We start from the raw sequence: 40,542 nt of genomic DNA, 5'->3' as shown, positions 1-40,542 counted from the left end.
GCGGGTGGGGGAGTGACGGTGGGGGCGAAGCGGGTGGGGGAGTGACGGTGGGGGCGAAGCGGATGGGGGAGTGACGGTGGGGGCGAAGCGGATGGGGGAGTGATCTGTTGACGCAACTGCGCGAATCAGTCTGAATTTTTGAGCAATTCGAGCGCTGCGTTCCGGCCGGCACCGAAGGGGTCGGTGCCGATACCGATCCCGTCTGCGACGAGGGCACCTTCGTGAAGCAGCATGATTGCCTCGACGAGACGTTCGTCGGCTAGTCCGTCCGTCGCCAGAATGCGCCGGAAAAGGTCTGACATCTCCCGCTTTTGTTCGGCGATGACAGCGAACACCGGATGTGAGTGATCGCTGAACTCGGCGTGAGCGTTGACCATGCTGCAACCCTTGCCTCCGCTCGCCTTGGACCAGGAGGCGGAAGCGTCGAATACCGCACTCAACTGTTCGGCGCGGCTAGCTCCGGCTGATGCGAGCTTCTCGTCGCGAAAGATTCGCCACCGCCGATCTCGAGCCCTCAGGTATTCAACGACGAGACCGTCTTTCGAGCCGAACCGTTCGTACAAAGTCTTCTTCGTGACCCCGGCGTCCAGTGCGACGGTATCCACGCCTACGGCATGAATCCCCTTTTCGTAGAACAGCTTCGACGCAGACTCCAGAATGCGACGCGCTTTCGGAGTCAATTCGGGTGTGGATTCCTCTGCCATGGACAAAAGTATACCGATCTGTATAGTCGGGCTCATGAGTAAACAGATCGGTATACCTCGGGTCGTGACCTCGAGATCTGCCGTGACGGCTACCTTGTCGGTCCTGTTTGTCGCGTGCTGGAGTTCGGGATTCATCGGAGCCAAACTAGGCGCCGGCAGTGCCGGGGTCCCCACGCTGCTGATGTGGCGTTTTCTCCCGCTCGCGGCGGTGCTGCTCCCGATTGTCTGGCTCTCCGCCCGCCGCCGGAACGCGATGCCGACACCGCGGGCTCTCGGCAGGCAGGTGGTGATCGGGATGCTCTCCCAGAGTGGCTACCTGTTGTCGGTGTACTGGGCAGTCGATCTCGGCGTGAACACCGGAACAACTGCGCTGATCGACGGTATTCAGCCGCTGGTGGCTGCCGCGCTGCTCGGTCCGGTCCTCGGTGTCGCAGTCCCGCGTATGCAGTGGGTCGGGTTGGCGATCGGAATGGGCGGCGTCGCGATGGTCACGGCAGCCGATGCCGGGGCCGGTACATCGGCGCCGTGGTGGGCGTACGCGATGCCGTTCCTGGGGATGCTCAGCCTGGTTGCATCCACCTTCGTCCAGCAACGCGCTCCCACGTCTACACCGCCACTGCAGGCTTTGGCCATCCACTGCTCAACCAGCGCAATAGTTTTCACAACTCTGGCGATCGTCTCGGATGCTGCCGTACCGCCGAGTATCAGCACATTCTGGATCGCGTTGCTCTGGTTGATCGTGTTGTCCACCTTCGGTGGTTACGGGCTGTACTGGTTGTTGCTCCGCCGCATCGGCATTACGTCCGTCAACACCCTGATGTTCTTGATCGCCCCCGTCACCGCGGTCTGGGGCGCACTGATGTTCGGAGAATCCTTCACTCCGTTCACCGCGCTCGGCTTGGCGGTGGGCATCGTCGCCGTCGTCGTGGTCACCCGGGTGGGCAATCGCCCGAAGAAGCAGGACGAGGGCACGGATTCCTGCCCGGCGAGAGCTTCGATCACGTCGCGCTGATGAAGGCCGATCGGGATGTGAACCGCTCGCGGAGCGCGGTGAGGTGCTCTGCGGTGAGCTTCAGTCCGTTGATTGCGTAGTCCTCGACGGTGCCGAAGTGCGTGCGCATTTCGTCGAGAGCTGCGTCGAAATAGCTGTCACGGACTCCGAGGAGGGGTCGTAGCACTTCTGCGTCAACGCCTTTGCTCGCGGCGAAGTCGAGGATCGGTTCTGTCATGGGAGCCAGATCGGTGTTCGTCTCCAGGTAGTCGGCGCGTACATCGGCTTCGTCGGCCCCGAGGAGGAGTAGGAAAGAGGTCGCGGCCCACCCGGTTCGATCCTTGCCGGTGGTGCAGTGGAAAAGTGCTGCCCCGGAGCGTTTTTCGTCGATGAGGTCGAGGTAGAACGTGCGATAGGCGTCGAGAGCGGACGGCAGGCTGACGAAGTTGCGGTTGGCTTCCTCCATCTGTGCGATCCCACGTCCATCGCTGATGGTCTCGGCGTATGCGACCGGGTCCGTCATGAGTAGTCCAGTGGCCGCGGCGTTTTGGGCATTGTCGGCAAGTACGTCGAGCCAGACTGTGCGCGTCGAGTCAGGGAGATTGTCGAGTGCGCCGTCGCGCTCGGCGGCGGTCCTCAGGTCGTATACCGTCCGGACGTCCAAGTCGGCGACCGCGGCAAGGTCGTCGCCGTCGAGTTTCGCCAGAGTCGCCGAACGATAGAGCGCGCCCGCGCGGACGGTGCCGTCTGCAACAGGAATGCCACCGAGGTCCCGGAAGTTCGGAGCGGACTTCAGGAGAACGCGGCGATCGAGCGGGTGAGTTGGCATGGCTGACTCCTTGTGGGTTCCGTTTCCGAACTGATCATTCATGCCTTCTGCACACTGCGCACGAGCTTTTCGGCATTGCGTCTCTTCATCCACTTGTCGATGACGAGAGCCATGAAGATCCACCCGCCCAATGCCGTGATCACCCACACGATGATCGGGGCGAGGATCCAGGACCCGACGCCGCTGATCTCGATACCGTCGGGGACCAGGGTCGCAACCCAGAGCGCGAGCAGTGTGGCGACCAAGCCGACACCACCCGCCAGCGGAGCTGCGTAGTGCAGTGCCACGCTGAGCACGAATGGGCCGAGAATCATGTGTGCGAGGGTGAATACACCGATAGCGGCCAAGAAGCCGTTCACGCTCAGGCTGACCCCGGGAAGAGCAAAATGCACGACGATCAGCGCGATCGCGCCGAGAACACATTGCGAAATGAGCTGAAATAACAGACGCATGGCTTGTACCTCCGTGATCAGGTCGAGTCACCCGAGAGTGGTGTGTGCGTGGGGAACGCTTTGCTGCAGGGCTTCGGGACGAGGCGCCGTCCAGGTGCCGTCGAGCACGGAGGGACGGGGGCGGTACAGGCGCAGTACGTAGTTCCAACCGGGCATGATGGGCAGTGCGTTCGCGACGCCGTCGAGATGGACCCCGAAGCGAATGGTGGTGCTGCCGTCGGAGTCTGGGGTGGCCGTGAGGCTGTTGATGCTGTTGACGCCCAGAGCGTTCTCTTCGAAGTATCCGGCCGCGTTGTACAGCGAGACCGACCAGAACGCATCCACGGGAACATCGTTCAGGCGGAGACGGTATTCCCCGACCGGGAGACGTTCGTCGAAGTTGACGTAGGTGGCCTCGTACTCGGGAAGGCCACCCCAGCCGGATGCGGTACCGAGCAGGTGCCTGATCGGATCGACTTCCGCAGCGGTACCGAATGAATGGTCGTACGTGGTGATGCCACGCGCGAGTGCGAGGAGTGCGTCGCGGGTCTCGGTCTGCGATTGCTCGTCGTAGTCGGGCAACGGGAACTCTCCCGTTCCGCCGCCGTCGATGTTGAGGGCGTCTTGCAACCGGTTCACCTCGGCGACGTCTTCGGGGCTGTTCGGATCGACGAGGATGCGCACGATCAGTGCGGCGTAGTCGGTTCCGACCAATTCGCGCGTGAGCAGGTGCTCTCCCGGATCGCGCAGGATGACGGGACCGAAGTGATCTTGACTGACCACCCACACGGAGATGTAGCGCTTGCCGGTATCGGGCACCGTGATCGTGACGTTCTCGCGCACGTCGATGATCGCGCTGCTGTACAGAGTGTCGCGGTTCTGGCGGATGATCGGCTGGTGGTCGAGTGACCCGAGATCACGAGTGTGGTTCCACGTGCCCAGGCCGACGCCCGCGGCCAGGCGAGCGAACATGAGATCGGATTCTGCCCGATTGAAGTTCAGGACGTTGACGGCGATCGTGGACATAGCGGGTTCCAATCGGTGTCGGGTATGGAAGCGAGAGCGGGAATCCCTCGCCTCTGTCGGGGTGAATCAGCCGAGCAGTCGCGCTTTCGCGGCTTGGAATTCGGCCTCACTCAGCAGGCCTTGTGATTTGAGGTCGCCGAGTTTCTGCAATTCAGCGACGAAATCGACCGGGGAGGCGGGTGCGGGTGTGGGCATCGGGAGTACGGCCTGCTGCTGGGCGAATTCGTACTGCGCCTGCTCGTATTCGGCTTGGGCTCTCCTTTGCCGGCGGGTGGCCATGCCGTCGCTGACGGCGGTCGCAGTACCGGTCACGACCGCGGTGCGTGCGGCGAGGCCCAGCAGTCCGGGGCGACCTCTTCTCGGGATGTACGGCATGTCAGACCTCCAGTTTCGGGCTGATCGTGTCCATGAGGGCATTGACGACCGGGGCGGGTATCCGCTCGTAGCCCAGTAACACCGCGCCGGACGCCGCGGTGCGTGCGGCGAGCTCACGCTGATAGACCAGCTCGAGCGCGACCAGCAGCGCTGCAGCGCCGGTGGGAATGGCTGCCGCGAGTTCGGTGATGTCCTCATGCCCGAGCAGACCGGACGCGCCGAGCATCTCGACGTTGATCTCGAAGCCGTTCGGCAACTCCTCGACTTCGATGAGGGTGAGTTCACCGTCCTCGGACTTGGAGATGACGATCAGATCGAGCAGCCGCACCAGGCCGGTATCCGTAAGGTCGGTCAGTGCGGAGAGCGCGGCCGGGTCGAGGCTCTGCCCAGGCAGGCCGAGAAGGTAGAAGTCGACGGGGCCGAAACGCGCGGCACTCACGAGAGGACCTTCAGCTTGAGTGCGGCGAACTCGTCCTCGCTGATCGCTCCGGCTTCGAGCAGTGCTGCGGCTGCGGCGATCTCCTCGCTGGGGCTCTTCCCCGCGACCTCGCGGATATACGATTCGGCGGCCTTCTCGGCGTCGCGTGCGGCCTTGTTGCTGCGTTCCGTCATCCCTTCGCCGCGGGCGACGAGATAGACGAGCGCGGTGAGGATGGGCAGGAAGAGTAGGAAGAACACCCAGACGGCCTTCAACCAACCGCTGAGCTTGTGGTCGCGGAACAGGTCGGCGATGATCGCGAACAGCGCGAAGAGATATCCGATGAAGACGGTTGCCCACAGCATCCAGCCGAGGCTTTCCCAGAAGCTCATGTGTCTTATCCGTTTCGTGTCAGGCCTGCGCACCGGGATTCCGCCGACTAGCGCATTTCGGTTGATTCCGGCAATTCTCACTGGTTTCCGCAGGCTTCGATCGCGGTCTCATCCGAAGCGGATGAGACCGGATTTCCACGGACATCGAACGTCTCGAGTATCTTCGACACATGATCGAAGCCGTGCGTGACGCACTCGCCTCTGGTGAGGCGGAGCAGGCTCGACGAGTCCTGCGGAAAAACTGGCTTCGTTTGATTCTCGAATCTCATACCAGGGAACTCGAGCAGCTCTGCCTTGCTCATCCCGATCCCCACGATCCGCACATCCTGCTGATACGGGCGTGCTGCCGCGATCTCAGCGGTGATCCGTACGGCGCTGAGTTTCTCCGCGGGCAGGGTCTGCGGGTGGCGTCCGACGATTTTGTCGTCTGCTTCACCGACCTGCTGCTCGCTCCGGACACCTCGACCAAGGCCGTCATCGCCGATCGCGCTCGCCACGCGCTCGCCCAGTGCGAGCCCGAGGACGATTACCCGTCCGCGCTCTTCCTCCTCGGGTGGACCGAGATCAGGCTTCGTCGTGACCTTCCTCGTGCCATCGCGCTACTTCGCTCGGCCGGCGACGAGGCGCAGTTGCAGTCGCGTACGGAGACGTTGCGTCTCGCACAATCCAATTTGGCTTTCGCGCTCACCCACGCAGGGGTATTCACCGAAGCCGAACAGATCCTCGACGGCCTTCCTGCTCGAGAGGTGGCGTCCGACTGGGAACGCTTCGAAGGCGGTCTCCCACAGTCGAATCGAGGGTGCATCGCCTACTGGCGTGGTGACTTCGACGAGGCGATCGCTCAGTTCGACTCGATCATCGAGGAGGGCAGCCCCGGAACCAATTTCGAGGCGCTCGCCCGTCTGTACCTGGTGATGAGCCTGATCGCTCTGAACCGGGAAGACCGGTACCACAACGCCGCTCGTCTGCTGCGAGGCGTGAGCACTGCGGACAAGCACGGCATTCCTTGGGATACGCTGCGGCGCGTCACCACGGCCTGGCTCGCCCACGCTCAAGGACAGGACGAGCAAGCTCGCCGCATCGCAATGCCCACGCTGACCAGAACAGGTGCTGCGGTCGCTCACGCGCTTCTCGCGGAGCTCTACCGAGTCATGGGGGATCCGGAACCGTCGGCTCAAGCGCTTCGCTTGGCAACCTCGGCCGCGCTGCCGCGATATGCGCTGGTGAGCACCCTTGTCACGTCTGCCGCCCTGAGCTCCGTCGCCGGGCGTGGACCGCAGGCGCACGAGCAGTTGGATCGTGCGCTGGCGGAAGCAATCCCCGAGCGGATTCTCGCCCCATTTCTGAGCGGCGATCCGGTAATCGTCGATCTGTTGAACGCGCACGCAACACAGGGGTCGAGACACCAGGAGCTCCTGCGCACGATTCTGGAAAAACGGGGCCAGCTCTCTGCCAAACTCGCCGGAGTCCTGACGGAACGTGAGAAAGAGATCCTCACTTTTCTGCGAACTACGATGACTGCAGACGAGATCGCTGCGCACCTCGGCATCGCCTATCCCACTGTGAAGACTCACATTCGCTCGATCTACCGCAAACTAGGCGTGACCAAACGGCGTGCCGCTGTTCAAGCAGCCGACAACCTAGACCGCGGGGTCGGGGGCAATTCCGCGGCGGAGGCTGCGAACCGTCAGATCCAAGGCTTGTAGTCGCGTCCCGGAACCGCGGTTCACGTAGTCCATCGACGTGTAGAGCAGTGACCACAGCAGGTTCTGCACCCAGTCCGAACCCATGTCGGGGTCGATGGAACCGTCGGAGTGTCCGCGCTCGATGGCATCGGTGACTGAGTCGTCGTTCGACGCGGACTCGGCAAACGAATCTTCTTGATACACACCGGGAGTGAAGAACAGGACCGTCAAGAGGTCGGCCAGTTCGAAGTATTCATGGCACAGGCGAACCAGTGCTTCGGCTCCGGTACCCTCGCCGAGTCGAGCTGCTGCTGCGGCCTCTCCGACGGCACGAGTGGCCTCGGCCGCGACTGCGTCGACCAGGTCTGACCGTTCGGGAAAGTAGCGGTGCAAAGTGGTCCGGCCGACCTTTGCGGCCGAAGCGATCTCGCTGAGGGTCGCAGCAGGCTTGGATGCGAACACCGAAACGGCAGCATCGAGGATGGCCTTCCGTGTGCGCTCGCGGGTCGCGCTTTGTTCTGGTGCGCTGTGGATCGTTGTCACGAATCCGAAGCGTAGCCGTGTCCGGTTTCGGTATCCAGTGTTTCCGAATCGGAATTTCTCTTGCCCTTTATGGAACATTCGTGTTCCATAAATTCATGCTTGAATCCGACGCTTCTCAGCCCGCACCGAAATGGAGCAATCTCCGCGTCCTCTCGGAGTTTGCTCGACCGCATCTGCCGTCGCTCCTCCTCGGATTGGTATTGGCGCTGTGCGGCTCGGCGGCGACGCTGGCAACGCCGATGGTCACCAAGTGGGTTCTCGACACCCTCGATACCGGTGCGTCGCTGAAAGGACCTATCCTCACGCTCGTCGTCCTTCTGATCGTCGGTGCCGTGCTCGGTTGTGCTCAGTGGATCGTTCTCGGAACCGCCGCCGAGAAGGTTGTCTTCGACGCCAGGTCGTCGCTGGTGAGGCGATTCCTCGCTGCGACGGTGCCGTCGCTGCAATCGCGATCCGTGGGTGAATTGGTCACCCGGGTCACGTCTGACACCTTGTTGCTGCGGGAGGCTGCGTCGTCGGCCGCGGTGAATATTCTGAACGCAGCCGCGTTGACCATCGGAACGATTGTTCTGATGGGCGTACTGGATCTGCCGTTGTTGGGCGTCACCATGGTGGCAATCGTGTTCGCCTCCATACTCTTTGCGGTTCTGATGCCTCGGATTTCCGCAGCGGAAGCACGAACCCAGGAATCGCTCGGTCAGCTCGGCGGCGTTCTCGAGGGTGGCTTGCGTGCGATCCGGACGGTCAAGGTTTCCCTCGCCGAGGATCGCGTCGGGGCTCTGGTGACGAACAACGCGTCCGATGCGAAAAAGCATGCGATCACGGCGGTGCGAGTGTCGGCAACCGCGTGGACTGTCGCGTGGACCGCCATTCAAGGATCGATCATTGCCATCCTGGGCTTCGGTGCCTGGCGAGTCGCCGACGGCGAAATGGCAGTCTCGACGCTCATCGCGTTTTTGCTCTACGCCTTCACCCTGATGGGGCCGGTGTCGGAGCTTGCGCAGAACGTGACCTCCGTTCAGTCGGGAATCGCGGCAGCTATCCGGATTCGCGAGATGCAGTCGTTGCCCACCGAGCAGTACGACGAGGTCGTGGACGTGGTCGCGAAAACGAGCGCTGCCGCGCCGCTGATCGAGTTGCGCGACGTCACCGTGAGCTACCACGGATCGAACCAGCCGGCGTTGCGCGATGTCTCGCTGGTCATTCCGACGCGTGGGCACATGGCCATCGTCGGCCCGTCGGGCGCAGGAAAGACGACCTTGCTCTCGACCGTGCTGCGATTTGTCGAACCTCGATCGGGTGAGGTTCTCCTGCATGGAGTCGGTTACGACGCGCTCGATCACCGCGCTGTGCGCGAGAGTCTCGCGTACGTGGAGCAGGAGACACCGGTGGTGCCCGGAACGATTCGGGAGAACGTCGTCTTCAGCCATCCCGATGCGACGGACGAAGAAGTCCAGGCCGTTCTGCGCTTGCTCCGGCTGGACGACGCGATCGAGGCCCTGCCCAACGGACTCGACACCGCTCTGACGGCCACTTCGCTGTCGGGCGGCCAACGTCAGCGGATCGCGATGGCGCGCGCAGTTCTGCGGCCGAGTGCTTTGCTTCTGCTCGACGAAGCCACTGCCCAGGTCGACACGCTCACCGAAGCCGCGATTGTCGACGCGATCAACGAACGTGCGCGCACCGGGGCCGTGGTGACTATCGCTCACCGGCTCTCGACGGTGCGTGACGCCGACTGGATCGTGGTCATGGAAGACGGTCGGATCCGCAACATCGGCAACCATGACGAGCTCATGGACAAGGACGATCTGTACCGCGACATGGTGGTTGCCGGCCGGCTCGATCAGGGCGAGGCGATGCTCGAAGATTGTTGACCCGACGCGTCGGCGTGTGCGAGAGTGCTGATACCGAGCGATCGCTCGGTCGGGATGTTCTTTCGGAGGTGGCTGGTGGCAATCGATCTGACGTACGCGCCCGAGGTGGTGGCGCTGATCGAGAAGACGCGCGACTTCACGCGCAACGTAGTGCTCCCCATCGAAGACGAACACGCCGGTGACATCGCCGTCGCGGGTGGCGATGCCATCCGCATCGAGATGCAGGCGGCAGCAAAAGAAGCCGGTGTCTTCGCACCGCATGCACCGATCGAGTACGGCGGCCACGGACTCAACATGAGTGATCGCGCGCCTGTCTTCGAGGAAGCCGGCTACTCGCTCTTCGGGCCGACGGCGCTCAACATCGCTGCGCCGGACGAGGGCAATGTTCACATGCTGGCCCACATCGCGAACGAAGCACAGAAGCAGCAGTTCCTCGCGCCGCTCGCAAGCGGGGACATGCGGTCGGCATTCGCCATGACCGAACCCGCGCCGGGAGCGGGATCCGATCCCTCGGCTTTGAACACCCGCGCCGAGAAAGTCCCCGGTGGCTGGAAGATCAACGGTAAGAAATGGTTCATCACCGGCGCCGACGGCGCCGGATTCTTCATCATCATGGCGCGCACCTCCGGTGAGCCCGGGCAGCGCGGCGGAGCGACCATGTTCCTGGCGCCGACGGACACTCCCGGCCTGGTAGTGGGTCGACACATCGACACCCTCGACAAGGCCATGATCGGCGGGCACTGCGAGGTCACGTTCGAGGATCTCTTCGTACCCGACGAGGCCGTTCTCGGTGAGGTCGATCAAGGTTTCGCCTACGCGCAGGTTCGCCTCGGTCCCGCCCGCATGACGCACGTGATGCGCTGGCTCGGTGCAGCGCGCCGCGGCCACGACGTCGCCGTGGCCAGGGTTGCCGAACGAGAAGGCTTCGGCTCGAAACTCGGTGATCTCGGAATGATCCAGAAGATGGTCGCCGACAACGAGATCGACATCGCAGCCAGCCGCGCACTTCTGGTGCAGGCCTGCTTCGAACTCGATCAGGGCGGGCACGCGAGCAACGCGACGTCCATCGCCAAGACCTACGCTGCCGAGGCGATCTTCCGGATCGTGGACCGCTCCATTCAGATGTGTGGCGGAATGGGCGTGTCCGGCGATCTGCCGCTGGCACGCTTGTCCCGCGAAGTGCGTCCCTTCCGCGTCTACGACGGCCCGTCCGAGGTTCATCGCTGGGCAATTGCGAAACGTGTTGTCGGAGCTGCGAAGCGCGCTGCTCGGGAGGAGTCGAAGTGACGGACTTTCCAGGACTCGATCTCGCGGCGCTCCACAAGTATCTGCAAGCCGCAGGCGTCGAGGTGAGCGGTGAGTTGCGAGCCGAACTGATTTCAGGCGGCAAATCCAATCTCACCTACGGAATCTTCGACGACAACTCGAAGTGGATTCTCCGTCGTCCACCCACGGCCGGCCTCACGCCGTCGGCGCACGACGTTGCGCGTGAGTTCCGAATCACCTCGGCGTTGCAGAACACCGCCGTGCCGGTCGCGCCGACCGTCGTGCTGTGCGAGGACGCCTCGGTGATGGGTGCGTCGTTCACGGTGGTCGAGTTCGTCACCGGTCAAGTGATCCGAACCAAAACCGAGTTGGAAGCTGTTCCGGCAGCGCAGGTCACGCAGTGCACCGACGAGTTGGTGCGTGTTCTCGCTGCCCTGCACGACGTCGACTACACCGCAGTGGGTCTCGGCGAACTCGGCAGACCCGACGGTTACGTAGCCCGCCAGGTGAAGTTGTGGGCCGGTCAATGGTCACGCGTCAAGACCGAGGACTCGGCCGACGTTGACAGGTTGGCGTCGAGCCTCGCGGAATTGATTCCGGCGGAATCAGCCTCGTCGATCGTGCACGGCGACTACCGGATCGACAACACGATTCTCGCGGCGAACGACGTCACCAAGGTTGCCGCAGTGGTGGACTGGGAACTGTCGACGCTGGGCGATCCGCTGGCGGACATCGCGATGATGTGCGTCTATCGGCATCCCGCGCTGGATCTGGTTCTGGGTGAGCCTGCCGCGTGGACGAGCCCGTCGCTACCGTCCGTTGTCGATCTGGCGCAACGGTATTCGTCCGTTTCGGGTCGTGAACTGGCGCATTGGAACTTCTACATGGCGCTCGGGTTCTTCAAACTCGCCGTCGTGGCGCAGGGCATCGATCACCGATTCCGAGCAGGAGCCACCGTCGGCGGGGGATTCGACAAGGCTGGATCTTCTGTGCCGGAACTGATCTCGGCCGGACTCAACGCACTGCAAGGGAAATTCGAATGACTCGATCAGCACTGGTCACCGGCGCCTCCAAGGGAATCGGGCTCGGCATCGCAACGCGCTTGGCTTCGCAAGGGTACGGGCTGACCATCACGGCGCGTGATGCCGAACGGCTCGCCGTTGTCGCCGAAGAACTTACGCGCGCCGGATCGCCGAACGTCGTCGTCTCGGCCGGCGACATGGCGGACGAGAACTTCGCCGCAGCACTCGTCGCCACACACAGTGAGCGATTCGGCTCCATGAGGGCTCTCGTCCTCAACGCCGGAGTGGGAACCAGTGGGCGAGTGGTGGATTACCCGATGCGACGTTTCGACAAGACCGTTGCCGTCAATCTCCGGACACCGTTTGCACTATTGCAAGCGTCGCTGCCGCTCCTGCGTACAGCGGCGGACGCGGACCTTGCCGGCGGAGCGAAGGTGATAGCTCTCGCCTCGATGGCCGGTGTGTATGCCGAGAGCGGCCTGGCCGTCTACGGAGCCACCAAAGCTGCGCTGATTTCGATGGTCGAGGCACTCAACGCCGAGGAATCCGGAAACGGCGTCAGTGCGACGGCCATCGCTCCCGGTTACGTCGACACCGACATGTCGGCATGGACACACGATCGGATCACACCGGACACCATGATCAAGGTCGACGACATCGTGGAGTTGGTGGACGGTCTGCTCAAGCTCTCGTCTCGAGCGGTCGTTCCGAAGGTCGTCATGGCGCGGGCCGGGACCAACGGCTACTCCGCCTGAAATTTCAATCCAGCTTGGCTTCGCCCCGCTTGCGAAAGAAGTGAAAGCCAGGCACCCCGACGATCGCCTGCCGCAGGTCCTTGACCACTCCGAGGAGTTCGTGGATCTCGGGCGAGACGGAGTCCAAGGTTCCGAGGATGGGCAGCACCGCGGCCACCCGATCGGTGAGCTCCGGTAGTTGGTCGATCAGCTTGATCGCGGCGCTGACCTCTGCCTCGGAAAGGTCGTCGGCGAACCTGGCGGCCAGCGGCGCGAGCTGTAGGGCGATGGGCTCGTAGATCTCGAGGAGTTGTCCCGCGATGTCCGACGTCTGCTCGACGGCCTCGACCAGTGTCTCAGCGCGAACGGTCACGGCGGCGGCTCCGATGACGACGCGGTCGGCGTTGTCGGCGATCTGGTTGATGCGCGCCACCAACCTCTCGACCGAGAAGAGGAGCGCCTCGAGTCGAGTGGGCAGGGTGACCGCAAATGCGACCGTGGACAGGGACCAGTGCACCACGTCGCCGACGGAGCGGACGACGGTGGAGCTGCCGGGCAAAACTAGAGCCATCCCTCGATACTGCCTGATGTGACGTCAAAGTACAGGTAAATCTCACATTCACGAGGCCCGCGGCGTCTTCGAGGTGTCGGTGCCGGCGCGGACAATCACTTCACCCGCTGCCTGCCGCACCGCGCAACCTGGAAGGATCGAGACATGACGGCTATCCGTACGCACACTGTGATCGACTCGCCGATCGGAGCGTTGACGCTGGTAGCAGCAGGTGACGACCTCTGCGGTCTGTACATGGCGGAGCATCGCCACAAGCCGGACGAGTCCACGTTCGGTGATCGTTCCTCGGCGGTCTTCGGTGAAGTCGAATCGCAGCTCACCGAGTACTTCGAGGGTGATCGCACGGAGTTCTCCGTGCCGTTGGCGCCCGTGGGCACCGAGTTCCAGAAGCGGGTGTGGGACACCTTGCGAACGATCCCGTACGGCGAAACCTGGACCTACATGGAGCTCGCGCAAACTTTGGGTAACCCGCTTGCGATCCGTGCTGCCGCCGCGGCAAACGGCAAGAATCCGATCAGCATCATCGTTCCCTGTCATCGTGTGGTCGGTAGCGACGGAAGCCTGACCGGTTTCGCCGGCGGCCTCGAACGTAAGCGGTTCCTGCTCGACCGCGAGCACGGCGGCGAATCGGATGTCCTCTTCTGATGCGCTCGGCTCACAATTCGGTGATCGGGAACGTCTACCGGTCGTGACACTCAAACCGTTCGAAGACGTCGTGACCGAATACGGTGCAGTGGTCCTCCGTGTCTGCCGCGCGGTGGTCGGGCCCGTCGACGCCGAGGACGCGTGGTCCGAGACGTTCATCGCGGCGATGCGGGCATACCCGGATCTGAACCCGGACGCGAACATCGAAGCCTGGCTGGTCACCATCGCGCACCGCAAGGCAATCGACATCACCCGAGTGCGTGCCCGCGTGGCCGTGCCGACAGACGACGTTCCGGAGTTGCCGACGCGAATCGGCGTGCCGGGCACGTGGGATCACGAACTCTGGAACGCACTCGAACAACTACCACTCAAACAACGTGCGGCGGTCGCCTATCACTTTCTGGGTGGGCTGCCGTACGCAGAGATCGCGGACATCCTCGGCAACACGCCGGCAGCCGCCAGACGCGCGGGTGCCGACGGTATCGCCACCCTACGAAGAACCTACTTGTCCGCTACCGCTGCGGAAGGGAGTCACTCATGAGTAACGATGTGTTCGAGGCACTTCCAGCCGTTGACGCCGACGCCATGATCCGCCTACGGGCGCGCCTGGCTGCGCAGGCGTCCGAAGCCGAATTGATCGACGTGGCATATCGAACCGTCGATTCGCCGGTCGGAAAGCTGCTGCTGGCGGCAACTGATGTCGGCCTGGTGCGGGTTGCCTTTGCCGTCGAAGGGCACGACCTCGTTCTGGAACGATTGGCGGACACCGTCAGCCCTCGTGTGCTTCATTACCCGCGCAGGCTGGACACTGTCGCTCGCGAGTTGGACGAGTACTTTGCCGGTGCGCGTCGAGAATTCGATCTGCGCTTGGATTTCCAACTCGCGAAAGGGTTTCGACGCGAAGTGTTGCGTCATCTTCCCGAGATCGAATACGGCCACACTGCAAGCTATTCGGTGGTCGCAGCAGCGTCGGGAAGCCCGCGTGCGGTGCGTGCCGTCGGGACCGCATGCGCAAAGAATCCGCTGCCGTTGGTGGTCCCGTGTCACCGCGTGGTGCGCAGCGACGGCAGCCTCGGGCAGTACGCCGGCGGCCCCGAACTGAAAGCGATTCTGCTGGATCTGGAAGCCGGCCGGTGAGCGCAGTGACGCTGCGCTTTCAGGCGCCCTATGCAGTCGAACCGCTCACCGGTGCCCTGCGGGCTCACTGCGTCGCAGGCCTCGAGCGTCACGACGACGGTGTTCACACCAGAGTCGTACCGTTGCCTTCCGGACCCGTTGTCGTGTCGGTGTCGTGGACCGACGACGGTGTCGTCGTGGATTCCGATGTGCCGGTAACGGATTCCGCAGTGCTGGAGGTGATCGTGCGCCGTTGGCTCGACCTCGACGCCGATCACACTGCTGTCGAAGCGGCGTTCGGTAGTGATGAGTTGTTGGCCCCACTTGTTGCCGCCCGTCCAGGATTGCGTGTGCTCGGTTCGGTGGACGGGTTCGAGACCGCAGTGCTCACCGTTCTGGGACAACAGGTTTCGCTCGGCGCGGCGAGGACGTTCGGTGGTCGTTTTGTCAGCGCATTCGGAGCGCCGGTGCAAGGGGATTTTCTTGCCTTCCCTGATCCGGACGTGGTTGCAGCGCAATCAACCGAGGGCATACAGAAAGCCGTCGGATTGACCACAGCGCGCGCAAGAACAGTGCACACGCTGGCAACTGCGGTAGCGAACGGCCTCGACCTCTCCTGGAATGCGGATCCTGTCCAATTTCGGCGAGAGCTGTTGGCGCTAAAGGGGATCGGACCGTGGACCGCTGACTATCTCACCGTCCGGATTCTCGGTGATCGCGACGCATTCGTACCCGATGATCTGGTGTTGAAACGTGCGCTGGGGGTCTCGACGGCCAAAGAAGCCGCAGCGTTGTCCGAGCGCTGGCGACCCTTGCGAGCCTACGCGCTCTTTCATCTGTGGACCAAGGAAGCGTTTCTGTAGTCGGTCAGTCTTTCGCGCGCGCCAGTTCGGACGGCCACCAAATACGTTTCCCGATGTCGTGAGAGAGTGCCGGCACCAGGACGCTGCGCACGATGATCGTATCGAGCAACACACCGAAGGCCACGGCAAATCCGATCTCGGCGAGGAAGACCAGTGGCAGGATGCCCAGTACGGCAAATGTTGCGGCCAAGACGATTCCGGCTGACGTGATCACACCGCCCGTCACCGCAAGACCGCGCAGTACACCTGCACGGGTGCCGAATTCTCCGGTCTCCTCCCGGACTCTGGTCATCAGGAAGATGTTGTAGTCGATACCCAGCGCGACGAGGAAGACGAAGGCGAACAGCGGGAACGATTGATCCGCCCCGGCGAACCCGAATACGTGTGTGAAGAAGAATCCGCTCACACCGAGGGTCGCCGCGAATGAAAGCACCACGGTGACAATCAGAATCACCGGGATCAGCAGAGCGCGGAGCAAAGCGGCCAGAACCAGGAAGATCACCACCAGCACGATCGGGATGATCAGGTTTCTGTCGCGGACCGAGGCCGCCTGGACATCAAGGGTGGTGGCCGTGCTGCCGCCGACGAGCGCGTCGGCGCCGGGCACGTCGTGGACGGCAGTCCGCAGTCGCTTGACAGTTTCGAGTGCCTGCGGCGAATCGTAAGAGTCGGCGAGGGTTGCATTGATCATGGTTCGGCCGTCGATCGGTGCAACGGTGAAAGCCGCAGGGGCGCAACCCGCAGCGGCGGCTTGTGCGACGGCAGCGGGGTTGGTCTTGATCAACTCGCTGACCTTTGCGACGTCCACCTGGGTGCAGACGGCGCCGGGATCCTGCGAGATACCTTCGACGCCGCTGGCTGCTTTGATGACGGCGTCGGCCTGGTCGGCGTTTGCGGTGATCACGGCCGGTGCGCCGGCTCCGGGATCGAACTTCGAGTCGTAGAGTTCTTGTCCGACAACAGCGTCGGGACGATTGGTGAAGCTTTCGGTGGATGTCAGGCCATCGGTTTTGAGACTGCCGATCCCGGCCGCGAACAGGATGATCAACAACACTGTGGCGCCGATCCACAGTGGGCGGTCCTTGCTACCGACGGCCTCGGCGATCTTGCCCCACATCCCGTGCGTCGTAAGGTCTGCGGCGTGATCGACCTTGGGCTTGCGCGGCCAGAAGACCCACCGTCCGGTGGCGGCCAGAGCGACCGGCATGAACGTCATCATCACCAGGTAGGTGCAGGCGATGCCGATGGCGGCGACGGGTCCGAGGCTCTTGTTGGAGTTGAGTTGAGAGAACGTCAGGCAAAGCAGACCGAGAATCACGGTGACAGCCGAAGCGGTGATGGCCGGCGCAGACTCGCGCCAGGCCTTGATCATCGCGTCGAAGCGGTTGGGATACGTGTGCAATTCTTCGCGATAGCGAGAGATCAAGAGTAGGGCGTAGTCGGTACCGGCACCGATCACCAACACGAAAAGGATGCCTTGAGATTGTCCGGTCAGAGTGAGTAATTCGGCTTTCGCGAGGAAATAAATGACCATCGACGACAAGCCGATGGCGAGGAGCGCGGAGAACAGCGGGAAGAACCACAACACCGGCGATCGGTACACGACAAGCAGGATGAGGATCACGACCAGGAGTGCCGCGCCAAGGAGCGCTCCGTCCAGACCGGCAAAGGCGTCGATGAACGCAACGAGTAGCCCACCTGGCCCGGCTGGGAGTACCTCGACATCACCAGCTGCTTGTTTTGCTGCGTCGATGACGTTCTGCTCGGTGGTCGCCAGGACATCACCTGCCACGGCGGTGTCACCGTCTTTGGCCACGAGTGGCACGAAGATCGACGCAGTTGTGCCGTCGGCGGAGTACTGAGTGGGCTGCATACCGTCGGCGTCTACTCCGGAGATGCCGGCAATGGCGCCGTAGGCCGAGTTGATTGCAGATTTGTCCGCCTCGGTGAGGGCCGAATCTCGATGGAACAGAACAAATCCAGGGATCGTCTCGACTGCGAGGAAGTTCGCGGATTGGTTGCTGACGATTGTCGATTCGGCGGAACTCGGGAGGTACGAGGCGTTGTCGTTCTTTTGAACCTCGGCGAGCTTGCCTTGGAAAGAACCGCCGAATCCGCCTGCGACGAAGGCGAAGATCGCAAGGGCGATCACGGTGAAGATCGGCAGGCGAAGCCGTTTGACCGCTCCGTGCTCGTTCCGTTCTGCGTCAGTTGTATCCAGCTTGGTCATGGTTCTCCTCGAACGCAGTCGACCAGCACCAACAAAGCAACGTTTTCCAGTAGAACACGCAATACGGGTGCGGTGGAACCACTTGGCGTGGAATTGACGACGCTACGAAGTGCCTTTGCCGTAAGTCTCGCGGGCTGCGACGTCCATGGGAAAACGGACGACTGTGTCGCCGAACAACAATCGAGTTGCCGAAGCCGCGGCGGCCAGCACGTGGGCGGTACCTGACTCAGGATTTCGGGTATGCACGACTACCTCGTCGTGCTGGAAGAAGACCAACTCGCCGTCCGGATCTTCGGCGAGGCGGCGCCTGAGGTCGGCCAGGAGGCACAACGCCCACTCGGACGCAGTGGCCTGAACGACGAAGTTTCGCGTGAAACGACCGCGGGCATGAGCGTCGCCGTGGGAGTAGAAGTCGGGAGACGGTGGGGGACAGGCCCGGCCGAGCAGTGACTTCACCACCTCGCCGCGCTCACCTGCCTTGGCAGCTTGCTCGACGTACTCGACGGCGACCGGGAATCGCTTCCGCAACAAGATGAGCAGTGCTTTGGCTTCACCCGCCGTCGCCCCGTACAGGACTCCGAGGATTGCGACCTTGGCTTTTGCGCGATCCCCGCCGAAGGCTTCGGCACCGACAAGTGCGTACAGATCGTCGTCGCCGGCGGCAGCCATCATGCGGCGGTCGCCGGACATGGCGGCCAGAATTCGGGGTTCGAGCTGACCGGCGTCGGCGACGACGAACACGTGGCCCGGATCTGCGACGACGCTCGAGCGCATGGTCTTAGGAATCTGGAGGGCCCCGCCGCCCCGGCTCGCCCACCTGCCGGACACGACACCACCGGGAACGTAGATCGGGCGGAATCGATCGCCCCGCACCCAACTGTCCATCCACTGCCAACCGTTGGTGCTGTACAGCTTGGCGAGTTCGCGGTGACGTAGGAGCAGCGGCACAGCCGGATGATCGATTTCCTGCAGAAACCACTTGCGCGTCGACGGAAGTTCGATGCCCTGACGTCCGAACGCCTCGGTGATCTCCACCGAAGACGAAGGATTGACGGTGCGCCCGAAGATCTCGCTGATCTGGGCGGCAAGTTCCTGCATACGAGCGGGGAGGTCGTATCCCGTCGGCCGCGGCCCCAGTCGTTCTTCGAGGAGTTCGCGGTGCTTCTGCGTCGAGAACGGCAGGCCCGTGTGCGTCATCTCGGCGGCGCTGAGAGCGCCGGCCGATTCTGCTGCGATCAACAAGTCCAGTCGAGCGTCCGTGCCGATGGTTGCGCGCTGATCGGCGAATTCGGTGGCGACGGCGAGAGGATCGAGAACGGGTGCAGTGTCGAAGAGTCCGAGTCGATCGTCGTCGAACTCCTCGGCAGGCGGTGACGGTTTGCCGACGCGCATTCCGAGTATCGCGCGGGTCAGGGAGATGTCGTGGCACCGCTGAACCCGTACGCCTGCCCGCAGTAGCGGTGGGTACACGGTCGCCGTACTCGGCCACACCCACCGCGGGTGCTCGGCTTCCTCGATGGTGCGCACCGCTGCGATCAGGTCGGGGTATTCGACGGGATCGGCGAGCGTTCCACCGGGATCGGTCCGTAGGACAGTTGCCGTCACAGCTCCCGTGGACGTCGTACTACCGGGGACCAGGACAACTCGCACGACATCAGTGTGACGGCAGGGTCCGACACGCCATCGCTCGGCGCTGCTCAGGCCCCGACGAACCGGATGTGCTGACCCGGGCGGGCTTGGCCGAGTCGGTCGATATCTGCGTCCGCGACCACTCCGACCACCGGATACCCGCCGGTGATCGGGTGATCGGTGAGGAACACGACAGGTTGGCCGCTGGGTGGGACCTGGATCGATCCGAGCGCTACACCTTCGGTGGGGAGTTCGGCGTCATTCGTTCGTTGCAGCAGTTCGTCGGTGCCGACACGATCGAGTCGCGCCCCGATTCGGTCCGAGTCGGTCGAGACCGCCCACTGCCCCCGCAGGAGCGATTCGGGGTTGGTGAATCGATCTGCGCGCGGACCGAATACGACTCGAATGTCGAGAGTCTCGTTTGTCATCGGTGGAACTGGTGCAAGGTCGACGAGCGAGAACGCGGTCGGCGAAGGCCCGATCGGGAGAACAACCTTGGGCTCGAGAGGCGCCGGACCTATCCCGGACATGGTGTCGGTGCTGCGCGATCCCAGGATCTCGGGAACCACAATGCCGCCTCGGACGGTCAGATACGTCCGCAGGCCATTCGGTGCGTAGTCGAGGCGGACGGTCTGACCGACGTCGAGAGCGATCACGCTCGAATGCCCGACCGGAATGCCGTCGCGGTAGGCCTGTGCGGGCGCCCCGGTGAACGCGATCGTTGCCTGTTGCTGCGCTCGAATGCTCAATCCGCCCAGGAGGACCTCGACGCCTGCCGCGCCCTCGTCGTTGCCGACGAGCCGGTTGCCGAGTTTGAGCGATCGCCTGTCCGCAGCACCGGAAACCCCGACGCCCGAGCGAAGGTGTCCGGTCCGTCCGAGGTCCTGGATCAAACTCAGCGGCCCGGTGTCGAGTATCTCCAGACCGCTCATCGGTCGTCCTCGTTGACGAAGCGCACGCGGCACCCGGGCTGAACGGCGGCCGGTGGTGTGGCGTTCAGATCCCACATCACGGCGTCGGTGCTCCCGATGATCTGCCAGCCACCCGGCGATGCCCGCGGGTAGATCGCGCTGTATCCAGCGGCCAGGGCGACGGAACCGGCTGGCACTGCGGTTCGCGACTGAGTTCGACGTGGAACGTCGAGCCGAGTGTCGCCTGAAGTCAGGTAGGCGAAGCCGGGTGCGAATCCGATGAAGGCGCAACGCCACATCGCCCCGGTATGGGCCGCAACCACCTCGGAACGGCTCATTCCGAGTGACTGTGCGACGTCGTCGAGGTCGGGCCCGTCGTACCTGACGGCGATGGTGAGTGCATCCGTCTCGAAATGCTCGTCTGTGGTCGCGGCAGAATCGGTCTGCTCGAGATCGTTCAAGCGCTTCCGGACGTACGTGAGATCTGCCGCCGGGGTGCACGTGACCAGGACCGTGCGAGCTGCGGGGAGGAAGTCTTCGACCCCGACCGGGGTGTTACGCGTCAGTGCTTCGGTGAACGCGAGAACGCCAGCTTCGGAATCGAAGTCCACGAGCAATGCGCGTTCTCCCGCGGGAAGTATGCGAGTCACAGGGAGGGCTCCCTATCGACTCGAGTCCGCTCCACGTCCGCTCGCATCGCCACGATGAAACTCGCGATGGTGGCTCGCTCGGCCGCGGTGTAATTGCCGAGGGTGCTCACCGCCCGTGAAATGAGTGGGCCGAAGTAACTCTCGCCGAGTGCGACTGCGGTCGGTGTGACCTGCAAGAGCACCCGCCTGCGGTCCGCTGAATCTCGCTCCCGAGCTACGTGCCCCGCTTTGACCATCCGGTCGACCAGTGCAGTCACCGACGCCGAGTTGATCCCGAGCTGTGAGCCCAACCAACCTGGCGTCGCCGATGTGTTCGAGCGCTCGGCATCGAGAAGGCAGATCAACGCGCGCACGTCGGTGGAGTGCATTTTGTACTTGTTCGCAAAGCCGGAAACCGCCACGTTCAAGTCGACGGTCAGTGCGCGAAGCGAGTGGACGATCGCCATCGCTTCGTCTTCTGCATCGCCGACGCTCAAGGATGCCTCCAGCCCTGGTGTGTTGTCTCTTGATTGTCTACTATCTCGATAATCGAGAGAAATGGGGGTGGGGGATGGACTTCAATCGCGCATACGACGCCGTACTGACCAAATGGCCGCAGAAACCGCTGGGTGTGGACCTCGCGGGGCGGTTCGGTAGCACTCACGTGAACGTCTGTGGACCTGCAGACTCGCGGCCGTTGATCCTTCTGCCCGGGGGAGGTGCCACTTCGACGGTGTGGTTCGACAATGTTGGGGCGCTGTCGAAATCCCGGCGTGTTTTTGCCGTCGACACGCTGGGTGATGCCGGACTCAGCATTCCGAATGGTGATCGGATGAAGTCCGTCGCCGATCTGATCGAGTGGATGGACTCGATAGTCGATTGCACCGGGGTCGACACCGTCGATGTGATCGGACATTCCTACGGCGCGATGATTGCGTTGGCCTTTGCGCTGCATCGACCGGAACGTCTCGGCAAACTTGTTCTGCTCGACCCTAATTCGAGTTTCTCCGGCATGAAGGCGGGCTACCTTCTGCATGCGCTTCCGCTGTTGCTCTCCCCGTCGCGAGCACGCCGACGGCGACTGTTGGAATGGGAGACAGGCGAGTTGAGTATCGACTCCGACTGGCTGTCTCTTGTGGAAGTGGGCACTTCGGATCTACCGCGACCCGATCTCGTAGTGCCTCGACGTCCTTCGAAGGAGGCCTTGAGCGCACTGGATGTCGAGTTGCTGGTGGTCCTCGCACAGGACGGACGGGTGCATGACGCGGAAACGGTGTCGACGTCGGTGCGGGAGAGGATTCCCGCAGCACGTGTCGAGGTGCTGAAAGATGCTTCACATCACAGCATTCCGATGGTTCCCGCCGATGAAATCAACCGGGTGCTCGTCGACTTCTTGGAGGGCTAGCGAATCAGGGTGCGACGACGCACCCCGGACCGATCGGTGTCGCCGGATTGACATCGACCGTTGTGACCGGCCCGCCCGCGGACGTCTGGTAGGCCATCAGAGAGTGTTCGCCCGGTGCAGTCGGAGTCCACAGCGTGACGGCGTGGCCGAGTACGACCGGCAAGGTGAAGTAGGGATTGACGGTGTCCCAGATCAGTTCCTGCGGGAACATGGTCGACGCCCGGTTCATGTCGACAATCGAGACGTTCGGCTCGTTCAACGCTGCTGTCCTGGCAACCACCAGATACGTGCAGCCCGCTCCGTACGGCGTCGTCGGCCCGCTGCTGAGACCCGGAAGGATCGTGACGTCGACTACGTCCGCGGACGCTGAAGTCGCGGAACAGATGGCTGCGCCCGCGCAGAGGGCGGCGGCGATCACGGAAGTGCGAGCGATACGTGAAAGTGTCATACCAGCAGGTCGGTTTTATCTGGGTGGGTGTTACAGGCAGACTGACCGGATGCGCGCACTTCACGTTCTGCTGGCCGGCTTCGGCTTCCTGCTGGGGTTCCTGATTATTGTTGTCTCCGGCCTGATCGAGTGGGCGTCCTTCGCCTCCCGAACCGATTTCGCCTTCGTCGGTGACTCCGCCGTGTCGGTTGGTGTTTCCAACGAGGCGATCTACACCGCCGTCGCTGCTCCACTGGTGGGTGCGCTGATGGGCTGGCTGTCAGCTGTCATCGCGACGAGGTTCGGGTGGAGCCTCACTCGTGGGAGTGTCACTCTGGCAAGCGAGTGACCAGGGCATTGCTCTTGCTGGTTCGTGGGATATGAGGAAAGGCCCCGACCTCAACAGAGATCAGGGCCTTCCTTTGTATTGCGCTACTTTTGCTCCGAGCTACTTCTTGGAGACGCGGAGCAGCTTCTTGTTCACGAACTCGTCCATTCCCCACGGACCGAGCTCGCGGCCGACTCCGGAGCGCTTGACTCCGCCGAAGGGCAGACCGGGCAACGTCGTTCCGTGCTCGTTGACGAACGCCATTCCCACGTCGAGATCTGCGGCGACCGACCGGGCGGAATCGAGATCGCTGCTCCAGACGGATCCGCTCAGACCGTAGACCGACGAATTGGCAAGTTCCACAGCCTCGCTGGCCGACTTGACCTTGTAGACGACTCCGGCAGGTCCGAACAGTTCTTCGCTGTAGGCCCGCATGTCCGGTGTCACGTCTGCGAGCAATGTCGGTTGAACGTAGGCGCCCGGGCCGTCGATCTTCTTTCCACCGGTCAGCAGCGTGGCACCCTTGGACACAGCGTCGTCGATCTGCTCGATCAGAGTATCTGCCGCGCTCTGCGAAGAGAGCGGACCCAAGACTGTGGATTCGTCCAACGGGTCACCGGCAGTGACGGATTCGAAGGACGTCGCCAACTTGTTGGTGAAGTCGTCGTAGAAATCTTCGGTGACGATGAAACGCTTGGCCGCGTTGCAGGCCTGGCCGGCATTGGACAGACGTGCCTTGGTTGCGGACTTGACGGTGGCATCCATGTCGTCGGAATCGAGGACGATGAACACGTCTGATCCGCCGAGTTCGAGGACGACCTTCTTGAGATTGCGTCCGGCAGTTTCGGCGACGCTGGTTCCGGCGCGTTCGCTGCCGGTCAGTGACACACCTTGAACTCGGGGATCGGCGATCATGTCCGCGATCTGCTCGTTGGTCGCGAAGACGTTGACGTAGGCGTCGTCCGGCAATCCGGCTTGTCGCAGAATCTCTTCCATCAGCAGCGCCGACTGCGGACAGTTCGATGCGTGCTTGAGAATGATCGTGTTACCGAGCATCAGATTCGGTGCCGCGAAGCGGGCGACTTGGTAGTACGGGAAGTTCCACGGCATGACGCCGATGAGAGCGCCGATCGGTCGCCGGTACACAACCGACTCCTCGGCCCCGGGAACGTCGAGTCGTTCTTCCTCGAGCAGTGCCGGACCGTGGTCTGCATACCACTGATAGATCGCGGCCGAGAGTTGTACTTCGCCCTTGGCCTCGCGGACCGGCTTACCCATCTCCAAGGAGATCATTCGGGCCAGTTCGTCTGCGCGCTCTGTGTACAGTTCGGCGGTCTTGCTCAGGACTGCCGCACGCTGCTGTGGCGCACTGTTGCGCCAGGTCAAGTAGCCGCGATGCGTGTTCGCAAGTGCGGCTTCAACTCCGGCGTCATCCAAAGTATCGAATTCCCTGACGGTTTCACCTGTCGCGGGATTGACTGTTTTGTAATTAGCCATAGTTGTACAACGTGCGGAAGGGGCTCGAAGATTCCCGAAACGCGCAATCACATTGAATCGGCTCAACAGGTTTCGATCAAATCCCGGCTGGGTACCATGTCACGCCACCTTGGGACGATGGGTGCGCTCGTAGCCCTTGCGGTCGTAGAAACGGGTGGTCACGATGCCGAGTACGACGCCGATCAGTAGCCCCACCAACGTCATCCAGACGGCATGCAGCAGGCCTGCCTCACCGCGTGCGCCGAAGAACAGGATCGATCGCGTGCCCATGTAGATCTGGTGCATCGGCTCGAATTGCGCCAGCCAGGCATACAACCTGGGGCTGGCTTCGAGGGGGATGGTGCCACCGGACGAGGGCAGCGCGAGAATGACGAACACGAACAGGTTGATCAACATGCCCAACGAGCCGAACGCGGCCATCACCGACATCGCCGTGATGCCCACCGCTGTGATGACCAGCGCGCCGTACTCCCACAATGCAAGCCCGTGAGTGACCGGCATTCCGAGGGCGCGACTGATCCACTGGAACAACGCGGAGACTATGCCGGACAACACGATCATGAATGCCCATTTGACGAGCAGCGTTCGAAACCTGTTGATACCCACAACGTCGTTCTGAACGAAGAGTGGACCGAATTCGGTAGGCGCGTATCCGAGCATGCCGTCCACCAAGGAATTGACCACGGTTGCTCCGGTGAATCCCGCAAGGACCAACAGCAGCGCGAAATAGAATGCCACCAAACCGAATCCGGTTCCGTCGGGAAGCGGATCGTGGGCAACCGTGAGTACGTTCACCGGGTTTTCGAGCAGCAGGCGGCTCGCTCCGGAGATCTGGGTTCCGGTGCCTCCCGCTTCCAACTGCGCGGTGACAAGGGCGGTGAGTTGCTCGCCCATGTTCTTGTTGACCGAGGCGAGGGCTGTGGTTCCGATCGACTGGACCAGCGATGCCGAGACGGAACCGGCGCGAGGATTGGTGTAGATCGTGATGATCGGTTGCTCTACGTCACCGGCGACGACGCTGGCCTCCGCCAGGATGATCGTCCTCTTCGTGAAATCACTGGGAATCACGATCGCGCCGTACAGCGTGCCGGAGTTCAACCGCGATTGGGCTTCGGCGATACCGATCTGCTGCAGGTCGATCTTCTGGTGGTCGATTCCGCTTTCGAGGCCGGCGACGATGTCGTTTCCGAAGTTCTTGCGGTCGGCGGGGTCGCCACCGGGGAGGGTGTCGCCCTCGTCCTGGTTGACCAGGGCGATCGGGAACTGGTCCAGGTGTTTCTTGGGGTCGAGTATTCCGCCCATGTACAGCGCTGCCAGCGCCGACATCAAGAGGGTGACCACTATCAATGGTGTCAACCAGAATCGTGGTGTGTGCATGACGGTGCGGGCAGACGGCTCCGTGTTCTTGCTCATCGTCAGTCGACCGGCTTTCGTTCGCGCGGAGTTCCTCGGGCTGAGCGTAAACGCAAAGGTGCGCCGGGGCAGTCTTTCGATCTGCCCGCGGCGCTGGAGACCTGTCCGGTCGGCGACAGGCCGGATTGCCGGCAGTCTCATCCGAAAAGGCTGAGAACGGATCGGTAGGGTATGGCCCGCGGCAACCCTGCCGAGACGATTTCGGAGAAACCGTTGACCAACGTGCTGATAGTTGTCCTGATACTCGTAGTGATCGCTGCCCTCGTGTTTGTGATCTTGCGTGGACGCCAGGGCAAGCCGAGTGCTCGCGTCGACCCGCTCGCCGACTATCCCGAGGTGTACGACCCCCACAAGATCGGGGTCGGCGACATCATCACGTACGCGGGTATCGACCATGTTGTTCGAGGGACCATCACGCTCGACGAAGAGGGGTACATCTGGCGTGAGCACCTTCTCGACGGTTCGACCGGTCGTCGTTGGCTGACGGTCGAGGACGACGAGGGCGAATTGGAGATGACTCTCTGGATGCGTCGAGAAGGAACCAACCTGGTCCCGAACGGCGACGTCATTCTCGACGACAAGGTTCACCGCAAGATCGAAAGTGGAACGGCGAAGTTCACGGCCGAGGGTACGACGGGTACGGCCCCTTCCGGCTCGATGGAATACGCGGACTATGCGACCGCCGACAAGACCGGCCTGATTGCATTCGAGAAGTGGGCGCGCGGACAGTCGTGGGAGGTTTCCACGGGACGGGCGGTCACTCGCAGCGAACTCACTGTCATCCACTCGGGCCCCCCGGAATGAGCCTGTATCTACTCGACGTGGAGCCGACCGACGTGGATGCCTCGGCACTGGGGTTGGTACTGGGAGCTCCTGCGCCACCGACCCTCGCCGAGTTGGTGATCGGAACTTCCGACGCGACGCTGACACTCGGAGTGCTCGGGGCTTCGCACGTGGTGACGGCCTGGGCGTCGGGAAAGAAACTGACCGAACAGGTTTCGTGCGATGCTCTTGCAGTCGGCGGTGAACCACTGCCCGCAGTGGAGTCCACGCAAAACTACCGGTTCGAGTCTTCCTCGCTGATCCTGGACCGAGTCGAATTCGATTCGGAAGCTGCATCGTTGAGAGAGTCCGCCGGCCAGGACGGTTGGATCTGCGGATCCTTTCCCGGCGACGACACAGCGTTGACCGCGTTGTGTGGCGTGCGAGACCGCCAGGGGTGGAGTTGGCAGAGTTGGCATTTGTACCCGGGGGAGGGGACAGGAGTGATCGTGAAGACGCGCAGTAGGTGGCGCCCGTGAGGGGGCGGACGTGGTTGGCTCCGGTGATGGTGGCGGCCGCAATTATGTTGTCGGCGTGCGGTGGTGGAGCCAAAGACTTCATCGCGGACAACTATTCCAAGACGTCCCAGGATGGCGACGTCGTGTTGTACTCGTCGAAAGATCCAGTGGGCACGACCGTCTCACGGATTGTCGACGCGGACGAACCAGCGGCGCGAAGTGCTGACGGCGGCAACGAATACCTGCGCTACGACGACGACATCGTCACTGTCAGTTCGGCTTCGAGCGGCGGCAGCACCATCAAGGTAGAGGACATCGACGGCACGTATCGCAGCGGCGGATACGCGTACCTGGGACCGGGCTTCAACCCGGGATCCCCGGCGGGTGGAAGCAGCGGCAGCGGCGGCTCGGGTAGTGCCAAATGACGGTAATGCTCAATGAGAAGGAGAACGGCGTGACGAACATCTTTGCATCCACTTCCGTCGAGATCGGAACGGTGGATCCGGCATTGCTCGTCGGTGGCGTTCTCGGCACCCTCGCCTACTTCGTCGTCGGTGCAGCGGTTCTGGCGACGGGATTCCTGGTCCTCGACCTCATGACACCCGGAAATCTCCGCCACCAGGTTTACGTCGACAAGAACCCGAACGCCGCGATTCTGTTGGCCTCCAATCATCTTGCGCTGGCGATCATCGTGGTGACGGCAATCCTGACCAGTTCGGACGGCTTTGCTCAGGGACTCGCCGACTCCGCGGTCTACGGACTGTTCGCGATCGTGTTGCAAGCGATCGCGCTGCGATTGATGAACGCATTCCTTCCCGGCAAGCTGGTTGCGCTGGTGCAGGATCCGAAGATGTGTGGCGCCGCGTGGGCTGTGGGTGTGAGCTTGCTGTCCATCGGTTTGGTGAACGCCGCAGCGCTCACCTGATGGTTGCCGCTGATCCCGATGTGACAGTTGACGAGCGTTCGACGATGCTCGGCCCGCGCGCACGCGTCCTTCTCCTTGCGGCGGTTGCGGCGTGCGCTGCGTGTGGCCTGATCTACGAGCTGGCCCTGTTGACACTCAGCGTGAGTCTGACCGGCGGCGGCATCACCCAGACGTCGTTGATCGTCGCGGGATTTGTTGCGGCTCTGGGTATCGGAGCGCTGGCCGCCAAACCGCTGCTGGGACACGCTGCCGCTTCGTTCGTGACGGTCGAGATACTGCTCGGGCTGATCGGCGGATTCAGTGCCGTCACGCTGTACGTGACCTTCACGTTCTTCGGTTCCAGCGCAGCAGTTCTGGTGGCGGCGACCGCGCTGATCGGCATCCTCGTCGGTGCCGAAGTGCCTCTGCTGATGACGCTCTTGCAGTCCGGTCGCAGCGACAACGACGCACAGAGCACCGGAAAGGTACTGGCCAACCTCAATGCCGCCGACTACCTCGGCGCATTGATCGGTGGTCTGCTGTGGCCGTTCGTACTGTTGCCGTGGGCGGGAATGATTCGCGGTGCCGCACTCACCGGCATGATCAATCTCGTGGCTGCGGCAGTGGTCGCGCTGGTACTCCTTCGGTGGCAGCTCAGCCTGCGCGCACGATCGATCGCCGTCGTCGCAATGCTGTTGGCAGCAAGTTTGATCGGATGGTTGCTGATCGCAGCGTCGGACATCGAGACCACATCGAGGCAGCGGCTCTACACCGATCCCGTGGTGGCCGCCGAGCGATCGGTGTACCAGGAAATCGTCGTCACCGAGCGGGGGAACGACGTGCGCCTGTTCCTCGACGGAGACCTGCAGTTCTCCAGTGTCGACGAGCATCGGTACACGGAGTCGCTGGTGTATCCGGCCCTGGTGAACGACCCCCGGCGCGTGCTGATTCTGGGCGGCGGTGACGGCCTCGCTGCACGGGAAGTGCTGCGAATGAACAGCGTCGAGCAGATCGTTCAAGTGGAACTCGATCCGGCAGTCATCGAGTTGGCCAACACGCGTCTTCGTGATCTGAACGAGGGAGCGCTCGAGGATCCACGGGTGGACATCGTACTCGACGACGCGTTTCGGTGGCTGCGAGAGCGTCCGGAACCGGGTTTCGATGCGGTGATCGTCGACCTCCCGGATCCCGACACCCCCGCACTCGGCCGCTTGTATTCGATGGAGTTCTACGGACTTGCCGCTGCCGCGATGAATCCGGGCGGGCTGATGGTCGTCCAGTCCGGCAGCCCGTACTCGACGCCGGATGCGTACTGGCGAACGGTGTCGACGGTATCGGCTGTCGGACTGAGTGTCTCGCCCTACCACGTTTTCGTGCCGAGCTTCGGTGACTGGGGATACGTGCTCGCGCAAAGAGGTTCCACGCCGCCCGAGCTTCGTCTGCCCGCTGATGTGCCGAATCTGAGGTTCCTCGACGAGCCCACCCTGGCGTCGGCCTCGGTGTTTCCTCGCGATCGCCCGAGGCGGGAGTTGGAGCCGTCAACACTCGACCGGCCGCGCATCGTCGACGATATGCGCAAGGGCTATGAACGCTGAACTCCCGACCGAGTAGCTTGAATCGAGACTCTCGGCCACGACGGAGGTACGGATGACTGTTCGGATCGAGGAGCACGCACCGGGAGTTCGGTTGCTCACGATGAAGCGCAGGAAGCATTCGCAGCTTTTCATGAAGAAGAGGTGATCGAAATGAACGGTGCACAGTCGCTTATCCAAAGCCTGGTCGACTCGGGCGTCGAGGTGTGCTTCGGCAATCCAGGAACGTCCGAGATGCATTTTGTGGCCGCACTCGATTCCGTTCCGCAGATGCGTGCGGTACTCGGCTTGTTCGAGGGCGCCGTGACCGGTGCCGCGGACGGCTACGCACGGATCGCCGGAAAGCCTGCCGCGACGCTGCTCCATCTGGGCCCCGGTATGGCGAACGGACTGGCGAACCTTCACAACGCGCGCCGCGCCCACACACCGATCGTGAACATCGTCGGGGACCACGCGACCTACCACCACGGTTTCGACGCTCCTCTCGAATCGAACATCGATGCGCTGACCGAATGGTTGGAGGGGTGGAGTCGACGTTCCGAATCCACCGCGACCGTCGGTAGCGACGCAGCCGACGCCGTTGCCGCCTCGATGAATCCGCCCGGGCACATTGCCACACTTGTCCTCCCTGCCGACGTCTCGTGGGGCGAAGGTGGAGTTCTTGCGGGTCCTCGGGACATACCGCCGCGGGCGGAAGTTTCTGCAACACAGATCGACTCGGTGGTGGGCGCGCTCAATGCCGAGGGTCGCGCCACGCTACTGCTGGGCGGCGCAGCCTGTTCCGAAGCTGGGCTGCGCGCCGCTTCCCGAATTGCGGTCGCGACCGGTGCCCAGATTCTGATCGAGACTTTTCCAGCCAGGCTTCAACGAGGTGCGGGGCTACCGTCATTCGAGCGCTTGGGATACTTCGCCGAGCACGCCACCGAACAACTTCGCGGAACAACTCAGCTGGTTCTGGCCGGAGCGGTTTCGCCGGTCTCGTTCTTTGCGTATCCCGGAAAACCGAGCGATCTGGCACCGGAGGGTGCTGCGGTGACAACGCTGGCAAGCGTCGGCGACGATGTTGCCGGTGCACTGGAGGCAGTGGCCGAACTCGTGGCACCGGGAGTCGAACCTGTTTTGCAGGAAGCGAATCGGCCGGCGCTGCCGAGCGGGCCTCTGGACGTTCGAAATTGGGCCGACGTGATCGGCGCCCTGCTGCCAGACGACGCCATCATCTCCGACGAGGCGGCGACTTCCGGTTGGGCGATCCCGATTGCCCTTGCCGGAGCGCCGCGCCACGACGTGCTCACGCTCACCGGAGGTGCCATCGGCCAGGGCATCCCGGTGGCGACGGGCGCCGCTGTGGCAGCGCCGGAGCGACCGGTGATCAATCTCGAAGCCGACGGAAGCGCGATGTACACCATCACGGCGTTGTGGACGCAGGCGCGAGAGCAGTTGAACGTCACGACGATTCTGCTCAACAATCGCGCATACGCCATCCTGCGTGGCGAACTGCAACGAGTCGGCGCAGAAGGTGGCGGCGTCGTCGCACAGTCGATGTTGGATCTGTCATCTCCGAACATGGACTACGTCAAGATCTCCGAGGGGTTGGGAGTGCCCGCGTCGCGGGCGAACACAGCGGAGGAGTTGGCCGAACAGTTTGCCGCAGCGCTGGCGGAACCCGGCCCGCATCTCATCGAGGTCATGCTGCCTCCGACGTCGTGATTTCGACCTCGAATCGATCGTCGATCGTGCATTCAACTGGAGGTTTTCGGTGCTAGCTGCGATCGGTTTGTCTCTTCCGATTGCCCTCGGCCTGCTTTTCGTCTCGATGCCCATGGCGGTGATCGTGCTCGTCATGATCACCGCTGGAGCACATCGAGGGGCGGCATCTTTTCTACTCGGGTGGGTCCTCGGAATCTCGGCAGTCGTCGCGGTGACCATCGTGATCGCGGACTATTCGTTTGCGGAGTCGGAGTCGTCGCAGACTTCGGTGTGGTCGAGCGTCGTACGAATCGTGTTGGGTCTTGTCCTGTTCGGCTTGGCATACAAGCAGTGGCGCGCGCGTCCGCGAAACGGGAGTGAGCCGACAGTTCCGAAGTGGATGAAGAGCGTCGACGGGTTGACTCCGCGGAAGGCGTTCGGGTTGGCGTTCTTGTCCGCGGCGGTCAATCCCAAGAATGCAGCGCTGGCGGTATCCGGTGCGGCCACTATCGCGGTCGCCACGAATGTCGTTGCCCAACAGATTGTTGCCGCGGTGATCTTCACGGTCATCGCGAGCGTCGGCATCGCGTCGCCGATCCTGGTGAAGGTGTTCTCCGGCAAGCGTGCCGACGAGATCCTCGCGTCCGCGAAGGCATGGATGACCGCCAACAACGCGGTGATGATGACGGTCATCCTGACGATCCTCGGTGCGACCGTGCTGGGCGAGGGGCTCAGTGGGCTGCAATAGGTCGCCTACCATTGGCGGGTGACTGATTTCGACGACGACGCTGCCGGTTCCATTGCCTCCGCTGCTTTGGCTGTTCTGCGCGAGCAAGGCCCGCTGAGTCTCGAAGAGTGGGCGACCCATCTCGAGGAGTACGGAACTGCGACCGAGTTGGCCGATGTACTCGAGTACCTGTCCGAACCGATGCTCGGGTACCTGCCCAACGGAAAGTACGTCGCTCTCGACACGGTTCTCGAAGGGCTCGTGTTCACTCACCGGCTCAGCGAAGTCGAAATTGCGTCGGACATCCTTGACGCGAGCCCCGACCTGGAACCGATCTTGGCATTCGGCGACGACGACGGGGCGATCCGGGTGGCCCTGGCGGAAGAAGCAGCCTCCGAACGCGGAGCTGCTCCCTTCCGGAGTCGACGAGTTGTGGTACTTCCGGCCGGAACCCTCGGCGAGTGCGCCGACGGTGATCTCGTCGGCTTGGCTGTCGAAGACGGAGCACTTGCGTTTCGTCTGGTCGAGATCGAGGACGAACCCGATCTTGCTCCGGCGCTCGGCGAACTCTTCGAGGAGGACGGAGTCGAGGCCCTGGATTCTGTGTGCTGGCAACTCCTGATCGAGGATCCGTCACTCTTCACGGTTCCTGTTGCGCCGCTGGGTGAGATCTTCGAGGTGGCAGGTTACGAGCACGAGCGTGAGCTACTGGCTCGGCGGGGATTCGACTTCGACGCCTACGACCTGCAGATTCGGACAGCCTTGGTGGCCAGTACCTACGACCTGACCCACGACGAGGCAGTCTCTGCCGTTGCGTTTGTCGATCTGGCGGACCGCGGATACACCGACGCGGTCATCGCCGACTTCGATATCGCGGACTGGGCCCACCGTCATGTGAGCGCTGCTCCGGACTCTTTTGTCTCACTGGCAGATCCGGGTGCTGCAGTGGCCGTGTTCGATCTCGGATTTCGGAATCAGGACCCGGTGACCGACGCAATCCTCGAAGCGCTTGCCTCCGAACTGGCCGAGCGAGGGCCACGGTCGGTCAGGGCGGCGGCTCATTGGCTCGCCGGTAAGGCCGTCGATCGGCTGGGGCGCGTCCTCGAAGCGGAGGCGCACTACGAGAAAGCGCTCCTTGCCGAATCCGGTTGGGGTCCGGCCTTGTTCGAGCTGGCTCAGTTCGCGTCGGACCGCGGCGATGCGACCCGGGCGCTGTCACTGCTCGGGCGGATCGACGGCGGAACCGAAGAGAATCTCTACGCCGTACTGCAGGACTTCGTGCCAGCCGATCACCCGGAACTCGGGCGAAACGACAAGTGTTGGTGCGGTTCCGGCCGCAAGTACAAGGTCTGCCATCTCGGAAAGGCCGATGAATCCGTCAAGGCGGACGGTCGGTGGCTGTACAAGAAGGCATGCCTGTTTGCGTTTGCCTCCGAATTCGTCGACATCGTGACCGGGCTCGACGATCTCGAAAACGAAAATCTCTCCGAGGACGAACTGATCGCGGCCACGATCTTCGACGGATCGGCACTGGACGTCGCTCTGTTCGAGGGTGGAATCTTTGCCGAATTCTTGGCCAGACGCAGCGAACTACTTCCGGAGGCGGAAGTTGTGACAGCCGCACAGTGGCTCGGAATCCGGAGGTCGGTGTACGAGGTGATCGAAACGTCCGACACCGGCGTCGTGCTGCTCGATCGAGGGTCCAAGGAGACCGTCACGGTTGCTCACTCGGTCGAAGGCAAGCCAGGTGATGTGATCAGTGCTCGGGTCCTGACGGCCCCCACTGGCGCGTTTGCGGTGGGTGTTGTGGTCATGGCAACGGAATCGCAGGCTGCGAGGGTACTCGAGGTTCTCGCTTCCGAAGATCTCGAGGCCGAAGAACTGGTGCGCGAGTTGCGTGGAGGCGCCGATCACTCGACCGATGACCGGTGACGATGTATCGAGTCGACCCCGTTAAAGTTGGATAGGTGAACGAACCGATGGATGCCAATGACTTGATCGCCGAAGCCGCGATGGAGTTGTTGCGTGAGCACGGCCCGCAGACAGCGGCGGACTGGGGCACCCTGTTGGCCGATGCCGGCCACGGTACAGCCGACGACATGGCCGAATTCGTAGAGTACGTCGAGGACCCACTGCTCGGCTACTTGAGTGAGGAGCGGTACGCCGCACTCGACACGTTGTTCGAGCATCGAGTGCTGACCCATCGGCTCACCGAAGCCGAAATAAAGTCCGGCGTTCTCGACGCGAACCCCGATCTGATGATGCTGCGGGTGTTCCTCGATCGTGACGACGACGAGATTCATGGCATCAGCGTCGTGCACCGCGGGATAGACGACGACCTGTTGGCTGATCGTGGGATCGAAGATCCGGAGTTCCCACACGACGAAGGCTTTCTGCTCGACACCGACACCCTTGCCGAGTGCTCGGCAGGTGACTTGATCGGATTGTTCGTCGCTGACCGTGAGCTGACGCTCTGCACCATCCCCGAGGTACTGGATCCCGCACCCGGATTCGGCGAGCACCTGGCGACGGTCCTTGCCGACATCGGTGCTGACACCCTCGACGCCATTGTCTGGCAGTTGATGCTCGACGAGCCGTCGCTGTTCCGTCAGCCGACCGCCCCGCTGGGCGAGATGCTCGAGGCGTCAGGTTACGTCCGCGACGGTGACTACGTTGCGGTCGACGGATTCGATTTCGAGGCATACCACCTGGCGAACCGGGCCCGCATGCTCGAGGTCCGCGAGAATCTGCACCCCGAAGAAGCCGCGTCGGTGATCGCCTTCGTCGATGTGGTCATGGCCGCGAAAGCCGAAGGCGTCGAGGATGTCTCGGACTGGGCGCGCAAGAAGATCAAGGAGGATCCGCAGGCCTTCGCAGGCCTCGCCGAGCCGCCCGCGGCTGCGGCAGCGTTGGAGCTGTTGTCCGAACTCGACGATCATGATTCCGTATTGCGTTCTGTTGCAACTGCTCTCGCCGAGAAAGGGTCGCGTCGTGTCAAGCCGGCAGCGCACTGGCTGGCGGGCAAGGCTTCGGATCGTCTCGGCAAGATCCTGGCCGCTGAGGCGTCGTACGAAACTGCGCACGATCTAGATCCCGACTGGACTCCCGCGATCTTCGATCTGGCGCTACTGGCCGCCGATCGAAGCGATGTGACGCGCGCGCTGGCTTTGCTGGGCCGAATCGAGGGTGGCGAGTCCGAGGTTCTGCACGAGGTTCTTCAGCGCTACGCCCCGGCCGAGCACCCCGAACTCGGACGAAATGACAAGTGCTGGTGCGGTTCCGGTCGCAAGTTCAAGGTCTGCCATCTCGGTAAGTCCGAGGTGACGTTCGACGACCGGGCCAACTGGCTCTACGTCAAGGCTCAGTTGTTCTCGCGCACGCCGGAGTACTTCGACGCCGTGTTCGATCTTGCGCTCATCCGTGCCGAGCAGTTCAACAGCGAAGAAGCACTGACGCTGGCCGTCGAAGGCGGTTTGGCCGTCGACGCTGCCTTGTTCGATGCCGGTATTTTCGCAGCTTTTGTCGAGCGGCGCGGAGAACTGTTGCCTGCCGACGAACGCGAACTGGCCGATCAGTGGTTGTCGATTCCGCGCTCGGTGTACAAGGTCGCCTCGACGGAGCCGGGACAGTTGGTGACCCTCAGCGACGTCCGCAACGGGCATCTGGTGAAGGTCACGGACGAGTGGGGCTCGCTGAACCTCGAGCCAGGCACACTCGTGTGTGCTCGTGTTCTTCCGGCCGGGTCCACGATGCGCACGTTCGGTGGCATCGAACCGCTTGCGGTAGAAGACAAGAAGGAGTTGATCCAACTGATCGAGTCCGAGGACACCGAGCCGGGTCAGCTGGTGGAGTTCCTCAGTCGCGGCCTTGCCGGTGCGCCTTTCCGGTAGCGCGAACTACCAAAAAGGCGCACGGGGCCGGAGGCCCTAGGGCGTTACCTGAGCCAACATCATCTGCTCGAAACCCTCACCGTACGGCGGGAGCATTCCCCATTCACCGCGTGGGTCATGCTGCGCTGCTTCGAATACCGTTCGCGCGTGACTGAACTCGAGGAAACCCTCACGGCCGTGGTAGTGCCCGATGCCCGAAGCCCCGACGCCGCCGAAGGGTGCGTCGCTCAGCCCGGGGTGAGACATCGCGTCGTTGATGGTGACGCCGCCCGAGACGGTGCGTTCGAGTACGGATTCCTTCTCGTCCAGATCGGTTCCGAAGTAGTACAGCGCCAACGGTTTCGGTCGTGAATTGATGTCGGCGACGACGTTGTCGAGCTGGTCGTACGGCAAGACGACGACGGCCGGCCCGAAGATCTCCTCCTTCATGATCTGCGCGTCGGTCGGAGGGTCGACCACGATTCGCAGTGGGCGACGACGAGTGTCTGCGGAGAGTTCTTCGTCGGGAACGGTGATGATCCGTGCCCCACGTTCTTCGGCGTCCGCGATGTACCCCTCGATGCGTGCGAGGTGACGATCGCTGACTATCGAGACCATGTCTTTGTTGTCGGCGATCGTGGGAAACAGTCCCGTGAACTGGTCGGTGAACGCGTCGATGAATGCTTCCGTGTTCTCGCGCGGAACGTAGATCAGATCGGGAGAGACACAGAGTTGACCGGCGTTGGTGGACTTCGCGATAGCCAAACGCGAAGCAGCAGAGCTGATATCGGCACTGCGGCTCAAGACGCTCGGTGACTTGCCGCCGAGTTCGAGGGTGACCGGCACCAGGTTCTTCGCAGCATTGGCCATGACCAGCTTTCCGACGGTCGTGCTGCCGGTGAAGACGAGGTGGTCGAAAGGCAGCGACGTCAGCCGATCAGCGACTTCCGGGCCGCCGGTCACCACCGCGACCTCCACGGGGTCGAGTGTTCGACGCGCCGCCTCGGCCAGGACGGCCGCAGTATTGGGCACGATCTCCGACGGTTTGAGAACGGCGCGATTTCCCGCTCCGAGGGCGCAGGCGAGCGGGCTCAGGAGAGTGAACAGGGGAGCATTCCAGGTTCCGATGATGCCGATCGAACCCTTCGGCTGGTACGACACGTACGCCGTGGCACCCAACTGGTCCTGCATCGCTCCGGTAGCTCTCGGTGAGCGAATCATCCACTCTTCGAGCGAATCACGAACGTGCTTGAGTGAAACCATCGACCCGAGAACGTCATTCATCACCGAGTAGGCCGGGATTCGGCCGCCGAAGTCTTCGTTGATCGCCTCGGTCAGATCCTTGTGGTTTGCCACCAGTAGATCGACGACGCGTTGAATGCGCTCGCGTCGTGTCTGCGCGGACGGAAGACCAGCGGCTCGAGTTGCTTCCTGCTGAGCGCGCAGAATCTCTTCGAGATCAGTGGTGACGGCGACATCGGTGCTCATGGGCACTCCTCGTAGTGGCGAAGTATTGACCGGACCGTATCGACGCGGTGCGAGTGGATGCCCTTTTCGTCTCGTTGACCGGGACGGATTCGATTGGTAGAGAGAACACATGTCGCAGACACAGGTAGAAGACACTGCAGTGAAGATTTCCGTCGAGGAATCGGTGGGACTCGGTTTCCTGACGCTCGATCGGCCGGCGCGCCGCAATCCGCTCTCGGCGGAGACCATGCGTGAGGTGACGGCTGCCCTTGTCGAATTGTCTGTAGACGAGCGCGTGCGGGTCGTGATCGTGCGCGCCGAAGGCCCGGTGTTCTCCGCCGGACACGATCTGACGGAGATGATCGGGAGAACCCTCGAGGACGAGCGGGCGATCTTCGACGGCTGTACCGAGATGATGGAGACCGTACAGCGGATTCCGCAGCCGGTGATTGCCGCAGTACAGGGCCCGGCTATCGCGGCGGGCTGCCAACTGGCCGCGTCGTGTGATCTGGTTGTTGCTGCGTCGAATGCTGTCTTCGGCACGCCGGGCGTCAAGATCGGACTGTTCTGCTCGACGCCCATGGTGGCGCTGAGCAGGGCAGTAGGGCGCAAGCGCTCGATGCAGATGTTGCTCACCGGGCAGACGATCGACGCCGACACCGCTGCGGACTGGGGTCTGGTGAACTTCGTCGTCGCGCCCGAAGACCTGGATCGAGAGGTGCGCGAACTGGCCGCCAAGATCACGACGGCCAGCCCCTTGACGGTGAAGATCGGTAAGCAGGCGTTCTATCGCCAGATCGATCTGCCGCAAGCGCAGGCGTACGAGGCGATGGCGGAAACTATGGCAACCAACGCCGTGACCTGCGACGCTCAGGAAGGTATGCAGGCCTTTGTGGACAAGCGAAAGCCCGAATGGCGCAATAAGTAACGATCGCTCTTCCGGTTTAGTTGGACGTCCTATAACCTGAGGCGCATGAGCCTGGATCCACGCACCAACACTGTCGACGGAGTGCTTCGGCGCTCGGCAGCCAAGTACCCCGACCGTGTAGCCGTCGTCTTCGAAGATCGCACTCGCACCTACCGCGAACTCGACGACGCGGTGACGCGGGTCGCCGCCTACTTGCTCGGTCTGGGGCTCGAACACGGCGACCGCGTCGCGGCATACGGAACCAACTCCGACGCCTATGCAATCGGATTTCTTGCCTGTGCACGAGCAGGTTTGGTGCATGTTCCGGTCAATTACGCACTGAAGGGGGAGGAACTCCGGTACCTCGTGGCGCAGTCAGGCGCCCGCGCGGTGTTGGTGGATCCGGCATTGGCGCCGACGCTCGACTCGGTACGCTCCGACCTCGATCTCGATCACGTGATCGCACTGCGGGACGCGGAACTGTCCGTCGTCACGATCGGTGAGGCAGGCGAGGTGCCGGTCTTCGAACCGCGTGCGACGTCGACCGATCTGGCGCAACTCCTGTACACCTCGGGCACCACCTCGAAGCCCAAGGGCGCCATGATGTCTCACGGTGCACTGGTTCACGAGTACGTGTCCTCGGTGATCGCGCTCGGCCTCGACAAGAACGACAACCCGCTGATCTGCATGCCGATGTACCACTCCGCGGGCATGCACGTCTTCATGCTGCCGTACCTGTCCGTCGGCGCGACGGTCAGTCTGATGCAGGCGCCGGACATCCCGGAAATCCTGCGCCGTGTCGAAGCCGAAAAGATCGGATCGCTGTTCCTGGCGCCGACCGTGTGGGTACCGCTGGCCAACCATCCGGACCTCGAGACCCGCGATCTGTCTTCGCTGAAGAAGGCGCAGTACGGCGCCTCGATCATGCCGGTCACCGTGCTCAATCGTCTGCGCGAGCGCTACCCGGACATCGGTTTCTACAACTGCTTCGGCCAGTCCGAAATCGGCCCACTGGCAACAGTTCTCCAGCCCAGCGAGCATGCTGATCGCCCGTCTTCCTGTGGTCGCGCGGTGTTCTTCGTCGAAACCCGCGTCGTCGACGCCGACGGAAACGATGTCGCCGACGGTGAGTCCGGCGAGGTTCTCTACCGCTCACCGCAGCTGTGCAACGGCTACTGGGAGAATCCAGAAGCCACCGCCGAGGCCTTCCGTGACGGCTGGTTCCATTCGGGCGATCTGGTCGTGCGGGACGAAGAAGGTTTCATCACGGTCGTCGACCGGATCAAGGACGTCATCAACACCGGCGGCATCCTGGTGGCGTCACGCGAGGTCGAAGATGCGGTCTACACGCACCCCGCCGTGGCAGAAGTTGCCGTGATCGGTACGCCCGACGAGAAGTGGATCGAGGCCGTCACCGCGATCGTCGTGCTCAAGGACGGCAACGACGAGTTGACGCCCGAGGCGTTGATTGCCCACGTCAAGGAGCGAATCGCTCCGTTCAAGGTGCCCAAGCATGTCCGTTTCGTGGCCGAGCTTCCGCGCAACCAGAGCGGCAAGCTACTGAAGCGGGAACTGCGCACCGTCTGAAGCTTGCTATAGGTTCTGCCTTACCTTCGGTTCGTTTTCAGGTCTTTGACTCCGATTGCCTCACGGTATTGACTTCGGGGGACGGCATGGACTTCGGAAACAGCAAGGTGAGTGGTGGGAATGCAGGTCGACGCAGATGACTTCGCAGATATCTTGGCGACTGCGCGGGAGTTCATCCGTAAGGAAGTAGTTCCGCGTGAGCAGGAGATAGCCGACACCGACGCCATTCCTGAGGACATACGCAAGAAGGCCGCAGCTATCGGGCTCTTCGGTTACGCGATCCCTCAGGAATGGGGTGGGCTCGGACTCGACCTCACCCAAGACGTCGAACTGGCAATGGAATTCGGCTACACGTCTCTGGCGCTGCGTTCGATGTTCGGTACCAACAACGGAATTGCCGGACAGGTGCTGGTCGGCTTCGGTACCGACGAGCAGAAGGCTCAGTGGCTCGAGCGCATCGCCTCCGGTGATGTCGTGGCTTCCTTTGCTCTCACCGAACCGGGCGCGGGCTCCAACCCGGCCGGCCTTCGGACCAAGGCAGTGCTGGACGGATCCGACTGGGTGATCGA

General features: G+C 62.7%; 42 protein-coding genes. 24 read left to right on the top strand and 18 right to left on the bottom strand.

Annotated features, from left to right (window positions below):
• Positions 1 to 125: 125 nt before the first annotated feature.
• Positions 126 to 704, bottom strand: a complete 579-nt coding sequence (locus tag RWT78_RS10190) for a TetR/AcrR family transcriptional regulator (RefSeq protein ID WP_314675516.1) — start codon at positions 702 to 704, stop codon at positions 126 to 128.
• A 34-nt stretch (positions 705 to 738) separates the two neighbouring features.
• Between RWT78_RS10190 and RWT78_RS10185 the strand changes: the two genes are divergently transcribed.
• A complete protein-coding gene (locus RWT78_RS10185) occupies positions 739 to 1,716 on the top strand; it encodes a DMT family transporter (protein WP_314675515.1) in 978 nt (325 codons plus the stop codon).
• Here the strand turns inward: RWT78_RS10185 and RWT78_RS10180 are convergent.
• The 6 genes from RWT78_RS10180 to RWT78_RS10155 all read right to left on the bottom strand — a co-directional run bounded on the left by RWT78_RS10180 (position 1,703) and on the right by RWT78_RS10155 (position 5,166).
• Entirely contained in the window at positions 1,703 to 2,524 is an 822-nt protein-coding gene (locus tag RWT78_RS10180) for a tyrosine-protein phosphatase (RefSeq protein ID WP_314675514.1), read from the bottom strand. The genes RWT78_RS10185 and RWT78_RS10180 overlap by 14 nt on opposite strands.
• Before the next feature lie 38 nt (positions 2,525 to 2,562).
• Positions 2,563 to 2,976, bottom strand: a complete 414-nt coding sequence (locus tag RWT78_RS10175) for a phage holin family protein (protein ID WP_314675513.1) — start codon at positions 2,974 to 2,976, stop codon at positions 2,563 to 2,565.
• Positions 2,977 to 3,003: 27 nt separating this feature from the next.
• Positions 3,004 to 3,981: a DUF1214 domain-containing protein gene (locus tag RWT78_RS10170; RefSeq protein ID WP_314675512.1), complete on the bottom strand. Its 978-nt coding sequence runs from the start codon at positions 3,979 to 3,981 to the stop codon at positions 3,004 to 3,006.
• Between the two features lie 66 nt (positions 3,982 to 4,047).
• Positions 4,048 to 4,356, bottom strand: a complete 309-nt coding sequence (locus tag RWT78_RS10165) for an SHOCT domain-containing protein (RefSeq protein ID WP_003940165.1) — start codon at positions 4,354 to 4,356, stop codon at positions 4,048 to 4,050.
• Position 4,357: 1 nt separating this feature from the next.
• Positions 4,358 to 4,795: a DUF6325 family protein gene (locus tag RWT78_RS10160; RefSeq protein ID WP_003940322.1), complete on the bottom strand. Its 438-nt coding sequence runs from the start codon at positions 4,793 to 4,795 to the stop codon at positions 4,358 to 4,360.
• Complete coding sequence (locus RWT78_RS10155) at positions 4,792 to 5,166, bottom strand: PLDc N-terminal domain-containing protein (protein ID WP_030537228.1); 375 nt, start codon at positions 5,164 to 5,166, stop codon at positions 4,792 to 4,794. The genes RWT78_RS10160 and RWT78_RS10155 overlap by 4 nt, the downstream gene beginning before the upstream one ends.
• 170 nt (positions 5,167 to 5,336) lie before the next feature.
• Between RWT78_RS10155 and RWT78_RS10150 the strand changes: the two genes are divergently transcribed.
• Complete coding sequence (locus tag RWT78_RS10150; RefSeq protein ID WP_218747802.1) at positions 5,337 to 6,872, top strand: LuxR family transcriptional regulator; 1,536 nt, start codon at positions 5,337 to 5,339, stop codon at positions 6,870 to 6,872.
• Here RWT78_RS10150 and RWT78_RS10145 read toward each other — a convergent pair.
• The gene (locus tag RWT78_RS10145) at positions 6,807 to 7,394 is read right to left on the bottom strand and encodes a TetR/AcrR family transcriptional regulator (RefSeq protein WP_030537226.1); all 588 of its coding nucleotides are present in this window, start codon (positions 7,392 to 7,394) and stop codon (positions 6,807 to 6,809) included. The genes RWT78_RS10150 and RWT78_RS10145 overlap by 66 nt on opposite strands.
• 95 nt (positions 7,395 to 7,489) lie before the next feature.
• On the opposite strand from RWT78_RS10145, the gene RWT78_RS10140 reads away from it, so the two are divergent.
• From RWT78_RS10140 to RWT78_RS10125, 4 genes are all read left to right on the top strand, one after another.
• Positions 7,490 to 9,268, top strand: a complete 1,779-nt coding sequence (locus RWT78_RS10140; protein ID WP_113682877.1) for an ABC transporter ATP-binding protein — start codon at positions 7,490 to 7,492, stop codon at positions 9,266 to 9,268.
• Between the two features lie 75 nt (positions 9,269 to 9,343).
• Positions 9,344 to 10,555: an acyl-CoA dehydrogenase family protein gene (locus RWT78_RS10135; RefSeq protein WP_314675511.1), complete on the top strand. Its 1,212-nt coding sequence runs from the start codon at positions 9,344 to 9,346 to the stop codon at positions 10,553 to 10,555.
• A complete protein-coding gene (locus RWT78_RS10130; protein ID WP_007729609.1) occupies positions 10,552 to 11,577 on the top strand; it encodes a phosphotransferase family protein in 1,026 nt (341 codons plus the stop codon). Before RWT78_RS10135 ends, RWT78_RS10130 begins: the two co-directional genes overlap by 4 nt.
• A complete protein-coding gene (locus RWT78_RS10125; RefSeq protein WP_314675510.1) occupies positions 11,574 to 12,311 on the top strand; it encodes an SDR family oxidoreductase in 738 nt (245 codons plus the stop codon). Before RWT78_RS10130 ends, RWT78_RS10125 begins: the two co-directional genes overlap by 4 nt.
• Before the next feature lie 4 nt (positions 12,312 to 12,315).
• Here the strand turns inward: RWT78_RS10125 and RWT78_RS10120 are convergent, their stop codons facing one another.
• The gene (locus RWT78_RS10120; RefSeq protein ID WP_007729604.1) at positions 12,316 to 12,861 is read right to left on the bottom strand and encodes a hypothetical protein; all 546 of its coding nucleotides are present in this window, start codon (positions 12,859 to 12,861) and stop codon (positions 12,316 to 12,318) included.
• 144 nt (positions 12,862 to 13,005) lie between these two features.
• Between RWT78_RS10120 and RWT78_RS10115 the strand changes: the two genes are divergently transcribed.
• Genes RWT78_RS10115 through RWT78_RS10100 form a run of 4 tightly spaced genes read left to right on the top strand, consistent with a single transcriptional unit; the run spans position 13,006 to position 15,485 of the window.
• Positions 13,006 to 13,506, top strand: coding sequence for a methylated-DNA--[protein]-cysteine S-methyltransferase (locus RWT78_RS10115; protein ID WP_003940613.1), 501 nt, complete (start codon positions 13,006 to 13,008; stop codon positions 13,504 to 13,506).
• Positions 13,493 to 14,047, top strand: a complete 555-nt coding sequence (locus tag RWT78_RS10110; RefSeq protein WP_257233144.1) for an RNA polymerase sigma factor — start codon at positions 13,493 to 13,495, stop codon at positions 14,045 to 14,047. Before RWT78_RS10115 ends, RWT78_RS10110 begins: the two co-directional genes overlap by 14 nt.
• The gene (locus RWT78_RS10105) at positions 14,044 to 14,643 is read left to right on the top strand and encodes a methylated-DNA--[protein]-cysteine S-methyltransferase (RefSeq protein ID WP_007729599.1); all 600 of its coding nucleotides are present in this window, start codon (positions 14,044 to 14,046) and stop codon (positions 14,641 to 14,643) included. Before RWT78_RS10110 ends, RWT78_RS10105 begins: the two co-directional genes overlap by 4 nt.
• Positions 14,640 to 15,485: an AlkA N-terminal domain-containing protein gene (locus RWT78_RS10100; RefSeq protein ID WP_314675509.1), complete on the top strand. Its 846-nt coding sequence runs from the start codon at positions 14,640 to 14,642 to the stop codon at positions 15,483 to 15,485. Before RWT78_RS10105 ends, RWT78_RS10100 begins: the two co-directional genes overlap by 4 nt.
• Positions 15,486 to 15,489: 4 nt before the next feature.
• Here RWT78_RS10100 and RWT78_RS10095 read toward each other — a convergent pair whose 3' ends face one another.
• The 5 genes from RWT78_RS10095 to RWT78_RS10075 all read right to left on the bottom strand — a co-directional run bounded on the left by RWT78_RS10095 (position 15,490) and on the right by RWT78_RS10075 (position 21,381).
• Entirely contained in the window at positions 15,490 to 17,715 is a 2,226-nt protein-coding gene (locus RWT78_RS10095) for an MMPL family transporter (protein WP_003940425.1), read from the bottom strand.
• Positions 17,716 to 17,817: 102 nt separating this feature from the next.
• Entirely contained in the window at positions 17,818 to 19,365 is a 1,548-nt protein-coding gene (locus RWT78_RS10090; protein WP_314675508.1) for a bifunctional 3'-5' exonuclease/DNA polymerase, read from the bottom strand.
• A 47-nt stretch (positions 19,366 to 19,412) separates the two neighbouring features.
• Positions 19,413 to 20,276, bottom strand: a complete 864-nt coding sequence (locus tag RWT78_RS10085; protein ID WP_314675507.1) for a biotin-dependent carboxyltransferase family protein — start codon at positions 20,274 to 20,276, stop codon at positions 19,413 to 19,415.
• Positions 20,273 to 20,905 carry an allophanate hydrolase subunit 1 gene (locus RWT78_RS10080; RefSeq protein ID WP_314675506.1) on the bottom strand — a complete coding sequence of 211 codons (633 nt, stop codon included), beginning with the start codon at positions 20,903 to 20,905 and terminating at the stop codon, positions 20,273 to 20,275. Before RWT78_RS10080 ends, RWT78_RS10085 begins: the two co-directional genes overlap by 4 nt.
• Positions 20,902 to 21,381, bottom strand: a complete 480-nt coding sequence (locus tag RWT78_RS10075) for a MarR family transcriptional regulator (RefSeq protein ID WP_314675505.1) — start codon at positions 21,379 to 21,381, stop codon at positions 20,902 to 20,904. The genes RWT78_RS10080 and RWT78_RS10075 overlap by 4 nt, the downstream gene beginning before the upstream one ends.
• A 74-nt stretch (positions 21,382 to 21,455) precedes the next feature.
• Between RWT78_RS10075 and RWT78_RS10070 the strand changes: the two genes are divergently transcribed.
• On the top strand, positions 21,456 to 22,289 hold the full coding sequence (locus RWT78_RS10070; RefSeq protein ID WP_314675504.1) for an alpha/beta hydrolase: 834 nt from the start codon (positions 21,456 to 21,458) through the stop codon (positions 22,287 to 22,289).
• 4 nt (positions 22,290 to 22,293) lie between these two features.
• Here RWT78_RS10070 and RWT78_RS10065 read toward each other — a convergent pair whose 3' ends face one another.
• Positions 22,294 to 22,737, bottom strand: a complete 444-nt coding sequence (locus tag RWT78_RS10065; protein ID WP_064074241.1) for a hypothetical protein — start codon at positions 22,735 to 22,737, stop codon at positions 22,294 to 22,296.
• Between the two features lie 49 nt (positions 22,738 to 22,786).
• On the opposite strand from RWT78_RS10065, the gene RWT78_RS10060 reads away from it, so the two are divergent.
• Entirely contained in the window at positions 22,787 to 23,065 is a 279-nt protein-coding gene (locus RWT78_RS10060) for a hypothetical protein (protein ID WP_054188399.1), read from the top strand.
• A 99-nt stretch (positions 23,066 to 23,164) separates the two neighbouring features.
• Here the strand turns inward: RWT78_RS10060 and RWT78_RS10055 are convergent, their stop codons facing one another.
• Positions 23,165 to 24,541 carry an NAD-dependent succinate-semialdehyde dehydrogenase gene (locus RWT78_RS10055; protein WP_039973099.1) on the bottom strand — a complete coding sequence of 459 codons (1,377 nt, stop codon included), beginning with the start codon at positions 24,539 to 24,541 and terminating at the stop codon, positions 23,165 to 23,167.
• A 99-nt stretch (positions 24,542 to 24,640) separates the two neighbouring features.
• Positions 24,641 to 25,954, bottom strand: coding sequence for a YhgE/Pip domain-containing protein (locus tag RWT78_RS10050; RefSeq protein ID WP_007729572.1), 1,314 nt, complete (start codon positions 25,952 to 25,954; stop codon positions 24,641 to 24,643).
• Positions 25,955 to 26,125: 171 nt separating this feature from the next.
• On the opposite strand from RWT78_RS10050, the gene RWT78_RS10045 reads away from it, so the two are divergent.
• The 9 genes from RWT78_RS10045 to RWT78_RS10005 all read left to right on the top strand — a co-directional run bounded on the left by RWT78_RS10045 (position 26,126) and on the right by RWT78_RS10005 (position 36,033).
• Positions 26,126 to 26,758, top strand: a complete 633-nt coding sequence (locus RWT78_RS10045; protein ID WP_166502675.1) for a DUF4178 domain-containing protein — start codon at positions 26,126 to 26,128, stop codon at positions 26,756 to 26,758.
• Entirely contained in the window at positions 26,755 to 27,255 is a 501-nt protein-coding gene (locus RWT78_RS10040) for a DUF2617 family protein (RefSeq protein WP_161121066.1), read from the top strand. Before RWT78_RS10045 ends, RWT78_RS10040 begins: the two co-directional genes overlap by 4 nt.
• Before the next feature lie 26 nt (positions 27,256 to 27,281).
• The gene (locus RWT78_RS10035; protein WP_054825980.1) at positions 27,282 to 27,659 is read left to right on the top strand and encodes a DUF4247 domain-containing protein; all 378 of its coding nucleotides are present in this window, start codon (positions 27,282 to 27,284) and stop codon (positions 27,657 to 27,659) included.
• Complete coding sequence (locus tag RWT78_RS10030; RefSeq protein WP_042448576.1) at positions 27,656 to 28,159, top strand: DUF350 domain-containing protein; 504 nt, start codon at positions 27,656 to 27,658, stop codon at positions 28,157 to 28,159. Before RWT78_RS10035 ends, RWT78_RS10030 begins: the two co-directional genes overlap by 4 nt.
• Positions 28,159 to 29,733: a polyamine aminopropyltransferase gene (locus tag RWT78_RS10025; RefSeq protein ID WP_314675503.1), complete on the top strand. Its 1,575-nt coding sequence runs from the start codon at positions 28,159 to 28,161 to the stop codon at positions 29,731 to 29,733. The genes RWT78_RS10030 and RWT78_RS10025 overlap by 1 nt, the downstream gene beginning before the upstream one ends.
• 150 nt (positions 29,734 to 29,883) lie before the next feature.
• Positions 29,884 to 31,437 carry an acetolactate synthase large subunit gene (locus tag RWT78_RS10020; RefSeq protein WP_064074318.1) on the top strand — a complete coding sequence of 518 codons (1,554 nt, stop codon included), beginning with the start codon at positions 29,884 to 29,886 and terminating at the stop codon, positions 31,435 to 31,437.
• Positions 31,438 to 31,486: 49 nt separating this feature from the next.
• Positions 31,487 to 32,164: a GAP family protein gene (locus RWT78_RS10015; protein WP_030537205.1), complete on the top strand. Its 678-nt coding sequence runs from the start codon at positions 31,487 to 31,489 to the stop codon at positions 32,162 to 32,164.
• Between the two features lie 18 nt (positions 32,165 to 32,182).
• Positions 32,183 to 34,075 (top strand): SEC-C domain-containing protein, encoded by a 1,893-nt coding sequence (locus tag RWT78_RS10010; protein WP_314675502.1) that lies wholly within the window; start codon positions 32,183 to 32,185, stop codon positions 34,073 to 34,075.
• 35 nt (positions 34,076 to 34,110) lie between these two features.
• The gene (locus RWT78_RS10005) at positions 34,111 to 36,033 is read left to right on the top strand and encodes an SEC-C domain-containing protein (RefSeq protein ID WP_314675501.1); all 1,923 of its coding nucleotides are present in this window, start codon (positions 34,111 to 34,113) and stop codon (positions 36,031 to 36,033) included.
• Between the two features lie 36 nt (positions 36,034 to 36,069).
• On the opposite strand, the gene RWT78_RS10000 is transcribed toward RWT78_RS10005, so the two are convergent.
• Complete coding sequence (locus RWT78_RS10000) at positions 36,070 to 37,500, bottom strand: coniferyl aldehyde dehydrogenase (RefSeq protein ID WP_314675500.1); 1,431 nt, start codon at positions 37,498 to 37,500, stop codon at positions 36,070 to 36,072.
• 109 nt (positions 37,501 to 37,609) lie between these two features.
• Between RWT78_RS10000 and RWT78_RS09995 the strand changes: the two genes are divergently transcribed.
• From RWT78_RS09995 to RWT78_RS09985, 3 genes are all read left to right on the top strand, one after another.
• Positions 37,610 to 38,407, top strand: a complete 798-nt coding sequence (locus RWT78_RS09995; protein ID WP_003939812.1) for an enoyl-CoA hydratase — start codon at positions 37,610 to 37,612, stop codon at positions 38,405 to 38,407.
• A 45-nt stretch (positions 38,408 to 38,452) separates the two neighbouring features.
• Complete coding sequence (locus RWT78_RS09990; RefSeq protein ID WP_003940405.1) at positions 38,453 to 39,973, top strand: acyl-CoA synthetase; 1,521 nt, start codon at positions 38,453 to 38,455, stop codon at positions 39,971 to 39,973.
• 120 nt (positions 39,974 to 40,093) lie between these two features.
• A partial coding sequence (locus RWT78_RS09985) for an acyl-CoA dehydrogenase family protein (protein WP_314675499.1) occupies positions 40,094 to 40,542 on the top strand: 449 nt, incomplete at its 3' end.

This window comes from uncultured Rhodococcus sp., from assembly GCF_963525155.1.
In the GTDB taxonomy this organism is placed as follows: Bacteria; Actinomycetota; Actinomycetes; order Mycobacteriales; family Mycobacteriaceae; genus Rhodococcus_F; species Rhodococcus_F qingshengii.
The sequence above is the reverse complement of the archived record's forward strand: the minus strand, read 5'-3'. Positions and strand labels throughout refer to the sequence as shown.

Excerpts from the sequence above, each read along its gene's own strand:
- RWT78_RS10055 (WP_039973099.1), bottom strand. The coding sequence starts at position 24,541 with ATGGCTAATTACAAAACAGTCAATCCCGCGACAGGTGAAACCGTCAGG.
- RWT78_RS10150 (WP_218747802.1), top strand. The coding sequence starts at position 5,337 with ATGATCGAAGCCGTGCGTGACGCACTCGCCTCTGGTGAGGCGGAGCAG.
- RWT78_RS10070 (WP_314675504.1), top strand. The coding sequence starts at position 21,456 with ATGGACTTCAATCGCGCATACGACGCCGTACTGACCAAATGGCCGCAG.
- RWT78_RS09990 (WP_003940405.1), top strand. The coding sequence starts at position 38,453 with ATGAGCCTGGATCCACGCACCAACACTGTCGACGGAGTGCTTCGGCGC.
- RWT78_RS10120 (WP_007729604.1), bottom strand. The coding sequence starts at position 12,861 with ATGGCTCTAGTTTTGCCCGGCAGCTCCACCGTCGTCCGCTCCGTCGGC.
- RWT78_RS10085 (WP_314675507.1), bottom strand. The coding sequence starts at position 20,276 with ATGAGCGGTCTGGAGATACTCGACACCGGGCCGCTGAGTTTGATCCAG.
- RWT78_RS10190 (WP_314675516.1), bottom strand. The coding sequence starts at position 704 with ATGGCAGAGGAATCCACACCCGAATTGACTCCGAAAGCGCGTCGCATT.
- RWT78_RS10170 (WP_314675512.1), bottom strand. The coding sequence starts at position 3,981 with ATGTCCACGATCGCCGTCAACGTCCTGAACTTCAATCGGGCAGAATCC.
- RWT78_RS10060 (WP_054188399.1), top strand. The coding sequence starts at position 22,787 with ATGCGCGCACTTCACGTTCTGCTGGCCGGCTTCGGCTTCCTGCTGGGG.
- RWT78_RS10175 (WP_314675513.1), bottom strand. The coding sequence starts at position 2,976 with ATGCGTCTGTTATTTCAGCTCATTTCGCAATGTGTTCTCGGCGCGATC.
- RWT78_RS10140 (WP_113682877.1), top strand. The coding sequence starts at position 7,490 with ATGCTTGAATCCGACGCTTCTCAGCCCGCACCGAAATGGAGCAATCTC.
- RWT78_RS10020 (WP_064074318.1), top strand. The coding sequence starts at position 29,884 with ATGAACGGTGCACAGTCGCTTATCCAAAGCCTGGTCGACTCGGGCGTC.
- RWT78_RS10180 (WP_314675514.1), bottom strand. The coding sequence starts at position 2,524 with ATGCCAACTCACCCGCTCGATCGCCGCGTTCTCCTGAAGTCCGCTCCG.
- RWT78_RS10155 (WP_030537228.1), bottom strand. The coding sequence starts at position 5,166 with ATGAGCTTCTGGGAAAGCCTCGGCTGGATGCTGTGGGCAACCGTCTTC.
- RWT78_RS10105 (WP_007729599.1), top strand. The coding sequence starts at position 14,044 with ATGAGTAACGATGTGTTCGAGGCACTTCCAGCCGTTGACGCCGACGCC.
- RWT78_RS10065 (WP_064074241.1), bottom strand. The coding sequence starts at position 22,737 with ATGACACTTTCACGTATCGCTCGCACTTCCGTGATCGCCGCCGCCCTC.
- RWT78_RS10125 (WP_314675510.1), top strand. The coding sequence starts at position 11,574 with ATGACTCGATCAGCACTGGTCACCGGCGCCTCCAAGGGAATCGGGCTC.
- RWT78_RS10025 (WP_314675503.1), top strand. The coding sequence starts at position 28,159 with ATGGTTGCCGCTGATCCCGATGTGACAGTTGACGAGCGTTCGACGATG.
- RWT78_RS10045 (WP_166502675.1), top strand. The coding sequence starts at position 26,126 with ATGGCCCGCGGCAACCCTGCCGAGACGATTTCGGAGAAACCGTTGACC.
- RWT78_RS10115 (WP_003940613.1), top strand. The coding sequence starts at position 13,006 with ATGACGGCTATCCGTACGCACACTGTGATCGACTCGCCGATCGGAGCG.
- RWT78_RS10035 (WP_054825980.1), top strand. The coding sequence starts at position 27,282 with ATGGTGGCGGCCGCAATTATGTTGTCGGCGTGCGGTGGTGGAGCCAAA.
- RWT78_RS10050 (WP_007729572.1), bottom strand. The coding sequence starts at position 25,954 with ATGAGCAAGAACACGGAGCCGTCTGCCCGCACCGTCATGCACACACCA.
- RWT78_RS10040 (WP_161121066.1), top strand. The coding sequence starts at position 26,755 with ATGAGCCTGTATCTACTCGACGTGGAGCCGACCGACGTGGATGCCTCG.
- RWT78_RS10030 (WP_042448576.1), top strand. The coding sequence starts at position 27,656 with ATGACGGTAATGCTCAATGAGAAGGAGAACGGCGTGACGAACATCTTT.
- RWT78_RS10095 (WP_003940425.1), bottom strand. The coding sequence starts at position 17,715 with ATGACCAAGCTGGATACAACTGACGCAGAACGGAACGAGCACGGAGCG.
- RWT78_RS10185 (WP_314675515.1), top strand. The coding sequence starts at position 739 with ATGAGTAAACAGATCGGTATACCTCGGGTCGTGACCTCGAGATCTGCC.
- RWT78_RS09995 (WP_003939812.1), top strand. The coding sequence starts at position 37,610 with ATGTCGCAGACACAGGTAGAAGACACTGCAGTGAAGATTTCCGTCGAG.
- RWT78_RS10110 (WP_257233144.1), top strand. The coding sequence starts at position 13,493 with ATGTCCTCTTCTGATGCGCTCGGCTCACAATTCGGTGATCGGGAACGT.
- RWT78_RS10000 (WP_314675500.1), bottom strand. The coding sequence starts at position 37,500 with ATGAGCACCGATGTCGCCGTCACCACTGATCTCGAAGAGATTCTGCGC.
- RWT78_RS10165 (WP_003940165.1), bottom strand. The coding sequence starts at position 4,356 with ATGCCGTACATCCCGAGAAGAGGTCGCCCCGGACTGCTGGGCCTCGCC.